This window comes from Herbiconiux sp. A18JL235 (genome assembly GCF_040939305.1).
In the GTDB taxonomy this organism is placed as follows: domain Bacteria; phylum Actinomycetota; class Actinomycetes; order Actinomycetales; family Microbacteriaceae; genus Herbiconiux.
In genome coordinates this window covers 2,541,196-2,596,686 of the sequence record NZ_CP162511.1, presented here as the reverse complement: position 1 = coordinate 2,596,686, position 55,491 = coordinate 2,541,196, and the positions used below count along the sequence as shown (strand labels likewise).

Below are 55,491 nucleotides of genomic sequence, written 5' to 3'. Positions count from 1 at the left end.
ACCGGCGAGGGTGGTGAGCGTGAAGTTGCGGTTGGCGAAGAGCGAGAGCGGGATGACCGGCTCGGCGCTCCGGCGCTCCACCAGCACGAAGGCGATGGCGGCGAGCACGGTGACGACGATCATGCCGATGATGACGGGGGAGTCCCAGTCGTACTCCGTGCCGCCCCACGAGGCGGTGAGCACGAGACCGGAGGCGGCGACGGCGAGGGTGATCATGCCGGCCACGTCGATGACGGGCTTCGGAGCATCCGGGAACTTCGGCAGCTTGATGAGCATGACGGCGAGCACGATCGCGGCGATGCCGAGCGGCACATTGATCCAGAACGCCAGGCGCCAGCTGAGCACGTCGGTGAACAGACCGCCGAGCAGCGGACCCGCCACGGAGGAGAGCCCGAACACCGCGCCGATGAAGCCCATGTACTTGCCGCGGTCGCGGGCGGGGATGACGTCGGCGATGATCGCCTGCGACAGGATCATCAGGCCGCCGCCGCCGAGGCCCTGCACGGCCCGGCCGGCGATGAGCCACTCCATCGAGTTCGCGAAGCCGCCGAGCACGGAGCCGAGCACGAAGACCGACAGCGCCAGCACGAACAGCGACTTGCGCCCCACCAGGTCGCCGAGCTTGCCGTAGACCGGCATGACGACCGTCGAGGCGAGGATGTACGCCGTGGCCACCCAGAGCATGTGGTTCACTCCGTCGAGCTCGCCCACGATGGTGGGCAGTGCCGTGCCGAGGATGGTCTGGTCGAGCGCCGAGAGCAGCATCGCCACCATCAGGGCACCGAAGATGAGGTTCACCCGGCGCTTCGTGAGCACGTGAGGCTGGGCGGATGCGCGGGTGGGCTCGGCGGGCGGCTCACCGGTGCGGGTCGTCGGGTCGGTCGTCATGTCAGGTCTCCTGGGCGGTCACCGCGAGCAGGAGCTCGCGGGCGTCGTCGATGTGATGGGTGAGAGGTCGCAGGTGGCCGCCTTCACGGCTCCAGTTGTGGGCGGCGAGCCGGAGCACGGCCCCCGAGAAGATGACGATCGCCCAGGCCTGCTCCTCGCGCTCGTCGGCGGGTACGCGACCCTCCTCGGCGAGCAGGCGCTGGATCTGTTCGGCGAAGTCGGTCTCGATCGCACCGAGCGACTGGAACTCCTTCGCCAGCAGCTGCGGGTTGGCCTGGGCCAGCTCGCGCTTCTTCAGTTGCAGGGCCGGGTCTCCGACGTCGAAGCCGGCGAGCTGCTCGCGCACGGCGTCGAGCACCACCGTGCGCAGCGACAGGCCGGGCCGCCAGACGAGCTCTCGCAGGGAGGGCGGAGGGAAGGCGCGCGAGGTACCGAGCACCGCATCCTCTTTGCTGGCGTAGTAGTTGAAGAAGGTGCGACTCGTCACGTCGGCACGGGCGCTGATTGCCTCGACGGTGGTCTCGGCCAGGCCCAGCTCGGCGGCCAGCTCGACCGCCGCGGCCTCGATGGCCCGCGCGGTCTCGCGCTTCTTGCGCTCGCGCAGGCCCGGTTCGGAGGTCACGGTGAAAATATTTGCACAGAGAGAAACTTTTCGCAATGCGAAAAGTTAGCTCGGCATCAGGTCACCGAGGAATGAGCCGGCGATTTCGGCTCGTCGAGCGGCACGAGCCCGGTGGTCGTGCCCGCGATGGTGGCGAGGTTCTCGATCCATTCGCGGTTGAGCGCCGGTTCGCGACTGCCGCGGAAGTGGAATTGCAGCGGTATCGACGGGTCGAGCCAGAGCGAGATGCGCCCGCCCCCGCTGTCGCGGTGCACCTCCCAGCTGAGGGTGAACGACTCCCGGCGCCTGAACTTCGTGACGATGACCACCCTGAGGTGCGCCAACAATCTGTCGTCGAACTCGAACTCCGAACCGTGCGGGCCGTAGATCAGCGTTCCCACAGGCATGCCTCCCTCGCGATGTCTTACCGGATGATACTGAATCGGTCCCTCGGACCGCGGGCGATTATCCTGAAGCAGACGGAAAGGTGGGTGTGATGGCGCGCAAGCGTGGAGGCGGTCCGCGGTGGATCGCCACCGGGAAGCCGATCGCCACCCCTCCTCCGGTTCCTCGCGAGGAGATCGACGCAGCCATCGCCGACGGCCTGCTCATCGCCCGCTTCTCGGCGGTGCTCGCGTTGAAGAACCGGCTCATCGTCTCGGCCCTCCGCGACGACCTGCCGTTCGACCGCGATGAGGCGGCCCGCGCCTACTCCGAGGTGGCGGGCGAGTTGGCCGAGGAGCAGGAGCGCAACGCCGAGCACGCGAGCGAGCTCATCCAGCAGGTCATGAGCGATCCCGGCGTGGCCCGTCACGAGCACGACTACAAGTCGCGCGACGTCGAGTTGCTGGTCGCCCGGCGTGCGGTCTACTCCGAGGTCGCCCGGCGGCTCCGCAGCGACGCGCTCGAGCCCGAGATCGTGGCCGAGGTGGTGGAGGAGGCCCGCACCCGCGCCTGGGACGAGATATCCCGCGAGCTCACCGCCCGCCTCGACGACACCCGCCGCGTCGAGGGGCTGGCGCGAGACGACGACTACGCTCGCGACCGCGTCGAACGCATGCGCCTGCTGCAGGAGCTCGACCTCCACGATCTCGCCGAGGGCCGTCGCCGTCAGGCACGCCGTCGCTCCTCGCGCTAGCGCGCAGCCCTCCTGCGTCGCGACGGCAGCGCACCTGTCGGCCGGCGCCGGGTGAGGGGTACATTCGTGGCAGGAGGACGCCGTGATCGATGAGGTCGCCGATGCTCTCGCGGGCTTCGCCGCGAGTCTGCGCCCGTCTGAGGCGGAGGCGCGCGCGGCTGCCGCCGTTGCGCGCGCGCTGGTGGCGCCGCTCCTGGCCGACGGCCTCGCCCTCAGCGCCGTCGACGCCGGGTCGTTCGCGCACGGCACGGCGGTGGCGGGGTCGAGCCTGTTCGACGTCATCGTGGTGCTGCGCGGGTCGCGGCCGCGCTCGCCGGCGAAGGCGCTCGAGACGATGCTCGCCGGCCTCGAGACCTCCGGGTCGCCCGCGGCAACGGTGCAGAGCGACTCCCTCGTGATGACGGCCGACGCCGCGACGGGTACTCCGGGCGTCCGTCTGCTGCCCGCCTACGAGCACGCGACCGGCGGGGGCCCGGATGCGCCGGGTGCCACCGCGGCGGCGGTCTGGGTCGTCGACGCGGCCCGGCATTGGGTGCTGTGCCGGCCCGCGGCGCGTGGCGTGCTGCTCTCGCGCATCGACATCGACGGCTCGGTGCGCGAGCTGGTGCGACTCCTCCTGGCCTGGAAGCACCGCCTCGACGTGCCCGTCTCGTCGTACTACCTCGAGACCGTCGCCCTGCGCCAGACGCTGCAGCAGCCGTCGTTCAACCGGCTGTGGGATCTGTGCTGGGTGTGGGAGGCGCTCTCCGACGCCGGTCTGGTGCCGGTGCCCGACCCGTCCAGCCCGTCGCTGGTGCAGCCCGTGCGGGCGGCGCCGCGGCTGGCTGGGGCCATCGAGGCCGGCTACCCGGTCGAGCGCGCGGCGTCGAGCTCGCGGGGCGCGATCAACGCCTATCTCGACGGAGACGCCGCCACCGCCTCGGCGTACCTCCGGGCGCTGTTCGGCGACGGCTTCCCCGAACTCTGATCACCGACCATCGCGACCCCACTCCTGGTACGGTCGGCCCCATGACGACCCCGCCGCGCGCAGCCCTCGTGTACAACCCCGTGAAAGTCGACCTCGACGCCCTGCGCGAGGCCGTGTCGGCGGAGGAGGCGACGGCGGGCTGGGGCGAGACGCTCTGGCTCGAGACGACGGAGGACGACCCGGGCCCCGGCCAGGCGAAGAAAGCGCTCGCCGAGAAGGTCGACCTGGTGATCGCCGCGGGGGGAGACGGCACCGTGCGCTCGGTGGCCGAGGTGCTGCGTGGCTCGGGCGTGCCGCTCGCGCTGCTGCCCTCCGGCACCGGCAACCTCCTGGCGCGCAACCTCGAGCTCACCCTCGACGACCCCGCGAACTCCCTTGAGACCGCGTTCCGCGGCGCCGATCGCCCGATCGACCTCGGTGTCATCCGCATCCGTCACGAAGACGATTCGGTGTCGGAGCACGCCTACCTCGTCATGGCGGGGCTGGGGCTCGACGCGAAGATGCTCGCCGCCACCGACGACGAGCTGAAGGCCAAGGTGGGCTGGCTCGCCTACGTGAAGGCGATCGTCCAGGTGCTGCGCGACAAGAACCAGCTGCGCATCCGCTACAACCTCGACGGCAAGGGCAACCGCAGCGTGCGGGCGCACACCATCATGATCGGCAACTGCGGCTCCCTGCCCGCGAACATCCTGCTGCTGCCCGATGCGGCCGTCGACGACGGGGAGTTCGACATCGTCGTGCTGCGGCCGGAGGGGTTCATCGGCTGGGTGCAGATCATGGTCAAGGTGTTCTGGGAGAACGGCGTGCTGCGGCGCAACACCGTGGGCCGCAAGCTGATGGGCCTCACCAAGGAGGTGCGGGCGCTCAACTACCTCAAGGGGTCGTCGCTCACGCTGCGGTTGCAGCGGCCGGAGGAGATCGAGCTCGACGGCGACGGGTTCGGCAAGGCCGTCGCGCTGAAGACCTGGGTCGACGCGGGCTCGCTCATCGTGAGGGTGCCCGCCGAGGCCTGAGCGGAGGCCCGCCCGAGCGCATACTCGACCTCGACTCGCCGCGCAAGCCCCTTTAGTTCGCCGAACTTGTCGCTAGTCTTTCTAATAATCAGTCAGACGAAGTGGAGAGTGGAGCAACGATGGCTCTCGTCACCGACATCCGTGCAGCGCGGTCGCACGCCGCTGTGTCCCCGGTCGCCGCCGAGGCGTCCCCCGTCGCCGTCGAGGTGACGTGGGCGAGCCCCGAGGCCAAGCTCTGGGTGGGCTCGCGCCGTGGCGAGTACGCCGGGATGATCGAGTACACCCAAGGCCACTTCGTCGTGACCGGCCCCACCGGGCGACGGCTCGGCAGCTGCAGCGACCTCGCCCAGGCGATGGGCGTAGCCGAGCAGGGGGCGCGTCACTCGCGCCTCACCGAGTCGATGCTCTCGAACGTCGCCCTCGCGAGCGCCGTCATGGCACTCTCGGTCGCGGGCGTCAGCCTCTCGATGATCGCTGCGTGACGGGTACGCTTCGCGCGCGGCCCGCGCCTGTGCTCCGCCTCTTCTCGCGGGGGCGCCTGGCGTAGTCCCGTGCCCGGCTGCTCGACAGCGCGATGAGGATGAGGATGTCGAGCGAGAGCCCGATGAGATTCGTTCCGAGGGTGATCTGCACCCTGCCGTCGATGTGATCGACGGCGACGATGATGATGTTGATCGCGCTGAACGACATCACCAGGATGCGCGCCACGTTGCTCCCCAGGAAGACGAACAGCCCGAACAGGAACTCGGCGATACCGAACGCGATGGCGCCCGCCACGAGGATCCACAGCGTGAGATCGCGGTCGACCTCCGCGGGCAGTTCCGAGCCGGTGTCGAGCTGGATGGCGTCGCGCACCGCCGACCAGTCGAGCAGCACGGCGAGCACGAGCAGCACGGGAACGAAGGCCCGCAGCAGCACGACAACGCCGCCGAAGACCGTCGGGCCGGGTCGGCGCACCACCTTCGAGGCCAGGGGTTCTCGTCCGGCGACATCGTCGTGCGGGGTCGGCACGGGCGCCCGCACCTCGGCGACCCCCGCTGCCGACGGCGTCACCCGCCGCAGGTCGATCACCGGGAGGTCGCCGTCGGTGACGATGGAGTCGCCGCCGCCGTTGCGTGAGTGGTAGCCGGTGGCGAAGTCCTTCAGCACCCGCACGCCGACCACCGCATCCGCCGCCTGCACCGTCGTCACGATGTGGTCGCGCTCGACGTCGGTGTTCTCGTCGATCTTGTGCGTGATTTGCAGGGTGAACAGCGAGAAGCCCACGGCGCGGTCGTAGGTGCCCGCCGCGAGCCAGTCGGTCTGGTGCCCGCCGGGCAGCAGCCAGCCCTCGGGGCAACGCCAGAAGCGCACGTGGTGACGCTTGGCGGGGTTGCCCTTCACCTCCTGCTGATAGGCGAAGTCCTGGTTGCGGCCGAACAGCATGAGCGGGCTCACCGGGGCCTCGTCGTAGCTGCGCCGGAGCAGGGTGGAGGTGACGATGCGCCATCCGCTCCGCAGAGAAAGGTCGTCTGCCCTCGTCCATCCCGCCGCGAGCATCGCCGTGTGCAGCTGCTCCTCGCTGCCGAGCAGGCCGAGGTTCACGGGGTCGCCGAGCAGCCCGTCGCTCGTGCGAGTGCGGCCGATGAAGTAGTTCGGCACGTAGATGTTCGTGAGGATGCGGTGAAGGCGCGGCAGCGCGATGTAGGCGACCAGCACCCAGAACACCAGGTAGAACCAGATCTGGGCCCAGCCCGAGGCGAAGCCCTGGGTTAGCACGAGATACGCGAGCCAGATCGAGGCGACGCCGGCCACCACGAAGAACACGTTGTCGAACACGGCGTTGATCGAGAAGCCTCGTCGGCGCCTGGGGGCGTCGTGCACCGAGGGGTCGGCCTCCGTCAGGGTGTCGGGCATGGGGACAGGGTATCCGGTGCGCCGCCCGCCGCGGGCGCGCCGCCCGCCGCGGGCTGACCGCCACCGCCGGGTTCGCCGCTCAGACCCGGGCGAGCGTCACCCTCGTCAGGTAGGGCAGCTCGAACCGCTCACGCCCGGCCAGCTGCGGGTGTGTATCGATGAGTTCGTCGACGGACGCCAGCAGGGCCGCTCGTTCTGCGGCCCGCATGGCGATGACGTAGCTGCGCGAGGTCACCATGGCGACGAGCTGCTCTCGGTCGAGGCGGTTCACCCAGGTGAACTGGGCGTAGGCGTCGCGGCGCAGTGGCGCGGCCAGGGGAGGCCGTACGGTGTCGAACTCCTCGGCGATCGACGAGCCGATGGTACGGCTGAGCGCCGCCACCCACTCGGTGCCCTCGTCGCGTACGTTCCAGAGCAGGGCGAGCACCCCGCCCGGCCGCAGCACCCGCGCCACCTCGGCGCTCGCCGCCACCGGGTCGACCCAGTGCCAGGCCTGGGCCATGGTCACCAGGTCGGCCGATGCGGCTCCGAGCGGGACGGCCTCGGCCGAGCCTTCGAGCGCGACCACACCGGGCAGACGGGCCTCGAGGGTGGCGAGCATCGCGACGTCGGGCTCGACGGCGGTGACGGATGCGGCTCGGCCGACGAACGAGGCGGTGAGCTTGCCGGTTCCGGCGCCCAGGTCGACCACGTCGGGAGGGGTGCCCTCGTCGGTGTCGACGTGGGAGAGGATCCAGTCGACCGCGTCGACGGGGTACCCCGGCCGGCCGAGCTCGTAGGCCGTGGCCTCGGTGCCGAAGACGCGCGCGTGCTGCTGGTCTTTCATGCCGCCAGTCTGGCACGGGGCCGAGCAGGCGCAGCAGGCACGGCCGGCGCCGCGCTCACGCGGTTCGACGCTCGACGCTCAGTGCCCCGAGCGCAGGAAATCGGAGACGCGTTCACCGACGAGCACCGCCGTGAGGGCCGGGCCGCGCCGGGGAGCCGTCGGCACGATCGACAGGTCGGCGATGCGCAGCCCCCTCACCCCGTTCACCCGCCCGAATCCGTCGGTCACGGCGGATGGTCCGCCGAACGCCGCGGTGCCGCAGCTGTGCAAGGCCGTACCGAGGTGGTCGAGGAGCCAGGCGTCGAGGGAGTCGTCGTCACCGACGACCGCCGGCTCGGGCTGCACCCCGGTCGCGTCGTCGAAGGCGGGGGAGTGCAGCAGGCCGACGGCGAGCCGCACCCCGGCACGCAGGGCGGTGCGATCGAGCCGGTCGTCGAGGTAGCCGAGGTCGATGCGCGGCTCGGGTCCGTCGGTTCCCGCGACGAGACGGATGCTGCCCCTGGCCCGTGAGGTCTGCAGCGCCACCAGCGCCGTCAGCCGCCGCGCGGAGCCGGGCGCGTCGAGCGCTCCCTGTGGCGTCGCGGACTCCGCGCTCGTCAGCAGCTCGTCCATCGGCCGCGTGAGCGGCAGCACCTCGACCTCGTCACCGGCGTCGCCCACCGCGGTGTTCAGCACGATCTCGAGGCTCGGCACGCGGTGCTCCGGCGGAAGCGACCGGTCGACCCAGGTCACCGGAACCTGCGGGTGGTCGCTCAGCCCCCGCCCCACCCGGGGCGAGTCGACCGCGCACGCGACACCGGCGGCGTCGAGTTCGTCGCGCGGGCCGATTCCCGATCGCAGCAGCAGCAGCGGGGTGGCGAGTGCTCCGGCCGCGAGCACCACCTCGCGCGCGTGCACCATCGACACTGTGCCGCCGCTCGCCACCTCGACGCCCACGACCCTGGGCGTGCTCGGCAGGCGGTCGCGCGGCATCGAAGCGCTCGCACCGGGGCCGCCCGGCTGCAGCACCACCCGCCGCACCGTCGCCTCCCCGCGCAGCTCGAGGTTCGGCCGCCCCGCCGCCCGGCCGACGGGCGGCAGCAGGTAGGCGAGCGCCGCGTTCCAGCGCACGCCGTCGCGCAGGTTCATCGGCAGCGGGCCGATACCGTTCGGCTGATCGCCGTTCTTGTCGGCCTCGAACCGCAGCCCGGCGGCCCGTGCGGCCCGCACGAAGGCCGATGCCGTCGCGGTGCCGCCGTCACCGTCGGGCCCGATCGGCGCGCGGGTGACAGGCATGGGCCCCGAGGAGCCGTGCAGCGCATCCGTGCCGTACTGAGCATCCGCCTCGAGCCGCCGCAGAGCCGGCAGGCAGGCCTCCCAGCTCCATCCGGTGCCGCCGAGCTCAGCCCAGCCGTCGAGGTCGACCCGGCGCGGGCGCACGAAGTAGCCGCCGTTGACGGTCGTCGAGCCACCGGCGACCCGCCCGCGGGCGAGCGAATAGGGCCGCCCCTCGTAGAGCGTCGCAGGGTAGGCCCAGTTGAGCGGATGCCCGGGTGCCGCCCCCGCGATCGTCGCCGCATCGAGGGCGTCGGTGGGGAACTCCCCGGCAGACGCCGGCACCGGGCCGGCCTCGAGCACGAGCACGCGCCGCCACGGGTCTTCGGCGAGGCGCGCAGCGAGGGCGCAGCCTGAGGCGCCGGCGCCGACCACAACGACGTCCCAGACCTCGTCGGCCGGCGCGCTCACCGTGCGGCTACCCGTCGCCGCGGGTGGTGTCGAAGGTCGAGGCCAGCGCTGCCACCGCCTCGTCGAGCAGCAGCGCGAGGTCGGCGTCGTCGTGCCGCAGCCACTGCTCGTAGGCCGAGAGGGAGACCGCGAGGTACGACCAGGCGATGGCCTGCGGGCGCAGCGACTCCTCCGGTTCGCCGAGTCTCTCCGCGACGAAGGCGGCGATCACGGCTCGCCAGGCGGCATAGCGCAGGGTCGAGTGGGCGACCAGCGTGGGGACGTTCAGGAGCAGGTCCATGCGCTGGCGGTGGTAGGGCACCTCCTCGACGGGGAACCGGTTGAACTCCACCACGGCGGCGTGCAGCGCGTCGACCAGGGGGAGCTCGGCGGGCATGCTCGCGAGGTGGGCGCGCATGCGGTCGAGCAGCAGGTCGAAGTCGCCCCAGGGCAGGTCGTTCTTCGACGGGAAGTACCGGAACACGGTGCGCCGCCCGATTCCTGCCCGCGCCGCGATCTGGTCGATCGTCGTGGCGTCGAAGCCGTTCTCGAGGAAGAGCTGCAAGGCGATGTGGCTGAGTTCGGCCCGGCTGGTCGAGGGTTGCCTGCCCACTCGCGCGGGGGCGGTGGTGGGCGTCTCCGACGCGTCGGTCACGTCTGCCCCCTTCCATTCGGCACTCGGTGTCATTAGTATCGTGCTATCGCCGCGATTCGACGAAGAAGACGAATACGACCATGAGGAGAATCCCATGAGTGACCGTGATGTGGCCAGCACCGAGACCGTGAACGACGACGTGTCGGTCGTCGAGGATTCGCTCGTCGAAGAGGTGTCGATCGACGGCATGTGCGGCGTCTACTAGTCCGACGCCATGACCACGCCGCCTCTGGACAGCGCGTGGGACCTGCATCCGCAGGTGTCGGTGCGCCCTGAGCCCTTCGGTGCTCTGCTCTACCACTTCGGAACACGCAAGCTCTCCTTCTTGAAAGACCGCGCGCTCCTCGCGGCGGTCGAGGGCCTCGCCGGGTCGGCGACGCTCCGCGACGCGTTCTCCCGTGCGGGCATCGGCGATGCCGACATGCCCCGTTACCAATTAGCCCTGGGCACGCTCGCCGTGTCGCAGATGGTGATCGAAAGGCAGCAATGACCCTCCTCGACGCACCCCGCCCGCCCGCGAAGGCGGCTCGCCTGGTCGACCTGTTCGAGTACGGGCTCGATTCGCCGATCTGTCTCACCTGGGAGCTCACCTACGCCTGCAACCTCTCGTGCGTGCACTGCCTGTCGAGCTCGGGTCGTCGCGATCCGCGCGAGCTCAGCACGGAGGAGTGCAAGGCGGTCATCGACGAGCTCGAGCGCATGCAGGTGTTCTACGTGAACATCGGTGGCGGCGAGCCCACGGTGCGCAGCGACTTCTGGGAGCTCGTCGACTACGCCACCGCCCACAAAGTCGGGGTGAAGTTCTCCACCAACGGGGTGAAGATCACCCCCGAGGTGGCCGAGAAGCTCGCCGCGAGCGACTACGTCGACGTGCAGATCTCCCTCGACGGCGCCACCGCCGAGGTGAACGACTTCGTGCGCGGCCCCGGTTCCTACGCCACGGCGATGCGCGCCATGCAGAACATGAAGGATGCCGGGTTCACCGGTTTCAAGATCTCGGTGGTGTGCACCAGGCAGAACATCCCGCAGCTCGACGAGTTCAAGGCCATCGCCGACCACTACGGCGCCCAGCTGCGGCTCACCCGCCTGCGGCCGTCGGGCCGCGGCGCCGACGTGTGGGACGAGCTGCACCCGTTGCCCGCGCAGCAGCGCGAGCTCTACGACTGGCTCGTCGCGAACGGCGAGGGTGTGCTCACGGGCGACAGCTTCTTCCACCTCTCCGCCTACGGCGAGGCGCTTCCCGGTCTCAACCTCTGCGGTGCGGGCCGGGTGGTGTGCCTCATCGACCCGGTCGGTGACGTGTACGCCTGCCCGTTCGCGATCCACGACGAGTTCCTCGCCGGCAACGTGCGCGAGCCCGGCGGGTTCCAGGAGGTGTGGCGGCACTCCGAGCTGTTCACCCGCCTGCGCATCCCGCAATCGGGCGGTGCCTGCGCATCCTGCAGCTTCTTCGACTCCTGCAAGGGCGGCTGCATGGCCGCGAAGTTCTTCACCGGGCTGCCGCTCGACGGCCCCGACCCGGAGTGCGTGCGCGGCTTCGGCGAGGAGGCGCTCGAGAAGCGCAAGGAGGCCGACAGCATCCCGAAGCCCGACGGCGACCACTCGCACTCGACCGTGCGCGGGCCGAGGCGTGACGGCAAACCCGTGAGCAGCGGGCTGATCAGCACGAAGAAGAGCCGCGCCGTGCCGATCACGCTCTCCCTCACCCGGCCCGACCGGCCACCGGTGAGTGCCTGCGAGGAGAACCCGCTCGCCGGGTTCCGGCCCGAGGGCTGACAAGACCACGGGCCGAGACACGGCCCGCGTGGAGTGATGGAGTGGAAGGAGCATGCAATGGGGCGTGTTGAAGGAAAGGTCGCGTTCGTCACGGGCGCCGCGCGAGGGCAGGGCCGCAGCCACGCGGTGCGGTTGGCCGAGGAGGGCGCCGACATCATCGCCGTCGACCTCGCCGACCACATCCCGAACATCGACTACCCCTCCTCGACCGAGGAGGACCTCGCCGAGACCGTGCGCCAGGTCGAGGCGCTCGACCGTCGCATCATCGCCACGAAGACGGATGTGCGCGACCGGGCCGCGATGAAGGCCGCCATCGACGAGGGCGTCGCCCAGCTCGGCAAGCTCGACATCGTGGTGGCGAACGCGGGCATCTGCGTGATCGCCGACTGGAAGGACACCTCGGAGGAGGTGTGGGACCAGACCATCGGCACCAACCTCAAGGGCGTCTGGAACACCCTCCAGCTCAGCACGCAGCACCTCATCGACAACGGCGGCGGCTCGATCATCATGACCAGCTCCGCGGCCGGCATCAAGGGGCTGCCGTTCCTCTCGGCCTACGTCACCGCGAAGCACGGTGTGGTGGGGCTCATGCGGGCCTACGCCACCGAGCTCGCCGAGTACAACATCCGCGTCAACACGATCCACCCGACCGGCGTCAACACGCCCATGGGCACGCTCGGCGGAGGCGCCTTCGGCCCGCTGCTCGAGGCGCACCCGAAGCTCGGCGGCATGCTCGCCAACCTGCTGCCGATCGAGATCACCGAGCCGGTCGACCAGTCGAACGCCGTGCTCTTCCTCGCCTCCGACGAGTCGAGGTACGTCACGAGCCTCGAGCTCACGGTCGACGCCGGCAACACGCAGTTCTAGACCCGAACGTTCACCGGCCCCGCCGGGGCCGCATCAACCGGCCCCGCCGGGGCCATGACGAAGGGAGCACGCGATGGGGCGTGTAGAGGGCAAGGTCGCATTCATCACCGGCGCGGCGCGGGGGCAGGGGCGCAGCCACGCGCTGCGGCTCGCCCAGGAGGGCGCCGACATCATCGCCGTCGACATCTGCGCTCCGGTGGCGGCGAACAACGCACCGCCGGCCACCGAGGAGGACCTCGCCGAGACCGTGCGCCAGGTCGAGGCACTCGACCGCCGCATCGTCGCCGCGAAGGCCGACGTGCGCGACTTCGACCAGCTGAAGTCGGTGCTCGACGACGGCGTCGCCCAGCTCGGGCGGCTCGACATCGTCTCGGCCAACGCCGGCATCGCCGGGTCGCCGAACCGCGCCGAAGACATTCCCGACGAGGAATGGGCCGACATGGTCGACATCAACCTCAACGGCGTGTGGCGCACGGCCAAGGCGGCAATCCCGCACCTGAAGGCCGGAGGCAACGGCGGGTCGATCATCCTCACCAGCTCCGACGCCGGCATCTTCGCCTACCCGAACATCGCCCACTACGTCTCGGCGAAGCACGGTGTCGTCGGGCTGATGCGCACCCTGGCGCTCGAACTGGCACCCGACTTCATCAGGGTGAACAGCATCCACCCCACCACCGTCGACACCCCGATGGTGCAGAACGAGGGCACCTACAAGCTGTTCCGGCCCGACCTCGAGAACCCCACGCAGAAGGACTTCGCCGACAGCGCCATCGCGATGAACGCCATTCCCATCCCGTGGGTCGACCCGGTCGACATCTCGAACGCCGTGCTCTGGCTGGCCTCCGACGAGTCGCGCTACGTCACGGGGGTCATGCTGCCCGTCGACGCCGGTGCGGCGATCAAGTGAGAGGAGCGGGACCATGGCAGGACGAGTAGAGGGCAAGGTCGCGTTCATCACGGGCGCGGCGCGCGGGCAGGGTCGCAGCCACGCGCTGCGGCTCGCCGAGGAGGGTGCCGACATCATCGCCGTCGACATCGCGGAGTCGATCCCCGGCATGGAGAAGTACTACGCCGGCGCCACGGAGGACGACCTCGCCGAGACCGTGCGCCAGATCGAGGCGCTCGACCGGCGCATCGTGGCCACCAAAGCGGATGTGCGCGACTTCGACGCGCTGAAGGCGGCGGTCGACGAGGGGGTCGCGCAGCTCGGCCACGTCGACATCGTCTCGGCGAACGCGGGTGTCTTCGCGTTCGGCGAGCAGTCGCAGCTGGTCGAGGACGCCGAGTGGGACATGGTGAACGACATCAACGCGAAGGGCGTGTGGCACACGGCGAAAGCCGTCATCCCGCACCTGATCGAGCAGGGCACCGGTGGATCGATCGTGCTCACGTCGTCGACGGCCGGTCTCAAGGGCACGCCGAACGTGGTCGCCTACACGGCGTCGAAGCATGCGGTGGTGGGCATCATGCGCACGCTGGCGCTCGAGCTCGCTCCGCACCGCATCCGGGTGAACACCGTGCACCCCACCGGGGTCGCGACCGACATGATCCTCAATGAGGCGACGTTCAGGCTGTTCCTGCCGCACGTCGAGCACCCCACCCGCGAGGAGGCGGCCGAGGTGTTCGCCACCACGAACGCCCTGCCCGTGCCGTGGGTGGAGCCGATCGACATCTCGAACGCGGTGCTCTACCTCGCCTCCGACGAGGCGCGGTACGTCACGGGAACCGAGCTCAAGATCGACGCCGGATACACGGTGAAGTGAGGATGGGTGAATCGCTGGAGGCCACCCGTCGGCGGGTTGCCGCCCACCTGGTCGGCCGTGAGCGCGAGCTCGAGCTCGCCCTCGCGGCCGTCTCGGCGGGTCGCGACCTGGTGCTCGAGGGCCCGCCCGGCACCTCGAAGACCACGATGCTGAAAGCCATCACCGAGGAGTGGGGCATTCCGCTGGTGTTCGTGGAGGGCAACGCCGACCTCACCTCCGGCAAGCTCGTCGGCCACCACAACCCGGCCCGGGTGCTGCGGGAGGACTACAGCGCCGACAACTTCGTGCCCGGGCCCCTCGTCGAAGCGATGCGGCGAGGCGGCTTCCTCTACATCGAGGAGTTCAACCGTGCCCCGGAAGACACGCTGAACACCCTCCTCACCGCGATGGCCGACCGGTCGATCGAGGTGCCGAGGGTGGGGCGCGTGGAGGCGCTGCCCACCTTCCGGGTGATCGCCTCGATGAACCCGTTCGACAACGTGGGCACGACACGGCTGTCCACGAGCGTGAGCGACCGGCTCAACCGCATCGTCGTCGGCTATCAGGACGCCGAGGCCGAGCGCGGCATCGTCGCCCTCCGCACCGGGCTCGGCTCGGGCTCGGGTGCCGCTGCCGCCGCCCGCATCATCCCCGACGCGGTCGCGGTCACGCGGGCGACGCGCGAGCATCCGGATGTGCGTCAGGGGTCGAGCGTGCGGGGTGCCATCGACTGCACCCTGGTGACCCACGAGCTGCTCGGGCTGCGGGGGCAGGACGTCGACGACGAGGAGGCCTACCGGGCCACCTTCTTCGACGCGATGCTGGTGTCGCTGTCGGGGCGCATCCACGTCGACGAGGCGGTGGAGACGACTCCGGAACGGGTGCTGCGCGAGATCTGGGAAGACCACTTCGTGCTGGAGCCGGCGAGGGCCGAGCCGGGGTGAAGAGCGGTCGAGGCCGACACCCCCGTCTCCCGGCGCCGCGACGACGCACCGCGCGGGGCCAAGCCGCTGCGCCGGCGGCCGAAGCAGCTCGACGAAGACCCCACCGTGTACTCGGTCTCGGGCAGCGGCTCGGGGCTGGTGCTCCGTGCGCAGCCCGGGCCGGGGCGGGGGAGTGCTGCGAAGCCGCGGCCCTCGGGCTCGGGCGAGGGTTTCACCGACGACGAGGGCGTGCTCCTCCTCGCCGAGGAACTCGACGCCGCGCCCGTCGATGCGCTCGTACGCGAGCGGGCGGCGCAGATCGCCTCGCGGCTGTCGGTGCCGAAGCCGCGCGCCGACGGAGCCCGCGACCGCGGATGGGGGCAGCTGAAGAGCGTGCCCTACCGCGGCGGCAGCGACGAGATCGATCTCGACCTCACGCTGCAGATGCTCGCCGAGAAGCCTCTGCCGGAGGAGGAGGACGTGATCGTGCGCGAGCGCGTGCGAGCACGCCGCTCGGTCGTGCTCGCGGTCGACGTCTCGGGCTCGATGAAGGGCGAGCGGGTGCGCACGGCCGCGGCGACGGTCGGGGCGCTGGCCGCCGAGCTCGCGCACGACGCGCTCGCCGTGGTGGCGTTCTGGTCGGATGCCGCGGTGCTGCACCGGCTCGGCGACCCGGTGCGGCCCATGGAGCTCCTCGACGAGATGCTGCGGCTGCCGGCCCGGGGGCTCACCAACGTCGCCTTCCCGCTGAAGATCGCCGCCGAGCAGCTCGCCGGGGTGCCGGAGCGCAACGCGCGGGTCATCCTGCTGTCGGACTGCGTGCACAACGCGGGGCCCGATCCGAGGCCGTTCGCCGCGCGGCTGCCGAGGCTCGACGTGCTGCTCGACACCAGCGGCGAGAAGGACGTCGAGCTCGGGCGCGAGCTGGCGCGGTTCGGGAGGGGTACGTTCAGGGCCATCCGGGGCTTCCACGACGTCGCCCCGGCACTCGGTGCCGTGTTCCGGGAGTGATTTGGGCGCCCGGACGGTATGTTCTGGCACCCGGTGTCATTATGATGGATGTGATCCTCACCGCAGAGGGTGAGGGGAGAGTGGGAGTTCGATGGCGAACGCATGGTTCGAGACCGTGGCCGAGGCGCAGCGCCGGGCCAAGAAGCAGCTTCCCTCCTCGGTGTACGGGGCGCTCGTCGCCGGCTCCGAGCGGGGCACGACGATCGACGACAACATCGGCGCCTTCAGCGAGCTCGGCTTCGCGCCGCACGTCGCCGGGCACAAGGCCACCCGCGACCTCGCCACCTCGGTGATGGGGCTCGACCTGTCGTTCCCGGTGATGATCTCGCCGACCGGCGTGCAGGCGGTGCACCCCGACGGCGAGGTGGCCGTGGCCCGGGCGGCCGCGAACCGCGGCATCTCGATGGGGCTGTCGTCGTTCGCCTCGAAGCCGGTGGAGGAGGTGACCGCCGCCAACCCGAACACGCTGTACCAGATGTACTGGACGGGAACGCGCGACGCCATGATCCAGCGCATGGAGCGGGCGCGCGCGGCGGGCGCGAAGGGGCTCATCGCGACTCTCGACTGGTCGTTCTCGAACGGGCGCGACTGGGGTTCCCCGTCGATCCCGGAGAAGCTCGACCTGAAGACCATGGTGAAGTTCGCACCCAACGTGCTGCCGCATCCGGCCTGGCTGCTGCGTTTCGCGAAGACCCGCAAGCTGCCCGACCTCACCGCACCCAATCTGCAGCCGCCCGGGGGCTCGGCGCCGACGTTCTTCGGCGCCTACTACGAGTGGATGCAGACCCCGCCCCCGTCGTGGGACGACGTGGTGTGGATGCGCGAGCAGTGGGGCGGGCCGTTCATGCTGAAGGGCGTGACCCGGGTCGACGACGCCCGCCGGGCTGTGGATGCGGGGGTCACTGCCATCTCGGTGTCGAACCACGGCGGCAACAACCTCGACACGACGCCGGCGACCATCCGGGTGCTGCCCTCGGTCGTCGCGGCGGTCGGCGACCAGATCGAGGTCGTTCTCGACGGAGGCGTGCGGCGCGGCGGCGACGTGGCGAAGGCCGTGGCGCTCGGGGCCCGGGCCGTGATGATCGGCCGGGCCTACCTGTGGGGTCTCGCCGCGAACGGGCAGGCGGGGGTGGAGAACGTGCTCGACATCCTGCGCGGGGGGCTCGACTCGGCGGTGCTCGGCACCGGGCACTCCTCGGTGCACGAGCTCGGGCGAGACGACCTCAGCATCCCGGCCGGGTTCGAGCGCACCCTCGGCGGCGGCTCTGAGGGCGACGGGGGAGCGGCCGGTGCCGGCGCGGTCACCTCGGCCGGCGGGGAGACGGGTGCGGGCACCGAGCCTCCGGCCCGCGCCCCGCAGAAGACCTCCCGCACCCCCTCCCGCGCGGCCAAGCCCCTCGCGAAGGCCGAGGCCGACCAGCCCTAGCCCCCACTCACGCACTTTTCCCCGACAAAGTCCGTGAAGACCTCGGTCTTCCCGGACTTTGTGCGGGACAACGCGGAGACAGGTCTGGGTGTGGGCGCGTTCCGCCCGGTCACCTGAACCCGCCCCGCCCCCCCCACTTCTCCCCGAAAAAGTCCGTGAAGACCTCGGTCTTCACGGACTTTGTGCGGGAGAAGCCGCAGGAGGGAGCGGGGGACGGGCGAACCGGGGGAAGATGGGGGTGCGGGCGGAGCGCCCGCGCGGGAGCGGGGGTGCGGGTCGTGGTGACGCCGGGGGAACGCGGGGCGCGCGAGCGCCGGCGCGGCATCGCGGCTGGCCTTGTGCTCGTGCTCGCCGTGGTGGGCACCGCCACGGCGGTGTCGGTGACCTCGGCCGTGCTCTCCGCCAACCGGGCGGCGGCCACCACCGCGGCCTGGGGCCCGGCGGATGCGCCTAACTCGGCGAGTCCGGCGGCGGGCGGCGGGGCGGGTGTGGCGACGGATGCGTTTCCCTCGGCGAGTCCGGCGGCGGGCGGCGGGGCGGGTGTGGCGACGGATGCGCTTCCTTCGGCGAGCCCGGCGGCGGGCGGCGGGGCGGGTGTGGCGACGGATGCGTTTCCCTCGGCGAGTCCGGCGGCGGGCGGATCCGTGGGCATCGAGGGGGGCGTGACGGATGCGGCGGGCCTCGATGGTTCGGTGGGTGAGGGGGTCGTCGACGTGACGCCTCGGCCGAAGCATTCCGGGGTGGCTGCCGACCAGACGCTGGCGCCGGCGGTGCCGGGCACCTCGGGCGCGAGCGATCCAGGAGGCACGATGAACCCCTCGGAGCCCGCACCTGCGCCCTCGACCGCCGCCCCCGCAACCGGCGCCCCCGACCCGGCCGCGACACAGGCGCCGCGCGAGATCCCGGGCTGGCTGCACACCGAAGGGTCGACGATCGTCACCGAATCGGGCGAGCCGTACGTGATCAAGGCCGTGGCCTGGTTCGGCATGGAGACGAGCAACTGCGCGCCGCACGGGCTGTGGTCGATCAGTCTGGATGCGGGGATGGCGCAGATCGCGTCGATGGGGTTCACGAGCATCCGTCTGCCGTTCTCGAACGAGTGCCTCGCCCAGACCGCGACGACCTCGATCAACGCCTCGGCGAACCCCGGCCTCGTCGATCTCACGCCGCTGGAGCTCATGGACGCCGTCGTCGCCACGGCGAAGTCGTACGGGCTGACGGTGCTGCTCGACCGGCATCGGCCCGACTCGGGGGCGCAGTCGGAGCTGTGGTACACCGATCGCTTCAGCGAGGCGACCTGGATCGCCGACTGGACGGCGCTCGCCAAGCGCTATCGCGACGAGCCCGCCGTGATCGGCGTCGACCTCCACAACGAGCCGCACGGTGCTGCCTGCTGGGGCTGTGGCGACCCGGCCGTCGACTGGCGCGCCGCCGCGACGAGGGCCGGTGACGCGGTGCTGGCGGTCAACCCGCGGCTGCTGATCGTGGTGGAGGGCGTGGAACGGCAGGGAAACGGCGACTTCACCTGGTGGGGCGGCGGCCTCGCCGATGCGGGCGACGCGCCCGTCGAGCTCTCTGTGCCCGGACGCGTGGTGTACTCACCGCACGACTATCCCGGATCGATCTACGCCCAGAGCTGGTTCACCGCTGCCGACTACCCGGCCAACCTGCCGGGTGTCTGGGACGCGAACTGGGGGTACCTCGCCACATCGGGCACCGCCCCCGTTCTCCTCGGCGAGTTCGGCTCGAAGCTCGAGACCGACGCCGACCGGGCCTGGTTCGAGACCATCGTCGGCTACCTCGCCGCGAACGGCATGAGCTTCTCGTACTGGTCGTTCAACCCGAACTCGGGCGATACCGGCGGGCTCGTGCAGGACGACTGGGTGACCCCGCAGGCCGAGAAGGTGGCCGCCCTCGGCCCGCTGCTCGGGCCGGGGTCGCCCGTTGCGGTGCACGCGCCGGCGGCGGGCGGGGTGGCCGGCGGCGCAGCGGGTGAGACGGATGCTGCTGCCCCTGCGCCTGCCGAGGTGCCCGGCCCCGCACCCGAGTCGGTGAAGCCGTGGTTGCGGCCGGCGCCGGCACCAGGGGGTGCTTCGAGTGGCGCAGGCGGCGCCAGCGGGTCGGACGACGCGGCGAGCGGGGCGGCGACCCCGGGCATCGGCGGCCCCGGCTCGAGAGGCAAGATCGGTGGCACCGCGGCCCCCGGCCTGCCCGGCCCCCCCGCCTCGGCAGGCCCCGGCGGCGGTGGGCCCGGCACGAGCCCCGACCCGTCGGCGACGGGAGACGCGGGCGGCGGTGGGGGCGTGGGCGCGACGGGCGGCCGGGGCGAAGGCGCGACGGCGACCGCGGGCGACCTGTCGGCGACGTGGACGCTGCAGAGCATCTGGGAGTCGGGTTACGTCGCCGAACTCGCGGTGAAGAACGACGGCGGCCAGAGCGGCTGGACCGCCTCGTGGACCGACCCGAACGCCACCTCCGTGGTGAGCTCGTGGGGCATGAGCTGCGTCGTCGCGAGCGGCACCGTCACCTGCACCGGATCCCACTGGGCCGAATTGGTGAGCCCAGGCGAGACGGCCTCCGTCGGCGTGCAGGTCGAGTCGTCGACCCCTCCCGCCGCACCCGGCCTCACGCTCGCGCGCCGCTGACCTCGGTCGGCCTGGCGAGCATCCGGAGTGCCGCACGCACGACGCGGTGTCGCCCGAGGCGGGCGAGGGTGGTCTCGCCGCGGCAGAAGCGCACGAAGAAGCGGGCTCCGGGCGGGGTGCGGAGGAGCAGGTGCACCAGGGCCGGACGGCGTTCGAAGAGGGTGAGCAGGCGGGCGCCGATCACCTGCTCGGGCTCGAGCACCGCTCGCACCCGCGCCTCGTAGCCCGCCAGCGCGGCCTCGGCGCCGCCCGGTGCGACGCCCGCGGCAGCCGTCGGTGCGGCATGACCCGCCGCACCCGCGGAAGCAACGGCACCCGCGGAGGCTGCGGCGGCCGCGGCGCTTGCGGCGGCCTCGCCCGCCCAGCCGCCGGAGCGGAGGGCGAAGGAGATGCCCTCGCGGGTCCAGGGTTCGAGGAGGCCGGCGGCGTCGCCCGCGACGAGCACGCGACCCCGGCGCACCGGCGAGCCGGGCCGGCGCCACTGTGTGAGGTGTCCTGAGGAGTGCAGCACCTCGGCCTCCGCGAGCCCGAGGTGTCGCCGCCAGGCCGCGAGGTACTCGCGCGTCTGCTCGGGCGACCCTTTGCGCTGGATCACCCCCACCGTCAACGACTCCCGCTTCGGGAACACCCAGGCGTAGCTGCCCGCGGCGTCGCCCCAGTCGAGGCGCACGGTGTCGCGCCAGTCCCGCGCGTCGCGGGGGAGGGCGATCTCGTCTTCGAGCCCCAGGTCGGTGTCGCCGATGCGCACGCCCACGTATCGCCCGACCCGCCCGCTCGCGCCGTCGGCCCCGATCACCACCCGCCCGACCGCCACCCCCTGCGAGGTCGTGACGGTGACGAGCTCCCCGCCGCCGGCGCCTGGGGCGAGGTCGCCGCCCGCGCCGCCACCGCCGTCCCGTCGAACACCGGCACGGCCGGCCCCTCGGGCACGGTCGCCGTCGCGGTCACCGCCGGCCCCTCGAGCACCGTCACCGTCGCGGTCGCCGCCGCCAGGCGCATCCGGATGCTCCAGCCCCTTCACTGTCACCCCGTCGACGAACAGCGCCCCCGCCTCCACCGCGGCGTCGACGAGGGCCTGGTCGAACTCCTGCCGCCGCACCATCGCCAGGTAGGGCGAAGCACGCCGCAGCCGGAACGACCGCGCGAAGCGATGGGTCACCAGCGTGTCGGGCACCCGCGACTCGACGGTGCCGAGGGCACGCGCGGGCAGCAGGGCGAGCGACTCGCCGAGCAACCCGCCGCCGCAGGTCTTGTAGCGGGGGAAGCGCGCCCGGTCGACGAGCAGCACCGACGCCCCGGCGGAGGCCGCGGCGCGCGCCGCCGACGAGCCCGCCGGCCCGGCGCCGACGACGATCACGTCCCAGACGAGGTGCTCGCTGGTCCAGCCGCGGTCTCCGGATGCTCGGCCCATGCTCCAAGGCTACGACCTGACCCGGATGCTACCGTCGCAGGCATGCCCGCCCGCCTCTCGCTCGCCGACGTCGCCCCCGAGAGCTTTCTGCTCGCCGGCGCGGGCCGGGCCATCCTGCTGCAGATCGCGCATCCGGCCATCGGCTACGGCGTCGCGGAGCACAGCGACTTCGCCGCCCGCCCCATGAAGCGTCTCACCGGCACGCTGAGCTACATCTACGCCCTCTCGAACGGATCGCCCGACGAGGTCCGGCTCGTGCGTGACGCCGTGAACCGCGCGCACGCGCCGGTGCGCAGCGAGCCGGGCCGAGCATCCGGTGCCCCCGCCTACGACGCCCGAGACCCCGAGCTGCAGCGGTGGGTGGCGGCGACCATCTACGACACGGCGGTCCTGCTCTACGAGCGCGCCTTCGGGCGGCTCGACGAGGCGTCGGCCGACCGGGTGTACCGCGAGTACGCACGCCTCGGCACGACGCTGCAGATGCCGGAGGGCCTCTGGCCGCCCGACCGGGCCGCGTTCCGCCGCTACGTCGACGAGACCGTCGCCTCCCTGCGGGTCGACGCGACCGTGCGCGGGGTCGCCGACGCCCTGCTGCGCGCCGAGAACGCCCCGCTCTGGATGCGCGCCGGAATGCCCCTCGCCCGCTTCGTGACCGTGGGCCTCCTGCCCACCGCGGCGCGCGAGCAGTTCGGCTTCGACTGGGACGAGACGCGCGCCCGCCGCCTCGACCGCCTCCTCGACGCGGCGGCGCCGGTGTACCGCGTGCTGCCCCCGCGCATCCGTCGGGCGCCACAGCGCCACCACCTCGCCCGGCTGCGCGCCTGGGCGGGGGAACAGCAGCCGGCACCCGCCTGAGCAGGCGCGGCGGGCACCCGCCTGAGCAGGCGCGGCTCGCCTCCCGACGGGCCTCAGCGCTCCGCCTGCGCGAGTGAGCGGGCGCTCCACCGGCCGTGCCGGTGCTCGATCTCGATGGGATGGGCGAAGCACTCGGTGACGCGCGCGGTGGTGAGCACCTCGTCGGCCGCGCCGGCGTGAAGGATGCGCCCCTCCGCCAGCAGCGCCGCGTGCGTGGTGCTCTGCGGCAGCTCTTCGAGGTGGTGGGTGACGAGCACCGAGGCGAGCGAGGGGTGCGCCGTCCGCACCACGTCGAGGGTGTCGAGCAGTTGCTCGCGGGCGGCGACGTCGAGCCCGGTCGACGGCTCGTCGAGCAGCAGCAGCTCGGGGTCGGTCATCAGGGCACGGGCGATGAGGGTGCGGCCGCGCTCGCCCTGCGAGAGGGTCGTCCACGGCTCGCCGGCCTTGCCGGAGAGGCCGAGCAACGCGACGAAGGAGTCGGCCCGGTCGAGCTCGTCGTCGCTCGGCCGGTGGTGCGGCGGCAGCTCGACCGTGCCCGTGGCGCCCGTCAGCACCACGTCGCGGATGGGCAGCGCCGAGGTGATCGGATGCCGCGGGTTCACATGCCCGATCGACCGCCGCAATCGCTGCAGCTCCACCCGCCCGATGAGGTGGCCGAGCACCTCGACGCGCCCCGAGGTGGGGTGCTGCAGCGCGCCGCAGAGGCTGAGGATCGTGCTCTTGCCCGCCCCGTTGGGGCCGATCAGTGCCCAGTGCTCCCCGGGCCGCACCACCAGCGACACGCTGTCGAGGATCGTCCTCCCGTGCCGCACGAAGCTCACCTCGGCGAGTTCGAGCACGGGGGAGGGGAGGCCGGGGCCGGAGGGATGGGTGGTCGTGGAGCTCATCAGTCCATCCTGCCGTGGGCCGCGCGGCACGCGGCGCACGGAGCCACGGCGTCGGCGCCCGGAGCCACGGCGTCGGCGCCCGGGGCCCACGCGGAGGACGCGGCGCACGACGCCCATGAGGTCGGTGCTCGACGCTATCGTGATGGTGATGCCCAGCCGACCGCCCCCTCCCGCCCGGCGGTCGAGGGGCCGACGCCGCGACGCCCGCTCTCCGCGGCCCCGACACGACGTGGTCGACCCGGGCGACGAGCGCCGGAGGGGTGCGCGCGGCACTGCCCGCAGCGCACTCGGTGCGCTCGCCGTGGGCGTGATCGCGCTCGTGGTGTGGCTGGGCCTCGGGGCCACGGGGATGCTCGGAACGCGGGTGATCACTGCCGAGAGCGTGCCGGCGGTCGTGCAGCACGACACGGCGGGCAGCGGAGCGGACGCGGGCGGAGGGCCGTCGCTCCCCGGCGCCCCGGGCACGAACGGCTCGTCGGCGGTCGCCTCGGTGTCTGCCGACTGGGCTGCGGCGACCGCCGCTGCGACGGGGATTCCGGTGCGTGCCCTCACCGCCTACGCCGCGGCTTCGCTCCGACTCGCCGCCGAAGAGCCCTCCTGCGGCCTCGGGTGGAACACCCTCGCCGCACTCGGCTGGATCGAGTCGGGCCATGGAACGCACGGCGACTCCCTCCTCGATGCCGACGGCCGGGCGACGCCCGGCATCGTCGGTCCGAGCCTCGACGGAGGGGAGTACGCAGCCGTGGCCGACACCGACGGGGGCTCTCTCGATGGCGACCCCCAGGCCGACAGGGCAGTGGGACCCTTCCAGTTCATCCCGCAGACCTGGGCGAGCTGGGGCGCCGATGCCGACGGCGACGGCGTCGCCGACCCGCAACAGATCGACGACGCCGCGCTCACCGCGGCGCGCTACCTGTGCCACTACGGAGACCTCAGCGACCCGACGACATGGCACAGCGCCGTCTTCGCCTACAACCACCTCGACAGCTATGTCGACGCGGTGGCCGCGCAGGCGAACGAGTACGCCGCGCGCGCCGTCAGCGAGGGCGGCGGGGCGAGGCGTCCTTGACGCGGTCGACGAGTTCGGCCCAGGGGCCGGCGAGGGAGCCCTCGGGAACGGTGGCGTCGCGCTCCTCGACGGGGTGCTGTTCGGGGTCGATCACCACGCGGATCGTGTAGACGAAGCGATCGGCCTCGCCCGGGCCGACGGAGCCGTCGTGGTTCGGCCACGGGCACGACTCCACGAGCGCCAGCCACGAGTCGACCTCCGGCTCCTCCGACGCCGTCACGCTCCAGCTCGGCCGCATCCCGCCCACCCCGCCCGAGCGCGCCACGGTGATGCGCAGCGTCGTCGGCCGGCCGGCGCCCTCGTCGTCATCGTGCTGCTGGTTCATCGCTCCTCACGCCCACGGTACGCCATGCGCCCTCGATCGCCGAGACCTCGCGCGACCGGCCGCCGTAGCGTTCGCCCGCCGTCGTGATCGTCGCCTCGGCGAACTCCGCGAAGTCGGCGGTCGGGCTGAGCAGCGGCCCGCCCACGGTGTCGTACCAGACCGGGCCGACGGTCTCCCACGCCCTGCCACCGAGCTCGATCGCCGCGAGCGCGAACGCCCGATTCGGGATTCCCGAGTTGAGGTGCACCCCACCGTTGTCGTCGGCGGTGTCGACGTAGCCCGCCATGTCGGCCGGCTGCGGGTCGCGACCCAGCACGTCGTCGTCGTACGCCGTTCCGGGCTCGAGCATCGAGCGCAGTGCCCTGCCCTCGACGGCGTCGGTGAACAACCCCGCCCCGATGAGCCAGTCGGCCTCGCTCGCGGTCTGCCCCCGCCGGTGCTGCTCGACGAGCGCGCCGATGACGTCGGAGAACGACTCGTTGAGCGCGCCCGCCTGCCCCTGGTACACCAGCCCCGCCTCGTACTGCGTCACGCCGTGGGCGAGCTCGTGGCCGATCACCGAGAGCGAGGCAGTGAACCGCCCGAACACCTCGCCGTCGCCGTCGCCGAACACCATGCGGTCGCCGTCCCAGAAGGCGTTGTCGTAGTCGCGCCCGTAGTGCACCGAGGCGAGCAGCGGCAGGCCCTTGCCGTCGATCGAGTCGCGGCCGAAGGCGTCGAGAAGCAGAGCGTGGGTGGCGCCGAGCCCGTCGTAGGCCTCGTCGGCAGCGGGGTCTCCCGTGGCCGGCGCCCCCTCCCGCCGCACCACGCGCCCGGGGAGGGTCTCCGACCCCGCGGCGTCGTAGACCGTGCGATCGGGCACGGCCCTCTCCGCCGCCTCTCCTGCGATGAGCGACGCCGCCGAGCCGGGGGAGGCGAGGGCCCCCGATCCGCTCCGAGACGTGAGCGAGCGGCGGCCACCTCCCGCGTCGCCGAGCCCCTGGCGTTCGCCCTCGCGCCACCGCTCCGCCCTGAGCGCCGGGTCTGCCGTGAGCGAGCGCCGAGCCGCCGCGGCGGCTCGCTCGAGACCGAAGGCGTCGGCGCCCGCGATGCGCTCGAGCAGGTAGGGCGGCACGATCGACCGGCGCGCGTTCGCGGAGCGCCGGTGCGAGGGGCGGAGGAGCCTGAGACGATCGTTCTCCGAGATCATGCCCCCGACCCTACGGCGACCCCCCGACACCGCAAGGCGGTGCAGGGTCTCCCACCGTCGTGTCCGATTCCCGCTAGAGAGCGGCCGGGTCGCGTGACATGCTCGTGGCATGGACTTCGAGGAGCGCTACCGCATCATCCAGTCGCGCGACCTGCGGTTCGACGGCCAGTTCATCACGGCCGTGCGGTCGACGGGCATCTACTGCCGACCGAGCTGCCCCGCCCGGACGCCGAAGGCGTCGAACGTCACCTTCTACGAGACCAGCGCTGCAGCGCACGAGGCGGGCTACCGCGCCTGCAAGCGCTGCCTCCCCGAGGCGGTGCCCGGCACCCCCGCCTGGAACCTGCGCGACGACCTCGCCGGCCGCGCGATGCGCCTCATCGCCGACGGCGTCGTCGAACGCGAGGGCGTGCAGGGCCTCGCCTCGCGCCTCGGCTACTCCTCGCGACACCTCACACGCGTGCTCGGCGAAGAGCTCGGAGCCGGCCCTCTCGCCCTCGCCAGGGCGCATCGGGCGCAGACCGCCCGCACCCTGCTGACCTCGACCGAGCTGCCGATCGGTGACATCGCCTTCGCCGCCGGTTTCGCGAGCATCCGGCAGTTCAACGACACCATAGGCGAGGTGTTCCGGCTGACGCCGAGCGAGATGCGGGCGCGGCAGTCGGGTCACCCGGCCACGACGCCGGGCTCGATCGAGCTCGCCCTGCCCTACCGCGAGCCCTTCGACGCGGCCGGCGTGTTCGCGTGGCTCGCCGCCCGCGCCGTGCCGGGTGTGGAGTCGGCGGGGCCGGCGCACTTCGCGCGCACCGTGCGGCTGCCGGGGGGTTCCGGATGCTTCGTGGTGCGGCACCGCGCGGGTCGCCTGCTGCTCGAGGCGCACCTCGCCGCGCTGGCCGATCTGCCGGTGCTGGTGGCGCGCATCCGTCGTCTGTTCGACCTCGACGCCGACCCGATCGCGGTCGACGGCGCCCTCGCCGGTGCCGGCGGCGGCGTGCTGGCGCGGCGCGTGGAGGCGGTGCCCGGCATCAGGCTCCCGGGGGCCATCGATCCGCACGAGATGCTGGTGCGCGCCATCGTCGGCCAGCAGATCTCGGTGCCCTCCGCGCGCACCCTCCTCCACCGCCTCGCCGTCGCCGCGGGCACCCCCTTCGGCAGGAGCGCCGTCGACGGCGCGGGAGGGGAGGGAAGCGACCGTCGCGGGGCCGCCGAGGTGGCGGGTGCGCCTGCGGATCCGGGTGACGACGACCCCGTGGGGCAGCTCACGCTGCTGTTCCCGACGGCGGCGCAGATCGCCGAGCAGGCGGGGGCGGTGCTGACGGGGCCGCGTGCCAGGATCCGCACCGTCGTCTCCGTCGCCGAGGCGCTCGCGTCGGGCGAGCTCGAGCTCGGCACCGGAGACGATGCTGCCGAGCAGCACGCCCGCCTCGTGGCGCTTCCGGGTATCGGCGACTGGACCGCCGGATACCTCGCCATGCGCATCCTCGGCCGGCCCGACGTGCTGCTCACGGGCGATGTCGCCCTGCGCTCGGGCGCCCGCATGCTCGGGCTGCCCGACTCGCCCCGGGAGCTCGCCGCCCGGGCCGCCGACTTCGCGCCGTGGCGCTCCTATCTCTCGCTCCACCTCTGGCGCACCGCCGCGGAGGCTCCGCGAGCGAGAACCACCCCGAGAGCCGCCGCCGCGCGGCGCAGCAAGGAGACCTCATGAATGCCGTCATCCAGTTCCTCGACACCCCCGATGGGGCGTTCGGCATCCTCGCCGACGAGGAGGGCCGCGTGCTCGCCTCCGGCTGGACAGATGACGCCGCCGCCCTCGTCGCCCGCCTCACGCCGGCCCTGCGGCCCGCCTCCGTCGAGCCGGGCGAGGTGGGCGCCGCGGCCGAGGCCGCCAGGGCGTACTACGCGGGAGACGTGTCCGCGATCGACGAGGTGCGGGTGCTGCAGCATGGGGGCGCGTTCCACCAGCTGGGCTGGGCGGCCCTCCGCACCATCCCCGCCGGCAGCCCGCTCAGCTACCAGGAGTTCGCCGCCGCGCTCGGCCGGCCCAGCGCCGTGCGCGCTGCCGCCAGCGCCTGCGCCCGCAACGCCCCGGCACTCTTCGTGCCGTGCCACCGCGTGCTCCGCACCGACGGATCCCTCGGCGGCTTCGCCTGGGGCACCCCCGTCAAGCAGTCCCTCCTCGCCCGAGAGTCCCGCGCCGCCACCCCAACCCCCTGAGGTGTTGGTCGCTCAATCCGTCCCTAAAACTCAGGATGGGCGCAATTTGCGCGACCAGCGCGTGGATGGGGCGTGTGCGAGGGCGAGCATCTAAGGCATGGGACGCGCATCCTGAGGCGCTGGTCGCGCAAAGTGCCCCCAAAACTCGGGATGGGAGCACATCGCGCGACCATCTTGGGGTGGGAAATGCCTTCGGGTGTGCGGGCGCGCATTCCAACTTGGGGGTGGGTGGGACCTTGCGGCGCGTGGGCGCACATCCTGAGGTGTTGGTTGCGCAATGTGCTCCAAAACTCAGGATGGGAGCACTTTGCGCGACCAACTCGAGGTGGCGGGGCGGGCGGGCGGGCGGCACGCGCCGCACGGGGCGCGCGCCACGCGCCCGCCCCACCACCCCCACCCTCAGGCGAGCAGCTCGCGCACGCGCGGCACCACCTGAGTGCCGTAGAGCTCGATGCTGCGCATCAGCTCGGGGTGCCCAAGCATGCCGTTGCCGTACTTGAGGTCGAAGCGGTCGGCGCCGATCACCCGCAGCGCCGACGCGATCTTCTGCGCCACCGTCTCGGGCGACCCCACGTACAGCGACCCGTGCGGCCCGGTCTCCTGCTCGAAGTGCGCCCGCCCCATCGGCGACCAGCCGCGCTCGCGCCCGATGCGGTTCATCTGCCGCTGGTAGTGCGGCCACAGCTGCTCCCGCGCCTCCTCGTCGGTGTCGGCGACGTGCCCGGGCGAGTGCACGCCCACGGGCTGCAGCGGGATCTCGAACTGCTCGAGCGCTCTGCGGTAGAGGTCGGAGAACGGCGCGAACCGTGCCGGGTCGCCGCCGATCACCGCGAGCATGAGCGAGAACCCGTAGCGCGCCGCGCGCACCACCGACTCGGGGCTGCCGCCCACGCCCACCCACGTCTTCAGCAGCCCGTGCTCCACGGGCGGGTACACCGTCTGCTCGGTGAGCGGCGCCCGCGTCGAGCCCTCCCAGGTCACCGGATGCTGCTCCCGCACCGCGGCGAACAGGTTCAGCTTCTCTTCGAACAGCGTCTCGTAGTCGCTCAGCTGGTAGCCGAAGAGGGGGAACGACTCGGTGAACGAGCCGCGCCCGAGGATGACCTCGGCCCGCCCGTTCGAGAGCGCGTCGAGCGTGGAGAAGCGCTGGAACACCCGCACCGGGTCGTCGGAGCTCAGCACGGTGACCGCCGACCCGAGGTGGATGCGCGTGGTGCGCGCCGCGATGGCCGCCAGCACCACCTCGGGCGAGGTCACGGCGAAGTCGTCGCGGTGGTGCTCGCCGAGGCCGATGAAGTCGATGCCCACCTGGTCGGCGAGCTCACCCTGCTCGACCAGGTTGCGCAGCACCTGGGCGGGGTGCAGGGGCGCGCCCGACGCATCCGCCGTCACGTCGCCGAAGGTGTCGAGACCGAACTCGTAGTGGTCGGGGGTGTGCTCTGCCATGGTGTGTCCTCTGTCGTGCCGGGAACCGTCGTGCCGCACGCTGTGGCGCCGCCGGCGCAAGTTTATGCGAACGTATGAAGCTCGGAACCGGATGCGCCCCACCAGTATTCCCGAGCATCCGGCCCCGCCATCGCCTCGGCCACGACCGGCTCGCTAGGCTCGTGAGCACAGGGAACTGTGCGACGAGAGGGGCCCGGAGTCATGAGCGGATCGATCCTGGTGGGGTTCGACGGTTCGCCGTCGGCGACGGTCGCCCTCGACTGGGCGCTGCGGCGGGCCGAGGCCACCGGCCGCGACGTCGACGTGCTCTTCGTGGCCGACACCTCGTGGGACTCCGACGCCTTCACCGCGACGCCCCTGCTGCAGAAGCAGGGCGAGGTGGTGCTCTCGAGCGCTGCGTTCCACGCCGACTCGAAGGCCCCGCACGTCACCGTCTCCTCGCGCGTCGCCGTCGGCAATCCGGTCACCGTGCTCTGCGAGCAGGCCGAGTCGACGGGGGCCGAGCTGCTCGTCGTCGGCAGCTACCGCAAAGACCTCTACGAGCGGCTCACCACGAGCGCGGTGAGCGTGCGGGTGGCGGCGGCGTCGAAGGTGCCGGTCGCCGTCGTCCCCGACCTGGCGCCCGCTCACCGCAGCGGGGTGGTGGTGGGCGTCGACGGCAGCGAGGCCTCGGCGATGCTGCTCGAGGCCGCCGTGGCGGAGGCCGCGCGGCTCGGCGAGAAGGTCACCGTGGTGAGCGCCTGGACCCTCCCGCCCCTCACCCAGCCCGAGTTCGGCGTCGACTCCGAGCTCTACGACGCCCTCGAGGAGCGCACGCAAGCCAGCGTCGCCGCGACCGTCGCCGCCCTGGAAGAGAGTCGCCGCGCTGCGGGCGCCGACCCCGTCACCATCGAGACCTCGGTGGTGCTCGACGCCCCGGCTCCCGCGCTCATCACCGCGGCGAAGGACGCCGCGCTGCTCGTCGTCGGCACGCACGGGCGCCGCGGCCTCAGCCGCTTCCTGCTCGGCTCGGTGAGCCATGACGTGCTCATCCACGCGCCGAGCCCGCTGCTCGTGCTGCGGGTCGCCGACAAGGGGTAGGGAGCCGCCAGAGGCCCCTGTGCGGGGCGGACCGCCGCGCGGGGCGGGGTTCCAGCATCCGCCGGTATCGTGGAGCGGGTGTCCGAGAGCCCCGCGTCCCCCACGCCCTACGAGGTGCTGGGCGTCGACCCGGGGGTGAGCGACGGCGAGCTGCGCAAGGCCTACCGCCGGCTGCTCCGCGAGACGCACCCCGACACCGGGGGAGACGCCGCGCGCTTCGACCGCGTGCAGCGCGCCTGGGAGCGCGTCGGCACCCCCGCCGACCGCGCGGCCTACGACCGCGGCCACGGCTCGCGCTCCGTGGGCGGCGACGGCGGTGCGGCGCACTCGGCCGGGGCGTCGGGCTCGGCGTCGACCTCGGGCTCGGGCTTCGGCCCCGCGACGGGGTCGTTCCGCGCCGCGGGTCGCGCCGAGAGCTCGACCGTGCGCGCCAGGAGCTACGGGCACCCCGGGGGTCAGGAGCGCGAGCGCTACCTCGAGCTGCTGCGCGAGTGGGTGGGGCGCGGCGTCACGATCGACGACCCCTACGAGCCGTCGCTCGTGCGCTCGGCTCCCCGCGAGATCAGGTCGTGGCTCGCGAAGGCGCTCGCCGAGGAGGCGACCGCGGGCCTCGTGTCGACGCTCGGCATCGGGTACACGATCTGGAACAACGTGCTCACCGGGCGTGAACTCGGCGGCGTTCCCGAGACCATCGACCACGTGGTGCTCGGCCCCGCCGGGCTGTTCGCCGTGCAGTCGGAGGACTGGGGCGGCGACGTGCGCCTGCGCAAAGACGAGCTGGTGGGCGAGGTGCTGGGTCGCGGCGTCGAGCCGCTGCACGAGCTGAGCCGCGCCGCCAAGGCGCTCGCGCGGTCGTTGGGCGTGAAGTTCACCGCTCTCGTCACGGTGGTTCCGGATGCCGCGCTCGACGAGCCGGCCGCCGCCGTGACGCGGGGTCGCCTCACCGGGTCGGTGGTGGTGCGCCGCTCGCTGCTGCCGCAGCTGGTGCGTGACGGCGCCGGTGCCGGGGGCCGCGGCGGGGTCGACCGCACCAGCATCGACCGCGCCTTCGAGCTCCGCCCTCACCTGCAGCGCGCCATCCGCCTCGCCTGAGCCGGTGACCCGCACTTGCGGCGGGGCACCTCGGGGGAGTCAAATGACTCCACCACTGTCAAAGGAGACGGATCATGGCAAGGCCCACCCCACCCGCGCTCGAGATCCCCCCGCTGAGCGTCTACCAGCTCCTCTTCGACGGGCTCGACGAGTCCGACCTCGACCGCGTCGCGCTCGTCGACGGCCCCACCGGCGACGAGACCAGCTATCGCGCCCTGGTCGCCCAGATCGACGCGCTCGCCGGCTCTCTGGCGGCCCGCGGGCTCGCGGTCGGCGACCGCGTCGGCATCCTCTGCCCGAACGTGCCGGCCTTCGCCACCGTGTTCCACGGTGTGCTGCGCGCGGGCGGCACCGCGACCACGATCAACTCGCTCTACACGGTGGCCGAGATCGCGAACCAGCTCTCCAGCGCCCGCGCGACCTGGCTCTTCACGGTCTCGCCGCTGTACCCGCAGGCCCACGAGGCCGCGACCGCGGCCGGCATCCCCGACGACCGCCTCGTCGTGATCGACGGCGTCACCGGCCACCCCAGTCTCAGCGACCTCCTGTTCGATCGCGCCGCCGCTCCCGACGTGAGCTTCGACCCGGCGACCCACCTCGCCGTGTTGCCCTACTCCTCGGGCACCACGGGCCACCCCAAGGGGGTGATGCTCACGCATCGCAACCTGGTGGCCAACGTGCTGCAGTGCCAGGAGGTCATCCCACTCGGCCGCGACGACCGCGTGCTCGCGGTGCTGCCGTTCTTCCACATCTACGGGATGTCGGTGCTGCTCGACTTCGCCCTGCTGAAGCGGGCTGCCCTCGTCACCATGCCGAAGTTCGACCTCGCCGACTTCCTGAGAACAGTGAGCGAGCAGAGGTGCACCTGGGTCTTCATCGCGCCGCCCATCGCCGTGGCGCTGGCGAAGCATCCGCTCGTCGCCGAGTACGACCTGTCGAACGTCGAGGTGGTGTTCTCGGGTGCCGCCCCGCTCGACCGCTCGCTCGCCGAAGCGGTGGCGGAACGGCTCGGATGCGTGGTCTGCCAGGGCTACGGCATGACGGAGACGAGCCCTGTCACCAACGTCATCCCGGTGAGCCGCAGCGACGTCGACCGCTCGTCGATCGGCTTCGCGGTTCCGGGCACCGAGTGCCGCGTGGTCGACCCTGAGTCGGGTCATGACGTGAGGGTGCCGCGGCGCGGACGCGGTCCGAGCGCCCCCGGCGAGCTGCTCGTGCGCGGGCCGCAGGTGATGACGGGCTACCTCGACGACGAGGAGGCGACGGCCCGCACCATCGACCCGGAGGGCTGGTTGCACACCGGAGACATCGCCACGGTCGACGCGGCGGGGGTGTTCACCATCGTCGACAGGCTGAAGGAGCTCATCAAGTACAAGGGCTACCAGGTGGCGCCCGCGGTGCTGGAGGCGGTGCTGCTGGCTCATCCGCAGATCACCGACGCCGCCGTCATCGGCGTTCCCGACGACGACGGCCAGGAGGTGCCGAAGGCCTTCGTGGTGCGCCGCGCCGAGACCGGTGCGGGTTCGGGCGGCGGCGCCGACGGCCCGGCGGTCGTCGACGAGGCCGCGGTGATCGAGTGGGTGCAAGACCGCGTCGCCCCTCACGAGAAGGTTCGCCTGGTGGAGTTCGTCGACGCGATCCCGAAGTCGACCTCGGGCAAGATCCTCCGCAAAGACCTGCGGGCCAGGGTGGGGCGGCACGCCGCGCTCACCTGAGCCGCAGGCCGTCGCACCCGGCGGCTCCGTGATAGACCGGATGCATGTCCACCGATACCGCCGCCCCCTTCCGCGATCTCATCGAGAGCGTCCCCCTTCCGGAGGGTGCGGAGATCGAGACCCTGCGCATCCGCTACGAGGAGTCGGGCGTGCCCCTGAGCGGTCTGCTCGTGTGGGACGCCTCGCGGAGCGGCCCCCGGCCCGGCGTGGTCGTCGTCCACGACTGGATGGGGGAGGACGCCTACGTGCGGGCCCGCTGCGAGATGCTCGCGCGCCTCGGTTACGTCGCCTTCGCCGCCGACGTCTACGGCGAGGGCGTGCGCCCGGCCGACGCGGAGGAGGCATCGGCCCTCGCCCGGCAGTACTACGCCGACCTCCCCACGCTGCGGGCGCGGGTGCGGGCGGGCTACGAGGTGCTCGCCGGTCGTGCCGAGGCCGAGCGCGACCGGCTCGCCGTGATGGGCTACTGCTTCGGCGGGTCGGCGTCGCTCGAGTTCGCCCGCACCGGCACCCCGCTCGCGGGCGCGGTCTCGTTCCACGGCGCTCTCATCGTGCACGAGCCCGCCGACGTCGCGTCGCTCGACGCACCGCTGCTCGTGCTCACCGGGGCCGCCGACCCTGTCGTACCCGACGAGACGGTGGTGGCGTTCGAGAACGAGTTGCGTCAGCGCGCGGGCCTCGACTGGCAGATCGTGAGCTACAGCGACACGCCGCACGCCTTCACGAGGCCCGGAATCGACGCCTACCGGCCGAGGGCCGATGCGCGCAGCTGGCGGGCGATGGCCGACTTCTTCGACGAGATCTTCGCCTGAGCCCTTTACCCGGCGACGCCGTGGTGACATTGTGGACGGTGTTCACATGAAACGAAGGCGGTGCCGGAATGACGCAGTACACCGAGGGATTCAGTGGCTTCAGCGTGCGTGACACGGATGCGGCTGCTGCCTTCTACGGCGATGTGCTCGGGCTCGAGGTGGCCAAGAACGAGATGGGGATGCTCACCATCACGCTGCCGGGAGGCGCGACGGTGATGGCGTACCCGAAGGGCGATGACCACACCCCGGCGACCTTCACGGTGCTCAACCTCGTCGTTCCCGACATCGACGTCGCCGTCGACGAGCTCACGGCGGCGGGGGTGGAGTTCGAGCGCTACGACGGCATGCCGCAGGACGAGAAGGGCATCGGGCGCGGCAAGGCCGCGGGCATGGGGCCCGACATCGCGTGGTTCACCGACCCGTCGGGCAACGTCATCGCCGTGATGGCGTAGGGGCTCAGAGCGAGGCGCGCAGCTCGATCGAGGCGGGCTCGACGATGTCGTCGAAGTCGTGGTGCTTCTTCACGTAGGCCTCGACGAACGGGCAGATGCCGACGGCCTTCAGCCCCTCCTCACGTACCGCCGTGAGCGCACCCTTGATGAGGATGCTGCCGTAGCCCTTCCCGCCCTCGGCGGGGTCGATCTCGGTGTGCAGGAAGACCCGCTTGCCGTCGCGATCGGTGTAGCCGGTGAACCCCACCTCGCGCCCGTCGACCTCCAGCACGTAGCGGTGCCCCTCGGGCTGGTGCACGACCTCGGTCTCAGTGTTGTCGCTCATGACTCCAGCGAACCACATCCGCCATGGCAGGGCCAGACTCCCGAGCTTCCGCGACGGTGGCTCGCCAGCAGGTGGGTGTCGACGACGCCCACCGCCTCCATCAGCGCGAACATCGTCGTCGGCCCGACGAAGCGGAAGCCCTTGGCCCGCAGCGTCTTCGCCAGCGCGATCGACTCGGCCGAGCTGGTCGGGATGTCGGAGACGCGCTCGGGTCGGGGCGTGGTCTCGGGCCTGAACGACCAGACCAGCCCGGCGAGTCCGCCCTCCACCGTGTCGTCGTCGCGCAACGCCACCGTCGCCCGCGCGTTGGCGACCGTGGCGGTGATCTTCGCCCGGTTGCGCACGATTCGCGCATCGGTCATCAGCCGCTCGATGTCGTCGTCGCCGAAGCCGGCCACCGCATCCGGATCGAAGTCGTCGAACGCCTCCCGGAACGCGGGGCGCTTGCGCAGGATGGTCGCCCACGACAGCCCCGACTGGAAGCCCTCGAGGCTCACCCGTTCGTACATGCCGCGCTCGTCGCGCACCGGCATGCCCCACTCGGTGTCGTAGTAGTGCTGCAGCAGAGGGTCGGCGGACGCCCACGCCGGCCGGGCCAGCCCGTCGGCGCCCACGATCAGCCCGGTCTCGACGTTCACATCCTCTAGTATTGGTGACGTCGGAACCATCGGGTCACCCCATCGGAGGATTGCAGAATGAACGTGCTCGCCGCCATCGGAGCCATCCTCCTGTTCCTCCTCGGCATCGTGCTGTTCGGCATCCACACCGAGGTGTGGGTGTTCTTCGGCGGTATCCTCTGCGTCTCGGCGTCGCTGTTCGTCGCGTTCTCGCTGCTGCCCACCCAGCGTCGACACTGAGCGGGCATCACCACTGACCGCTCGCCTGCACGCGGGCTGAGCGTTCGGCCGCTGCCGAGCCGATCGGCGGCCACCTCAGTAGGTTGAGGCCATGACCGACACGCGCCCCGCATCCCGCCACCACCGCGTCGTCGTCGTGGGCGGCGGCAACGCCGGGCTCTCCGTCGCCGGCCGCCTGCGCCGCTACGGTGTCGACGACGTCGTGGTGGTCGAACCCCGCGAGACGCACCTGTACCAGCCGATGTTCTCGCACATCGCGGGTGGCACGGCTCCCGCCTCGCTCGCCGCCCGGCCCCAGGCCGAGGTGATGCCGCGGGGTGTGGGGTGGATCAAGGGCCGCGTGAAGGGCATCGACCCGGCCCATCGGTCGATCACGCTCAGCTCGGGTTCGACGGTGGGCTACGACCAGCTCGTCGTCTGTCCGGGCATTCAGAAGAACTGGGATGCGGTGCCCGGCCTCACCGAGGCGATGGCCTCGCCGTCGGGCGTGTCGAACTACGAGTACGAGCTCGCGCAGAAGGCCTCCGCCGTGCTGCGGCGGGTGCGCAGCGGCACCGTCGTGTTCACCCAGCCCGACGGCCCGGCGTCGTGCGCCGGCGCCGCCCAGAAGCCGATGTACCTCGCCTGCGACTATTGGCGGGCGACGGGCGTTCTCGCCGACATCAAGGTGGTTCTGGTGCTGCCCACCCCGACGCTGTTCGGCATGCCGCTCGTCGACCGCGAGCTCGAGCGCAAGGTCGCCGAGTACGGCGTCGAGGTGCGCTACGGGAGCGAGATGGTCGAGGTCGACGCCACGGCGAAGACGGTGCGCATCGCCGCCGTCGGCGACCGCTCCGCCACCGAGCGGCTGCATTACGACGTGCTGCACGCGGTGCCGCCGCAGTCGGCGCCCGACTGGGTGCGCGGCACCGGCCTCGCGGCGCCGGGGGAGCCGGGAGGCTTCGTCGAGGTCGACTCGCTCACCCTGCGGCACCCGAGGCACCCGGAGGTGTGGGCGCTCGGCGATGCCGCCGGCGTCTTCGCCTCGAAGTCGGGCGGCGCCCTCCGGCAGCAGACGAAGGTGCTCGCGAAGAACCTGGTCGCCGCCCTCGCGGGCGAGGCGCTGCCCGAGAGCTACAACGGCTACTCCGTCTGTCCCTTCGTCGTGTCGCGCTCCACCGTCGTCTTCGCCGAGTTCGACGACCGCTACCGGCCGAAGCCCACCATCCCGTTCTGGAAGGGTCTCGCCCGCGAGCGACGCTCCACCTTCGTCGCCGACCGGCACCTGCTGCCCTGGGTGTACTGGCACCTCATCCTGAAGGGGCGCGCCTAGCCGCGCCTGAAGCGTGCCCCGCGGTTCGAGGCTCAGCTGCGCGCGATTCCCATGGCCAGGCGGGCGCCGGCTTCCTCCAGCCAGTGGGTCGTCCGGGTCAGTGCCGATTCGGTGCCGCCCGCGAGCGCGGTGAGGGACACCGTGTCGCGGAACCCATCGGTCGCGGCCTCGATCGAGCCGGCGACCAGCGCCAGACGAGGCGTCGGGCGCTCGGCGACCTCCGCGGCCATCGTCAGCAGTTCCCCGACGACCTTCCCCGACCGTGATTGACTGTCGAACCGTCCCTCGCCGGTGATCACCAGATCGGCTCCTGCCATCGCGCGATCGAGCCCCGTCGCCTTCGCCACTGCCCGTGCGCCCGACTGCATCGTCGCTCCCCAGGCGAGCAGTGCGTACGCGGCGCCACCGGCAGCTCCTGCGCCCGGAGTCATGGGGTCGGTGCCCGCGAAGGAGGGCATCAGGGCGAGTCGGCTGAGGCGCTCCTCGAGTCTGACGACGGTCTCCGCATCCGCCCCCTTCTGCGGGCCGAAGACCGCAGCGCTCCCGTGTGGGCCGAGAAGGGGGTTCGTGACGTCGGAGAGGATGACGGCGCCCTCCGGGGGGAGGGGGATAAGCGTGTCGAGGTCGATGTCGAGGATGTCGTCGGCGCCAGCGGCCTCCGGCTGAGTCCCGACCCGAGACGCGCGAGTGATGCGGGCTCCGAGAGCCGCGAGCAGACCGGCGCCGCCATCGGTGGAAGCGCTTCCGCCGAGAGCGAGCAGGAGCCTCGGTGCACCGTGGGCGATCGCATCGGCGATGGCCTCGCCGAAACCCAGACTGGTGCTCGTCTCCGGTGCGAGGCGTTCGAGCAAGGTGATGCCGCTCGTGCTGGCGAGTTCCACCACCGCGGTTCCGTCGGGGAGCCTCACCCAGGCGGCTTCGATCCTGCTGCCGGCGGGCCCGGTGACCCGCACCGGTACCCGCGTCGAGCCGGGCCGCCCGGAGAGGAACGCGTCGAGGGTGCCCTCCCCGCCGTCGGCCATCGGCGACGCGATGAGGTCGTCGTGAGGGCGAACACGTCGCCAGCCTGCGATCAACGACGTGGCTACTGCCGTCGCCGAGGCCGAGCCCTTGAACGAATCGGGGGCGAAGACGATTCTCACAGTTCTCCTGACAGTCATTTGACTTGCTTGGTAAATCGAAATACTATCGCTACCAGCCCGGTAAACGGGTCGAAGCAGGATGTCAGTAAATCGGTCTACCGATCGTGACAGCGGCACAGTGACGTGAAGGAGTTCGGGTGGCAGACGTGGCATTCATCGGTCTCGGCATCATGGGGGCACCCATGGCGGCGAACCTCGTGGCGAGTGGCCATCGCGTGCGCGGCTTCAGCAGGAGCGCCGCGACCCGTGCGGCCGCTGCGCTGACCGGGGTCGAGACCGTGGCGAGTGCGGCCGAGGCGGTCGACGGTGCCGAGGTGCTCATCACCATGCTCCCCGATACGCCCGACGTGCTCGGTGTGCTCTTCGGGGGCGACGACGCCGAAGGCGGCGTCTCCCACCTCCTCCGAGACGGAGCGTTGTTCATCGACATGAGCACCATCGAGCCGGGAGCGTCGATCGCGATCGCCGAACGACTCGCGACCCAGGGGGTCGCGGCACTCGATGCGCCCGTCAGTGGCGGTGAGGCAGGCGCCGTCGAAGGCGCGCTGTCGATCATGATCGGTGGGGAGCAGCACGTCGTCGACCGAGCTCTCCCGCTGCTGCAGGCTCTCGGCTCCACGATCGTCAGGGTCGGCCCCGCCGGCAGCGGGCAGTCGGTGAAGGCGGCCAACCAGCTCATGGTGGCGGGCCACCTGCAGATGCTGGCCGAGGCCCTGGTGTTCCTGCGTGCGCAAGGGGTCGATCTCGAGCTGGCACTGGATGTCATCGGCGGGGGCCTTGCCGGAAGTACCGTCCTCCAGCGCAAGCGGCGGGCCTTCCTCGAGGAGGACTACACGCCGGGCTTCCGCGTGGAGCTGCACCACAAAGACCTCGGCATCGTTCAGCGCACCGCCCGCGAGGCGGGGGTCGCCCTCCCCGCGACCGCCCTGGTCGCCCAGCTCGTCCAGGCACTCGTCGCACGGGGAGACGGCGCGCTCGACCACTCCGCGCTGCTCGCTCTCACGACCGAGCTCAACGGGGGAGGACGACGATGACCGGCACCGATGCCCCGGTGCGCACCACTGCCCGGTTCTCGCGCGAGAACTGGTGGACTGCACCGTTCGAAATGTTCCAGACCAACCTCCGCGAGGTCGACGCGACGATGGACGTCGATCAGGTCGCCGATGCCGTCGTCGCCTTCGGCGCCGACACATGGCTCGTGAACGGCGGCGGGATCATGTCGTTCTACCCGTCCGACCTCCCCTTCCAGACGCGCAACCCGTTCCTCGACGGCCGCCCGGGGGGAGATCTGCTCGGAGACGCGGTCGATGCGGCGCACCGACGTGGACTCCGGTTGCTGGCACGGATGGACTTCTCGAAGGTGAGCGTCGCGATCGCCGATGAGCACCCGGAGTGGTGCTTCATCGACTCCCGGGGTCGACGTCAGGTCTACAACGGTCTGGTGAGCGTGTGCCCGAGCGCCGGGTACTACCAGGACAAGGTGTTCGAGGTGATCGACGAGATCCTCGACCGCTACGACATCGACGGCTTCTTCTTCAACTGGTTCGGCTTCAACGAGATCGACTACAGCGGGCGGTATCGCGGGGTCTCGCAGAACGAGTCGTCCCGCATCGCCTTCGCCGCCTACAGCGGCGGGCTCGAGCTTCCGACCGGGCCCGAATCTCCGGCGTACGACCTCTGGCGCAACTGGTCGGCCGGTGTCATCGGCGACCTCACCGACCGGATCAATGCGCACATCCGCGCTCGCCGGCCCAACGTCGGGCTCATCCGTTCGGACATCGTGTTCTACGAGGCCAACAACGAGGTGGGGCGGGAGCTGTGGCACCACGCGACGGGCGAGGCCGTCAGTGCCTTCCGCTCGCGGGAGCCCGATCGGCCGGTCGTGGTGAACTCGGTCGCCTTCATCGACATGCCGTACCGGCTGGCGGGAGAGCAGCCCGAGCACTTCGTGCAGTACCTGCTCCAGGCCATGGCGCGCGGGGCGAACCCGTCGACCTACATCATGGGTGCACCGGGCGACGTCCATTACGCTGCGCTCGACCCGGCGTCGGAGATCGTGCGTTTCCACCACGGCCAGCGCAGCGTCTACGAATCACTCCGGCCCGGCGCCAGGGTGGGGTTGGTGAGGCCCGATCGGCTGGCTCAGGGGCTCGAGCGCCACCAGGAATCGGTGCACGAGTTCCGCGGACTGTACTCCGCGCTGCAGCAGACCCACGTCGCGTTCGATGTCGTCCCGCTCGAGGGCCTAGCGGGCATGCGCGGTGCCGGTGGTCTCGACCGCTACTCACTCCTTCTCGTGCCTGATATGGACGGGTTGACCCCCGACGTCGTCGCGGCGCTCGACGACTTCGTGACCGGAGGAGGGCGGATCGCGTTGACCGGCACCAGTGGATTCGACGCCACAGGGGCTCCCCTCCTGGCCGGCACTCCGGTGCGCCGCGTCCTGCACACCGTCAGCGACCCCGAGGAGCTCAAATCGACCTATGTGGCCGGCGAAGGCCAGGGCGGTGGGGTCCGTTTCAGCGGCGCGCTCGTGCCGGTCTACGGCGCGCATCACGACATCGAACCCCGCATCGACGCCCAGCTGCACGGTGAGCACCTCGGCAGAGCGCCCTTCGGACCACCGGAGAAGTCGTACGGCAACCTGCCCGACGGCCAGCCCGCCTATCTGGTGAGCCCCAGGACCTCAGGAGGCGGACGGATCGCCGTGGTCCCGTGGACGATCGGTCGGAGCTACCACGAACTCGGTCTCACGAGCATCCGGGACCTCGTCCTGAGCGTGGTCGGCGAGCTCGCCGGGGACGACCTCGGCATCACCGCCGTTCTCCCCGAGCAGGCCGAGATCACGGTGCAGCGCCGGGAGGGACTCACCGTCGTGCACGTGCTCAACCTCTCCGGAGCCAGACGCACGAGCTTCGGCCCTGAGATAGCCATCACGGGAGGCGAGATCGCCGTTCCCCTCTCCCCGGACGACCGGGAATCCGGCCTGACGGCGCGTTCGCTCGTGAGTGGCGTGGACTGCGCTGTCGAATGGGAGGACGGCCGAGCAGTGGTGAAGTTGCCCGCCATCGGCCTCTTCGACGTCATCACCATCACCGCGGGCGACGCCGAACGCCCCCGACCCGACACGAAGGATGCCGCATGAGCGACACCAGGACCATCTCGACCGTGCTCTCGACTGTGCCGTTCGACGAGAGCGAGATCGATCAGTTGAGGCGCGCTTTCGCTCCCGCGGAGTTCGTATGGTGTCCCTCCGACGACTCCGCCACCATCGCCGAAGTGCTGGAGCGCGCCGACGTGGCCGTGCTCGAGGGCGACCTCGACGATCGCTTCGTCGCTGCGCCCCACCTGCGGTGGGTGCACTGCGACCACTCCGGCCTCAACCGCTCGGCCCGTCCCGACGTCTTCGCCAAAGGGCTGCTCGTCACCGGATCCGCCGGGCGCTCGGCACCTGCCCTCGCCCAGCACGGGTTCTACTTCGCCCTCGCCCTCACCTTCGAGGCCGAACGGCTCTTCCAGCACCAGCGCGACCACGTCTGGCGCGGCATCGAGGGGTACTTCTGGAAGGAAGGACTCTGGGGCAAGACGCTCGGCGTGGTGGGCTTCGGCCACACCGGCCGCGAGATGGCGCGACTCGGCAAGGCGTTCGGCATGAAGGTGATCGTCTATCGTCGCTCTGCCGACGCAGCACCCGACGAGGTCGATCTGCTCCTTTCGTCCGATTCCGGCGACGGCATCGACCGCCTCGTCGAGGAATCCGACGTCATCATGCTGGCGACACAGCTCACCGACGAGACCTTCCACCTGTTCGACGCGGCGCGTCTGGCGCAGATGAAGTCGACGGCATTCCTCATCAATTTGGCACGGGGACCGGTCATCGACACGGTGGCGCTCATCGAGGCGCTCGAGTCGGGAACGATCGGCGGTGCGGGGCTCGACGTCTTCGAACAGGAGCCCCTGCCGGCCGACTCACCCCTCTGGGATGCTCCGAACCTCGTGATGACCCCTCACATGACTCCGCGCATGCCCGACAAGACCCAGCGATCGATCGACACCATCGTCGAGAACGCCCGTCGGTACCGGGCGGGGCAAGACCTGCTCAACGCCATCACGCCGCGCGACGCCTTCACGCGAAGCCTTTCCGCATCAGCACCGACCCAGCACTGAGGGTGGCAGACGCCCCTTCCCGACCATCCCTGAATGGAGAACCACAGATGACAAAGACGTCAGTGGGAGCAGCGGCGTTCGCCGTCTCGTCTCTCGTCCTTCTCGCCGGCTGCGCCGGCACCTCGGAAGGCGCCCCCGCCGACCGCGACCTGACGGTCGTCGTCGCGGTCGAGCCGGTCTCCCTCGATCCGTGTGACACACAGGATGCCGCGAACGCGGTCGTGCTGCGCTCGAACGTGACGGAGTCGCTCACGCACATCGACCCCGCCACAGGGGAGGTCGAGCCGTTGCTCGCCGAGTCGTGGGAGCAGAAGGACGACCGCACGTGGACGTTCAGCCTGCGGGAGGGTGTGACGTTCCAGGACGGAAGCGCCTTCGACGCAGAAGCGGCCGCCGCCAGCATCAACCGCGTCGTCGACCCTGAGCTGAACTGCCAGAACCTCGACCAGTTCCCCTACCCGCTCACAGCGACGGCGATCGACGCCACGACGCTGGAGATCGTCTCCGAGACGCCCGACTCCATCCTTCCGCTGCGCATCAGCTACGCCGACATCAGTGCGCCGAGCACACCGGCCGATCAGAAGACCTCGGAGCCCGTCGGAACGGGTCCCTATTCCTTCGAAGACTGGGTTCAGGGTGAATCCGTGACGCTCGCGCGATACGACGGCTACTGGGGTGATTCCCCCGAAGCGACCGGGGTCACCTACGTCTACCGCTCCGAGCCCTCGGTTCGCGCGGGCATGGCGAAGACCGGTGAGGCGAGCATCGCGGTGCCCGTCTCGGTGCAGGATGCGACCACAGACGACCGCACGAAGGAGTACAGCGACAACCGCGTGTTCTTCCTTCGCACGCCCACCGAGAAGGCGCCGTTCACCGACATCCGGGTGCGTCAGGCCGCCGCCTACGCCATCGACAAGGAGACGATCGTCGCCTCGCTGATGGACCGCGCCGGTGTTCCCACCGATCAGATCGTCGCCTCGACGGTGAACGGTTTCGTCGACGGCTACACCGGCCCGGGTTACGATCCCGAGAAGGCCAAGGAGCTCCTGGCCGAGGCGAAGGCCGACGGCGTCGACGTCGACGCCCCGTTCGACCTCGTGACCCGTCCCGACCTGTTCCCCGGCTCCGACGAGGTCATCCAGGCGGTGCACCAGAACCTGCAGGAGGCCGGCTTCTCGGTCAGCATCCTGAGCCTCGACACCGACGCCTGGCTGCAGCTTCTGCGAGCTCCCTTCCCCGAGGACCAGAAGGCGAACATCATCGCGATCTCGCACGACAACGTCTCGGGCGACGCCAGCTTCACCTTCCCGAAGTACATGGGCAGCGAAGGCTCGAACTCCACCGTCCGTAGCCCCGAGATCGACGCCCTGCTGCAGCAGGCCGAGCTCGCGGTCGGTGACGAGCGATCCGGGCTCTATCAGGAGGCCGCGTCGTACGAGTACGACGAGGTCGGCGCGTTCCTGCCCATCGCCCTCCAGTCGAAGCTGTTGATGCTCGGCCCCGGTATCGAGTACGAGCCCAACGGACTCACCGGCATCGAGCTGCGCATCTCCGACGTCCATTTCGCCAACTGACCCCGAGGGCTGCGGCCGGCCGTGAACCGGCCGCAGCCCTTCTGGAGCTGACACCCCATGTGGAAATTCTTGCTGCGACGGCTGGTCACGAGCGTCGTCACCGTCATCGGCGTCGTGGTGATCGTCTTCTTCCTGGCGCGACTGACCGGCAGCCCCGCGAACCTGTACCTTCCCGAAGGCGCGAGTCCTGAGCGCTACGCCCAGTTCAACGCGCAGTACGGTTTCGACCTGCCCGTCTGGGAGCAGTTCCTGAGGTTCCTGGGAGGCGCGGCGCGTCTTGACTTCGGCGACTCCATCTGGCAGCAACGTCCTGCGCTCGTCGCCGCGGCGGAGGCCATGCCGCCCACGCTCGCACTCGCAGCGATCGCGCTCACCCTGTCGTTGGCGATCGCCGTCCCCTTGGGGGCCGTCGCCGCGCGACGCAAGTTCCGCCCGATGGACAAGGTGATCACATTCTCCTCCCTGACCACCGCGAGCATCCCCGACTTCTGGTTCGCCCTCGTGGGCGTGCTCTTCCTCTCCATCCAGCTCGGTCTGCTGCCCACCTCCGGTGCAGCGACACCGGCCGCCTGGATCCTGCCCGTCGCCACGCTGATGCTGGCGCCGCTCGGTGTGCTCATCCAGGTGACCCGGGGGGCGATGATCGACGCTCTCGGTTCGGGCTACGTGCAGAACGCCCGCGCGCGAGGTTTCGTCGGCAACAGGCTCGTCTACCGTCACGCCCTGCGCAATGCGGCCCTGCCGATCATCACCGTCGCCGGAGACCGCGCCGCCGGGATGGTGAACGGTGCGATCATCGTGGGCACCGTGTTCGCCTTCCCCGGCATCGGAACGCTCATCGTCGGCGCGGTGCTCAACCGCGACTTCGCTCTCATCCAGGCCAGTGTGTTCATCGTCGGCATCGCCGTCGTGCTGCTGAACATCCTGGTCGACCTCACCTACGCCCTCGCCGATCCGCGCGTGCGCATCAGCTGAAACGAGGAGACGATCATGACTCCGACCCAGGCAGCCGCCACCACGAGCCCTCCGAGCGCCGCTGCGCCCTCCGAGCAGGGCTCACGGGCCAGGCGGGGCTCTCGGCGCGGGCGAGGTGCCGATCTGAAGCTCTTGGCGGCCTCGCCGAGTGCCCTCATCAGCTCGCTCTGGCTCGTCGTGCTCGTGCTGATCGCGGCGGTCGTGCCGATCTTCGTCACGGACGCCGCGAACCACCAAGACCTCGCCCTGCGCTTCCTCCCGCCCTTCAGCCTCGACGACGGCTTCGCCTTCGTGCTCGGCGCCGACAGCCTGGGCCGGCCGATCCTGCTCCAGCTCATCGTGGGAGCGCGCACCTCCCTGGTCGTCGCGGCGTGCACGGTGGCGATCTCGGCGGTCGTGGGATTCGCCATCGGAGTCGTCTCGGGCTTCTTCGGAGGCTGGGTCGACACCGTGCTGATGCGACTCGCCGACATCCTGCACACGGTGCCCTCGCTCCTCCTGGCACTCGCTGTGCTGTACGTGCTCCAGCCGAGCATCACGAACCTGGTCCTCGTGCTGGCGGTCACGCGCATCCCCGTCTACCTGCGCACGGCTCGCGCTCAGACGCTCGAACTGCGCGAGCGGGTGTTCGTGGAGTCGTCACGGTCGATCGGGGCCAGCAGTTGGCGCATCATGGCGAAAGACATCACCCCCATGGTGACCCCCACCGTGCGCACGCTCGCGATGCTCGAGGTCGCCAACGTCATCCTCGCCGCCGCGAGCCTCAGCTTCCTCGGCATCGGCCTGCAGAGACCCGACGTCGACTGGGGCATGATGGTGGCCGACGGCCGCTCGTACCTGAACGTGGCGTGGTGGGTGACGGTCTTCCCGGGACTGGCCATCGTGGCGACCGCTCTGGCTGCCAACCTGCTGTCGAACTGGCTGCGGGCCATCGAAGACCCCACGCAGCGCGGCTTCTTCGTGAAACCGGCACGACGAACCCGCGTCTCGCGCAGGGCTTCCGACCGCCCCGCGATCGAGAAGGGAACGCGCTCATGAGCGACTCACCGGCCGCGCTCGAGGTCGACGACCTGCGCATCACGTTCCATGGCGAGCGGGGCGACGTCGATGCCGTGCGCGGTGTCTCGTTCTCGCTCGCGCAAGGGGAGAGCCTCGCCCTGCTCGGGGAGAGCGGATCGGGCAAGACCGTCACGGGACGAGCCCTGCTCGGCCTGGTCGATCGCCCCGGTCAGGTCACCGGGTCGATCCTCTACAACGGCGAGCAGATCGTCGGGCGCAGCGAGGAGCAGCTCAGGGCGGTGCGCGGCGTCGGGCTGTCGATGGTGTTCCAGGACTCGCTCGACAGTCTGAACCCGGTCTTCTCCGTCGGGTCGCAGCTCACCGAGATTCTCCGGGTGCGCCGTGGTGCGAGCCGCCGCGAGGCCCGTGAGGAGGCGTTGCGGTTGATGGAGTCCGTGGGCATCCCCGACGCCGCGTCTCGCATCGACGACTATCCGCATCAGTTCTCCGGAGGGATGAGACAGCGCATCTGCATCGCCATGGCCATCGCCTTGAAGCCGAAGGTGCTCATCGCCGACGAGCCGACCACGGCACTCGACGTGACCGTCCAAGCCGGCATCCTCCGGCTGCTTCGCCGGTTGCAGCGCGAGCACGACATGTCCGTCATCTTCGTGACCCACGATCTCGCCGTCGCACGACTCGTCGCCGACTCCGTGCTCGTCATGTACCGCGGCGAGATCGTCGAGCGTGGAGTGCTGGAGGAGGTGTTCGAGCGACCGCGGCATCCGTACACCAAGGCGCTGCTCGCCGCCCATCCTGCCCGGGCCGCGCGTTGGCAGGACCTGCGGTCGCTCGAGGACGGCGTGGCCTCCGTCGACGACGGCCGAGACGACCCGCTCATCACCCCGGTCATGGGTGAGACCATCCTCGAACAAGGGGCAGTCAATGACTATCGCCGATGAACCGACTATCGCCGATGAACCGATCCTCCGGGTCGACGGGTTGACGAAGGAGTTCCGCGGCCCGCGTCGCCGCGGGGTGCGCACCACCGTCCGGGCGGTGAACGAGGTGAGCTTCGAGGTGCGGGCGGGGGAGTGCCTCGCGATCGTGGGCGAGTCAGGGTCGGGGAAGTCGACGCTCGCGCGTTCGGTCCTCCGTCTGGTGGAACCGGATGCGGGCACCGTCAGCTTCCGCGGGGTCGATCTGCTGACCCTCACGCCGGCCCAGATGCGCGCTGAGCGGAGGCACCTCCAGATGATCTTCCAAGACCCTTACGCCTCGTTGCATCCGCGAAGGACCGTGTCCGAACTCATCGCCGAACCGTGGGCGGTGCACAAGGACGTCGTCGCGCGCGCCGACCGGGAGGGCCGGGTGAAAGAGCTCCTCCGGCAGGTCGGCCTGCCCGAGTCGTTCGCCGACGACTATCCGAGTCGGCTGTCGGGAGGTCAGCGGCAGCGGGTGGCCATCGCCAGGGCGATCGGTGTGAACCCGCAGCTGCTCATCCTCGATGAACCCGTCTCAGCGCTCGACGTCTCGATCCAAGCACAGATCATCAAGCTGCTGATGACCCTCCGCGAGGAGCTGCGTCTGGCGTACCTGTTCATCTCGCACGACCTGGCGCTGGTGAGACTGGTGGCGGAGAAGGTGCTCGTGCTCTATCGCGGCGACGTCGTCGAGGCGGGGGACACGGAGACGATCTTCAGCCACCCGCAGCACGACTACACCCGCACGCTCCTGGCCGCCTCGCCACGCCTCGACGGCACGGCTACCGGGGAGCCGGACCGGTCGAACCCCGCACCAGCAGGTGGGGTCGGCTGATCTCCTGCACCACCACCGCCTCCCCGAGGATCTCCAGCAGCTTCGTCGCCACGGCACGACCGCGCTGAACCGCGTCGCGCTGCACGGTGGTGAGGCTGGGGTCGATCCAGGCGCCGATCGGTAGGCCGTCGAAGCCGATGACCGACAGATCGGTGGGCACGGCGAGACCGCGCGCGCGAGCGGCGCTGATCCCCGCGATGGCCATCGGGTCGGAGCCGTAGATGATCGCGGTCGGCTGCGCGGCGGTGCCGTCGAGAAGCGCCGCGGTTCGTTCCGCGGCGTGCTCCGGGCTGTACGGCACGGCCATGGAGGCGATCGGGCGAAGCCGCGCTGAGGCCATTGCCGCCTCGAACATCAGCCGTCGCTCCCGCGCCTGGACCCTGTCGTCGGGGCCGCCGATGTAGGCGATCCGCTCGTGCCCGAGATCGACGAGATGGCCGACCGCGTCGTCGATGCCCGCACCGGGAGGGTTCGAGTCGAGATGGGGCACCGGGTCGCCCTCGTCGGGTGTCCCGATCAGCACGGCAGGCAAGCCGAGGGAGCGCATGAGGGCGAAGCGACCGTCGCCGTACCGGCTGTCGGTGAGGATGACGCCGTCGACTCGCCGTTCGTCGGCCATCGCCCGGTAGGCGCGGGCTTCGTCTTCGGGAGTGCGGTCGATGAGATAGAGCAGCAGCCCGTACCCGGCAGGCGCCAGCACCGATTCGAGGCCCGAGATGAGAAGAGAGCTCGTCGCACCGATCTCCAGCGCCCCCGGCCGGTTGAGCACGAGGCCCACCGTCCGGCTCCGCGATCGCCGGAGTGCCACGGCCGCGGTACTCGGAGTCCAGTTCAGCTTCCGTGCGGCGTCGTGGATGCGGGCAGCTGTCGGCGCCGAGATACGACCGGTGCCGTTGAACACCTTCGACACGGCAGCGCGGGAGACCCCTGCGAGGGCTGCGACGTCGGCGATCGTCGGGCGGCGGCCGGGTGCGTCGGTCATGGGTGCTGCCCCTCACGTGTCGTCGGTTGGTGCCTCGAATCAGGGTAATCGATGCACCGGATGAACGTCTGCCCAACATCCGCCGACACCGACATCGGTCGTCGATGGCAGCGCTACAGTTATCGCACTCCGCACCGCCGACGCGCGCGGAGGTCAACACCGTCGACCGGGATGGGCTCGGTGCGACACGACACCGGAGGTGCGAAATGCCGTTTGTGACCACAGACGATGGCGCGGAGATCTTCTACAAGGACTGGGGGAGCGCTGACGCGCAGCCGATCGTGTTCCACCACGGATGGCCGCTGTCGTCCGACGACTGGGACGCCCAGATGCTCTTCTTCCTGGGCGAGGGCTACCGGGTGGTCGCGAGCGACCGGCGTGGTCACGGGCGCTCCTCGCAGATCGCGACCGGGCACGACATGGACCATTACGCCAGCGACGTCTCCGCCGTGGTCGAGCATCTCGACCTCCGCAACGCCATCCACATCGGGCATTCGACCGGTGGCGGCCAGGTCGCTCGCTACGTGGCGAAGTACGGCGAGCCGCAGGGGCGGGTGGCGAAGGCCGTGCTCGTGGCGGCGGTGCCGCCGCTCATGGTGAAGACCGACGCCAACCCCGAGGGCACGCCGATCGAGGTGTTCGACGGCTTCCGCTCCGCTCTCGCCGCCAACCGCGCCGAGTTCTTCCGCGACGTGGCGGCCGGGCCCTTCTACGGCTTCAACCGCGACGGCGTCGAGGCGTCGGAGCCGGTCATCCAGAACTGGTGGCGCCAGGGCATGATGGGCAGCGCGCTCGCCCACTACGAGGGCATCAAGGCGTTCTCCGAGACCGATCAGACCGACGACCTGAAGTCGATCACCGTGCCGGTGCTCGTGATGCAGGGCGACGACGACCAGATCGTGCCCTACAAGGATGCTGCGCTCAAGCAGCACGAACTGCTCGCGAACTCGACTCTCACGATCTACGAGGGGTACCCCCACGGCATGCTCACCACGCACGCCGACGTGCTGAACCCCGACCTGCTCGCCTTCATCAAGGCGTAGCAGGCCTGCTCAGTGCCGGCTCAGGCCCGCCACCACCGGTCGAAGGGGGTGGCGGGCACCGCCCGCTTGTGGCGGGTGGCGAGGAACCGCTTTTCGATGGCCTCGGCGACGTCGTCGGCCACCTCGTGGCCCTCGAGGTAGTCGTCGATGTCGCTGTAGGCGAGGCCGAGGTTGCTCTCGTCGGTCTGCCCTGGCGTGTGGTCGAGCAGGTCGGCGGTGGGCGCCTTCTCGTAGAGGCGGGCGGGGGCCCCCAGGTGCTGCAGCAGCGCCTTGCCCTGGCGCTTGGTGAGCCCGGTGAGGGGGGTGATGTCGACCCCGCCGTCACCGAACTTCGTGAAGAACCCGGTGACCGCCTCGGCGGCATGGTCGGTGCCCACCACGAGCAACCCCCGCTCGCCGGCGAGCGCGTACTGCGCCACCATGCGGGTGCGCGCTTTGACGTTGCCCTTCGCGAAGTCGGACATCGCCGTACCGGTCGCGTCGGCGTAGTCGCGCACCACACCGTCGACCCCGTGCTCGATGTTCACCACGACGCCGGGGGCGGCTCCGATGAAGCGCAGGGCGAGCTGAGCGTCGTCTTCGTCGGCCTGCACCCGGTAGGGCATCCGCACCGTCACGAACTCCGCGTCGACACCCTCCTCACGCAGTCGCTCGACGGCCAGCTGGCACAGCCGCCCGGTGAGGCTGGAATCCTGCCCGCCGCTCACGGCGAGCACGAAGCCCTTTGCCCCCGTCGTCATCAGGTAGTCGCGGAGAAACCCGACCCGCCGCTCGACCTCGGCCGCGGGATCGATCTCAGACCGAACGTCGAGCTCGTCGATGATGTCCTTCTGAAGCGCACGCATACGTCGATTATCCTCGCTTCATCCCACCGGCGTCGCCCCTTCGGTGAGGATGTCACCATGACCCCCCACGAGACGGACGCGCCCGACGCACGAGTCGTGCGGCTCCTTCCCGACTACGCCGACACCCCCATCTGGCTGAGCGGTCCCTTCCCGTTGGAGCAGACGGGCCTGTCCCACGACCTCGTCGCGAGATTGAGCGCCTGGGAAGTCGCCTACTACGGCCTGCTCACCGACGACTTCGAGTGGCGCTCGACGGACGCGCTCCACCGCTACGAGGTCGAAGGACGCGGTCTCGCGGAAGAGCTCGCGGTCCAACTCGGATCAGAGTTCGAGGTCGAGTACCGCTCGTTCGAGCGCGAACCACGTCCAGGTGCTTCATAGCCCGCTGCCCGCGACGAACAAGGTCGCGCACGCTGCGTTCGTCCTCCGGGTCGACCGGGCCGCGCGGTAGCGGAGGGCTGCTCGCGAAGGCTCGGGTCAGGGGGTGCCCTGGACGGCGGCGCGGATGCGGTCGAGGGGGAACTTGGGGGAGCGGTCGGCGTAGAGGAGGCCGTTGGTCTCCTGGCCGGTGTCGGTGAGCTGGGTGTAGCAGAAGCCGGCCAGCGGTTCGGCCGAGCCGACCGCGGTGAGGATGGCCGTGACCTGCTGCTCGAAGGCCTCGGTGTCGCGGGCGCTCGAATAGCCCCAGTCGCCGGCGGCCCCCGTCGCGAGGCTCACCCCGCCGAACTCCGTGAGCATGATCGGGCGGCTTCCGTGCGATCGCCCGCCGACGACCAGACGCCGCCCGGCCGGCCCGAAGCCGTCGATCATGCGGTCGAGCTCGTCACGGTCGCCGTAGCGGCGGGCGAGCACGGCCGGGTCGGCCTCGTAGTCGTGGATGGTCATGATGTCGGAGTCGGTGTGCTCCCATCCGTCGTTCGAGATCACGGGGCGCGTGCCGTCGAGCGTGCGCGTGAGCTCGGTCACGGCACGACTGAACGCTCGTTGCCGCTCGTCGTGAGCGATGTGCTGCACCCCCCAGCTCTCGTTGAGGGGCACCCAGGCCACGATCGACGGATGCGACAGGTCGCGTCGCAGCACGGCCGTCCATTCCGACACCAGCGCCGTCACCGCCCGTGGGTCGAAGGCGTAGGCGCTCGCCGTCTCGCCCCAGAGCATCAGCCCGAGGCGATCGGCCCAGTAGAGAAAGCGCGGGTCTTCGGCCTTCTGATGCACGCGCGCCGCGTTGAAGCCGAGCTCGAGGATGAGCTCGACCTCCCGGCGCAGCATCCCGGCCGTGGCGGCGAGGTGGGTCTCCGGCCAGTAGTTCTGGGCGAGCACGGCCCGCAGCGGGAGGGGTCGGTCGTTCAGCAGGAAGGCTCCCGCCGTCACGGCCACGCTTCTCAGGCCGAGGTAGCTCGACACCGTGTCGATCGGCTGCGGCTCGGCCGGCCGGCGGAGGGTCACCGTGGCGCCGATGAGCGTCGGCCGCGCGGGGCTCCAGAGCAGTTCCTCGTACTGCTGGCCGTTGAGCTGGCGGGGGATGACCAGCCGCACCGAGGCCTGGCTCCGGCCGAGGGTCTGCACCGAGCCGGCGGCGACGGTCTCGCCGTCGTGGGTGAGCTCCACCTCGACCGTCGCTGCTGCGCCCACCGCGCCGGAGAGCTCGATCTCGGCCTCGACGGTCGCGGTCGCGGCATCCGCCCGCCAGACGATGTCGCTCACCGAGACCTCGGGCACCCACTCCAGCCAGACCGGCTGCCAGATGCCCGTGGTGCGGTGGTACCAGATGGCGTGCGGCTCCTCCCGCCAGTCCTGCTTGCCGCGCAGCACCGACACGTCGTCGGGGCGGTCGACGGCCCGCACCACCACGGTCAGGTCGGCGTCGCCACGCCGTGCCGCATCGCCGGCGAACGGTGTGACGTCGGCAGTGAACGGCGTCTGCCCGCCCGAGTGCTGCGCCACCAGAGTGCCGTTCACCCAGACGCTCGCATCGTGGTCGACGGCGCCGAAGTGCAGCAGCACCCGGCCGGCGGCGCCCGGCGCCGCACCCGCCTGCTGCAGTTCTGCGGCGCCGACCGTGCGCCGGTACCACGCCGACTGGTGCATCGCGGTGTCGTGGATGCCCGAGGCGGGCGACTCCGGGGGGAACGGCACCTCGATCACCCGGGAGAAGGGCACCTCGTCGTGGGTGTACTCGAGCCCGTCGTCCCACGCGAACTCCCACGGGCCCGACAGCTCGCACCATGCGGCGCGCACGAGCTGGGGCCGGGGGTACGCGCCGTCGAGCGCGGTGGCGTCGGGCGGTGTCTCGGCGGTCGTTCGCTGCGCTGCGGCCCGGGGGAGTACGTCGACGCCGATGAGGGAGGTCGAGGCGGTCATTGCGCTGGTCCTTTCGTGCTGGCACGGTGGGCGATCGAGAACCCCACCGTGTGCATGCCCGGCTCGGCCGGCTGGGCGAACAGGAGATCGATGGCCTTGGTGACGAGTTCGCCGGTGTGAGGCGACACACTGCTGAGGGCGGGCGTGGCGTAGCGCCCCTCCTCGATGTCGTCGAAGCCCATCACGGCGACGTCGTCGGGTACCTTGACCCCGGCGGTGGCGAGCACGTGCATCGCACCCAGGGCGAGGAGGTCGTTGAAGGCGAACACGGCGTCGGGCCGGAGGTCTTCGCTCAGGATGGTGCGCGCCGCCCGGGCCCCGTCTTCGCGGTGGAAGCCGTCGACGGGGAGGATGAGCGACTCGTCGACGTCGATCCCCGCTTCCTCGAGCGCCGCGCGGTACCCCGCGAGGCGCAGGACGGCCGTCTCGTTCGGGCCGTGCTGCTGCGCGCCGACGGCGACGATGCGGCGGCAGCCGAGGCCGATGAGGTGTTCGGTGGCGGCCTTGGCGGCTGCGGTGTTGTCGACGGTCACGTGCGGGAAGGCGCTGTCGCCGATGTGCTCGCCGAGCAGCACGAGCGGGGTGCTGTCGTGCCGGCCCTCGAGCTCCTTCGCTCCGAGCGCCAGGGGACTCATGATGATGCCGTCGACGGCCGTCGCTCCGATGCCCTCGCTGATCTTGCGCTCGACGTCGGCGAGGCCGTCGGTCTGATTCACCAGCACCGTGATCGTTCGACCCTGCGCCTCGCGCACCAGCTCGGCGGCGAGTTCGGCGAAGTAGGGCTGGCTGAGCTCGGGCACGGCGAGGGCGATCATGCCGCTGCGGCCGCTCCTCAGCTGCCGCGCGGCGGCGTTCGGCCGGTACCCCACCTCGACCAGGGCGAGCTGCACGCGTTCGCGCAGTTCCGCGGTCACCCAACCGGTGCCGTTCACCACGTTCGAGACCGTCTTGGCCGAAACGCCGACACGATCGGCAACGTCTTTCAGTGTGGGCCGCCCCATCGCCGACCTCCTTTCCCAATCGAGAGCATTCCGACGATAACCCTCACGGTAACGCCTTGTTCAACGATTACCGTTCATGTATAACGGTATTCGTCGCTTCGTTCAACGTTGAACGACCAATCTGAGGAGAAGTCGATGAAGACACAGCACCGGCGCCGTTCCCGTGAACGGCGTCTCTTCCGAGCCGCCCGCCCGCTCACCGCGGTCGCGGCGCTCACCATCGCGGGTCTCGCGCTCGCCGGCTGCACCGGGCAGGGCTCCGGCGGAGGCGGGGGTGATGAGACCGACGCCTCGGGCAAGGTCACACTCGACTTCTGGAACGGGTTCACCGGCCCCGACGGCCCCGCCCTCCAGAAGGTCATCGACGACTTCAACGCCTCGCAGGACGGGGTGGAGGTCACCGCGAACATCATGCCGTGGGACACCCTCTACCAGAAGGTGCTCACCTCGGTGGCAGGCAACGACGGCCCCGACATCATCGCCATGTCGGCGTCGCGCATGCCGCAGTTCGCCAGCCAGGGCCTGTTCGAGGGCCTCGACGACTACTACACCGACGACGCGCACGACTCCGCGGCCCTCGCCACGGCCGCCGTCGACGCCTCCGTCTACGACGGGGTGAACTACGGCGTCCCCGTGAACTTCACCCCGATGATGATGTACTACAACAAAGACCTGTTCAGCGCCGCGGGCCTCGACCCCGAAGCGCCGCCCACCACCTGGGACGAGCTCGCGACGATGGTGCCGAAGCTCACCGTCGACGAGAACGGCGACGGAAAACCCGAGCAGTACGCCCTGGCCATCGCCGACCACGAGACCGTTCCCGTCATGGCCTCCCTGCTCTGGGGCACCGGCGGCGGCATCACCAACGCCGAGGGAACCGAGTCGACGCTCGCCGATCCGGCCTCGATCGAGGCGCTCGACTTCTGGGTGTCGCTCATCCGCGACCAGAAGGCGACGCAGATCGGCATGTCGGGGGCCGACGCCGACAAGCTGTTCCAGACCGAGAAGGCGGCGATCGAGATCGTGGGCCCGTGGATGACGACCGGCTTCGACGAGGCGGGCCTTAACTACGGTCTCGCGAAGCCACCGGCCGGCCCGAGCGACGAGGCGGTGCTCGCCGACGTGGTGTCGATGGGACTGCCCGCCGGTACGAGCGACGCGAAGAAGGAGGCGGCCTACGAGTTCTTCGCCTACTGGAACTCGGTCGAGGGTCAGACCACCTGGTCCGACGGATCGGGCTTCCCGCCCAACCGCGCCGACGTCGCCGACAAGGTCACCGCGAGCCCGTACCCCGCGATCTTCGGCGCCGAAGACGTGACGAGCGTGTCGAAGACCCTGCTTCCCGGGATCGCCGCCGGTGGCCCGATCATGGAGACGATCTTCAACCCCTCGGTGCAGAAGGCGCTGAACGGCGAGGGGTCGGTCCAGGACATCTTCACCGCCGCCTCGGCCCAGGTGCAGGCCG

55 protein-coding genes (2 of these 55 cut by a window edge) are annotated in these 55,491 nt (G+C 71.0%); 36 read left to right on the top strand and 19 right to left on the bottom strand.

From position 1 onward, the window contains the following. The 3 genes in view from ABFY20_RS12140 to ABFY20_RS12130 are tightly spaced (at most 56 nt apart) and all read right to left on the bottom strand, a layout consistent with a single transcriptional unit that may run on beyond the window. Positions 1–888, bottom strand: partial view of an MDR family MFS transporter gene (locus ABFY20_RS12140; protein ID WP_368496506.1) — the 5' portion only. It extends 753 nt beyond the left edge of the window; the window shows 888 of its 1,641 coding nt (coding positions 1–888); the start codon lies at positions 886–888; its stop codon lies off the left edge, out of view. Between the two features lies 1 nt (position 889). After that, positions 890–1,510 (bottom strand): TetR/AcrR family transcriptional regulator, encoded by a 621-nt coding sequence (locus ABFY20_RS12135; RefSeq protein ID WP_368496505.1) that lies wholly within the window; start codon positions 1,508–1,510, stop codon positions 890–892. A 56-nt stretch (positions 1,511–1,566) separates the two neighbouring features. Continuing rightward, positions 1,567–1,890: an ATP-dependent DNA ligase gene (locus tag ABFY20_RS12130; protein ID WP_368496504.1), complete on the bottom strand. Its 324-nt coding sequence runs from the start codon at positions 1,888–1,890 to the stop codon at positions 1,567–1,569. 95 nt (positions 1,891–1,985) lie between these two features. Here ABFY20_RS12130 and ABFY20_RS12125 point away from each other — a divergent pair, with 95 nt between their 5' ends. From ABFY20_RS12125 to ABFY20_RS12110, 4 genes are all read left to right on the top strand, one after another. Further along, positions 1,986–2,627, top strand: coding sequence for a hypothetical protein (locus ABFY20_RS12125; protein WP_368496503.1), 642 nt, complete (start codon positions 1,986–1,988; stop codon positions 2,625–2,627). Positions 2,628–2,709: 82 nt separating this feature from the next. Beyond that, positions 2,710–3,594 (top strand): hypothetical protein, encoded by an 885-nt coding sequence (locus ABFY20_RS12120; RefSeq protein WP_368496502.1) that lies wholly within the window; start codon positions 2,710–2,712, stop codon positions 3,592–3,594. 41 nt (positions 3,595–3,635) lie between these two features. Next, positions 3,636–4,607, top strand: a complete 972-nt coding sequence (locus ABFY20_RS12115; RefSeq protein WP_368496501.1) for a diacylglycerol kinase family protein — start codon at positions 3,636–3,638, stop codon at positions 4,605–4,607. Between the two features lie 119 nt (positions 4,608–4,726). Further along, positions 4,727–5,089, top strand: a complete 363-nt coding sequence (locus ABFY20_RS12110) for a hypothetical protein (protein ID WP_368496500.1) — start codon at positions 4,727–4,729, stop codon at positions 5,087–5,089. Here the strand turns inward: ABFY20_RS12110 and ABFY20_RS12105 are convergent. From ABFY20_RS12105 to mftR, 4 genes are all read right to left on the bottom strand, one after another. Further along, positions 5,064–6,503, bottom strand: a complete 1,440-nt coding sequence (locus tag ABFY20_RS12105; RefSeq protein ID WP_368496499.1) for an LssY C-terminal domain-containing protein — start codon at positions 6,501–6,503, stop codon at positions 5,064–5,066. The two genes, ABFY20_RS12110 and ABFY20_RS12105, sit on opposite strands and share 26 nt — an antisense overlap. Positions 6,504–6,582: 79 nt before the next feature. After that, positions 6,583–7,329, bottom strand: a complete 747-nt coding sequence (locus ABFY20_RS12100; protein WP_368496498.1) for a class I SAM-dependent methyltransferase — start codon at positions 7,327–7,329, stop codon at positions 6,583–6,585. A gap of 78 nt (positions 7,330–7,407) precedes the next feature. Further along, positions 7,408–9,054: a GMC family oxidoreductase gene (locus ABFY20_RS12095; protein ID WP_368496497.1), complete on the bottom strand. Its 1,647-nt coding sequence runs from the start codon at positions 9,052–9,054 to the stop codon at positions 7,408–7,410. A 7-nt stretch (positions 9,055–9,061) separates the two neighbouring features. Continuing rightward, positions 9,062–9,688 (bottom strand): mycofactocin system transcriptional regulator, encoded by a 627-nt coding sequence (gene mftR / locus ABFY20_RS12090; RefSeq protein ID WP_368496496.1) that lies wholly within the window; start codon positions 9,686–9,688, stop codon positions 9,062–9,064. A gap of 94 nt (positions 9,689–9,782) precedes the next feature. Here mftR and mftA point away from each other — a divergent pair, with 94 nt between their 5' ends. From mftA to ABFY20_RS12040, 10 genes are all read left to right on the top strand, one after another. Further along, entirely contained in the window at positions 9,783–9,893 is a 111-nt protein-coding gene (mftA, locus tag ABFY20_RS12085) for a mycofactocin precursor MftA (protein WP_368496495.1), read from the top strand. 9 nt (positions 9,894–9,902) lie between these two features. Next, positions 9,903–10,178 carry a mycofactocin biosynthesis chaperone MftB gene (gene mftB, locus ABFY20_RS12080; RefSeq protein ID WP_368496494.1) on the top strand — a complete coding sequence of 92 codons (276 nt, stop codon included), beginning with the start codon at positions 9,903–9,905 and terminating at the stop codon, positions 10,176–10,178. Then, positions 10,175–11,464 carry a mycofactocin radical SAM maturase gene (mftC, locus tag ABFY20_RS12075; RefSeq protein ID WP_368496493.1) on the top strand — a complete coding sequence of 430 codons (1,290 nt, stop codon included), beginning with the start codon at positions 10,175–10,177 and terminating at the stop codon, positions 11,462–11,464. Before mftB ends, mftC begins: the two co-directional genes overlap by 4 nt. Before the next feature lie 57 nt (positions 11,465–11,521). After that, positions 11,522–12,331 carry a mycofactocin-coupled SDR family oxidoreductase gene (locus ABFY20_RS12070; RefSeq protein ID WP_171704415.1) on the top strand — a complete coding sequence of 270 codons (810 nt, stop codon included), beginning with the start codon at positions 11,522–11,524 and terminating at the stop codon, positions 12,329–12,331. 73 nt (positions 12,332–12,404) lie between these two features. Continuing rightward, on the top strand, positions 12,405–13,238 hold the full coding sequence (locus ABFY20_RS12065) for a mycofactocin-coupled SDR family oxidoreductase (protein ID WP_368496492.1): 834 nt from the start codon (positions 12,405–12,407) through the stop codon (positions 13,236–13,238). A gap of 13 nt (positions 13,239–13,251) precedes the next feature. Beyond that, entirely contained in the window at positions 13,252–14,094 is an 843-nt protein-coding gene (locus ABFY20_RS12060; RefSeq protein ID WP_368496491.1) for a mycofactocin-coupled SDR family oxidoreductase, read from the top strand. Positions 14,095–14,096: 2 nt separating this feature from the next. Continuing rightward, positions 14,097–15,017: an AAA family ATPase gene (locus ABFY20_RS12055; RefSeq protein ID WP_368496490.1), complete on the top strand. Its 921-nt coding sequence runs from the start codon at positions 14,097–14,099 to the stop codon at positions 15,015–15,017. A gap of 105 nt (positions 15,018–15,122) precedes the next feature. Next, on the top strand, positions 15,123–16,007 hold the full coding sequence (locus tag ABFY20_RS12050) for a VWA domain-containing protein (protein WP_368496489.1): 885 nt from the start codon (positions 15,123–15,125) through the stop codon (positions 16,005–16,007). Positions 16,008–16,098: 91 nt separating this feature from the next. Continuing rightward, positions 16,099–17,433, top strand: a complete 1,335-nt coding sequence (gene mftD, locus ABFY20_RS12045) for a pre-mycofactocin synthase MftD (RefSeq protein ID WP_368496488.1) — start codon at positions 16,099–16,101, stop codon at positions 17,431–17,433. Positions 17,434–18,242: 809 nt separating this feature from the next. Continuing rightward, the gene (locus tag ABFY20_RS12040; RefSeq protein WP_368499777.1) at positions 18,243–20,078 is read left to right on the top strand and encodes a cellulase family glycosylhydrolase; all 1,836 of its coding nucleotides are present in this window, start codon (positions 18,243–18,245) and stop codon (positions 20,076–20,078) included. Here the strand turns inward: ABFY20_RS12040 and ABFY20_RS12035 are convergent. Continuing rightward, entirely contained in the window at positions 20,059–21,489 is a 1,431-nt protein-coding gene (locus ABFY20_RS12035) for an FAD-dependent monooxygenase (RefSeq protein WP_368496487.1), read from the bottom strand. The two genes, ABFY20_RS12040 and ABFY20_RS12035, sit on opposite strands and share 20 nt — an antisense overlap. Before the next feature lie 42 nt (positions 21,490–21,531). Between ABFY20_RS12035 and ABFY20_RS12030 the strand changes: the two genes are divergently transcribed. Further along, positions 21,532–22,344 carry an oxygenase MpaB family protein gene (locus ABFY20_RS12030; protein ID WP_368496486.1) on the top strand — a complete coding sequence of 271 codons (813 nt, stop codon included), beginning with the start codon at positions 21,532–21,534 and terminating at the stop codon, positions 22,342–22,344. A 53-nt stretch (positions 22,345–22,397) separates the two neighbouring features. Here the strand turns inward: ABFY20_RS12030 and ABFY20_RS12025 are convergent, their stop codons facing one another. Next, positions 22,398–23,231, bottom strand: coding sequence for an ABC transporter ATP-binding protein (locus ABFY20_RS12025; protein WP_368496485.1), 834 nt, complete (start codon positions 23,229–23,231; stop codon positions 22,398–22,400). 148 nt (positions 23,232–23,379) lie between these two features. Between ABFY20_RS12025 and ABFY20_RS12020 the strand changes: the two genes are divergently transcribed. After that, positions 23,380–24,300, top strand: coding sequence for a lytic transglycosylase domain-containing protein (locus tag ABFY20_RS12020; protein ID WP_368496484.1), 921 nt, complete (start codon positions 23,380–23,382; stop codon positions 24,298–24,300). Here ABFY20_RS12020 and ABFY20_RS12015 read toward each other — a convergent pair. Both ABFY20_RS12015 and ABFY20_RS12010 read right to left on the bottom strand, forming a co-directional pair. Beyond that, positions 24,269–24,625 carry a protealysin inhibitor emfourin gene (locus ABFY20_RS12015; RefSeq protein WP_368496483.1) on the bottom strand — a complete coding sequence of 119 codons (357 nt, stop codon included), beginning with the start codon at positions 24,623–24,625 and terminating at the stop codon, positions 24,269–24,271. The genes ABFY20_RS12020 and ABFY20_RS12015 overlap by 32 nt on opposite strands. Beyond that, positions 24,606–25,814, bottom strand: a complete 1,209-nt coding sequence (locus ABFY20_RS12010) for a M4 family metallopeptidase (RefSeq protein WP_368496482.1) — start codon at positions 25,812–25,814, stop codon at positions 24,606–24,608. The genes ABFY20_RS12015 and ABFY20_RS12010 overlap by 20 nt, the downstream gene beginning before the upstream one ends. Positions 25,815–25,923: 109 nt before the next feature. Between ABFY20_RS12010 and ABFY20_RS12005 the strand changes: the two genes are divergently transcribed. After that, positions 25,924–27,519, top strand: coding sequence for a DNA-3-methyladenine glycosylase 2 family protein (locus ABFY20_RS12005; protein ID WP_368496481.1), 1,596 nt, complete (start codon positions 25,924–25,926; stop codon positions 27,517–27,519). Then, positions 27,516–28,028, top strand: a complete 513-nt coding sequence (locus ABFY20_RS12000; protein WP_368496480.1) for a methylated-DNA--[protein]-cysteine S-methyltransferase — start codon at positions 27,516–27,518, stop codon at positions 28,026–28,028. Before ABFY20_RS12005 ends, ABFY20_RS12000 begins: the two co-directional genes overlap by 4 nt. A gap of 399 nt (positions 28,029–28,427) precedes the next feature. Here the strand turns inward: ABFY20_RS12000 and ABFY20_RS11995 are convergent, their stop codons facing one another. Further along, entirely contained in the window at positions 28,428–29,474 is a 1,047-nt protein-coding gene (locus tag ABFY20_RS11995) for an LLM class flavin-dependent oxidoreductase (protein WP_368496479.1), read from the bottom strand. 201 nt (positions 29,475–29,675) lie between these two features. Between ABFY20_RS11995 and ABFY20_RS11990 the strand changes: the two genes are divergently transcribed. From ABFY20_RS11990 to ABFY20_RS11970, 5 genes are all read left to right on the top strand, one after another. Further along, positions 29,676–30,554, top strand: coding sequence for a universal stress protein (locus ABFY20_RS11990; protein WP_368496478.1), 879 nt, complete (start codon positions 29,676–29,678; stop codon positions 30,552–30,554). Between the two features lie 78 nt (positions 30,555–30,632). Continuing rightward, complete coding sequence (locus ABFY20_RS11985) at positions 30,633–31,646, top strand: DnaJ domain-containing protein (RefSeq protein ID WP_368496477.1); 1,014 nt, start codon at positions 30,633–30,635, stop codon at positions 31,644–31,646. Positions 31,647–31,720: 74 nt separating this feature from the next. Further along, positions 31,721–33,361, top strand: a complete 1,641-nt coding sequence (locus ABFY20_RS11980) for an AMP-binding protein (protein WP_368496476.1) — start codon at positions 31,721–31,723, stop codon at positions 33,359–33,361. A 44-nt stretch (positions 33,362–33,405) separates the two neighbouring features. Next, positions 33,406–34,173, top strand: coding sequence for a dienelactone hydrolase family protein (locus ABFY20_RS11975; RefSeq protein ID WP_368496475.1), 768 nt, complete (start codon positions 33,406–33,408; stop codon positions 34,171–34,173). Between the two features lie 68 nt (positions 34,174–34,241). Beyond that, the gene (locus tag ABFY20_RS11970; protein ID WP_368496474.1) at positions 34,242–34,625 is read left to right on the top strand and encodes a VOC family protein; all 384 of its coding nucleotides are present in this window, start codon (positions 34,242–34,244) and stop codon (positions 34,623–34,625) included. A 4-nt stretch (positions 34,626–34,629) separates the two neighbouring features. Here ABFY20_RS11970 and ABFY20_RS11965 read toward each other — a convergent pair whose 3' ends face one another. Further along, positions 34,630–34,950 (bottom strand): GNAT family N-acetyltransferase, encoded by a 321-nt coding sequence (locus ABFY20_RS11965; RefSeq protein WP_368496473.1) that lies wholly within the window; start codon positions 34,948–34,950, stop codon positions 34,630–34,632. After that, on the bottom strand, positions 34,947–35,618 hold the full coding sequence (locus ABFY20_RS11960; RefSeq protein WP_368496472.1) for a DNA-3-methyladenine glycosylase I: 672 nt from the start codon (positions 35,616–35,618) through the stop codon (positions 34,947–34,949). Before ABFY20_RS11960 ends, ABFY20_RS11965 begins: the two co-directional genes overlap by 4 nt. A 27-nt stretch (positions 35,619–35,645) precedes the next feature. Here ABFY20_RS11960 and ABFY20_RS11955 point away from each other — a divergent pair, with 27 nt between their 5' ends. Continuing rightward, entirely contained in the window at positions 35,646–35,807 is a 162-nt protein-coding gene (locus tag ABFY20_RS11955; RefSeq protein WP_171704438.1) for a hypothetical protein, read from the top strand. 91 nt (positions 35,808–35,898) lie between these two features. Beyond that, positions 35,899–37,119, top strand: a complete 1,221-nt coding sequence (locus tag ABFY20_RS11950) for an NAD(P)/FAD-dependent oxidoreductase (RefSeq protein ID WP_368496471.1) — start codon at positions 35,899–35,901, stop codon at positions 37,117–37,119. A gap of 32 nt (positions 37,120–37,151) precedes the next feature. Here ABFY20_RS11950 and ABFY20_RS11945 read toward each other — a convergent pair whose 3' ends face one another. Further along, a complete protein-coding gene (locus tag ABFY20_RS11945; RefSeq protein WP_368496470.1) occupies positions 37,152–38,261 on the bottom strand; it encodes a glycerate kinase in 1,110 nt (369 codons plus the stop codon). A 137-nt stretch (positions 38,262–38,398) separates the two neighbouring features. Between ABFY20_RS11945 and ABFY20_RS11940 the strand changes: the two genes are divergently transcribed. From ABFY20_RS11940 to ABFY20_RS11905, 8 genes are read left to right on the top strand one after another with little or no spacing between them, the layout of a single operon-like run. After that, complete coding sequence (locus tag ABFY20_RS11940; protein ID WP_368496469.1) at positions 38,399–39,295, top strand: NAD(P)-dependent oxidoreductase; 897 nt, start codon at positions 38,399–38,401, stop codon at positions 39,293–39,295. Beyond that, positions 39,292–41,406, top strand: a complete 2,115-nt coding sequence (locus tag ABFY20_RS11935) for an alpha-amylase family protein (RefSeq protein WP_368496468.1) — start codon at positions 39,292–39,294, stop codon at positions 41,404–41,406. Before ABFY20_RS11940 ends, ABFY20_RS11935 begins: the two co-directional genes overlap by 4 nt. Then, positions 41,403–42,428 carry a D-2-hydroxyacid dehydrogenase gene (locus tag ABFY20_RS11930; protein ID WP_368496467.1) on the top strand — a complete coding sequence of 342 codons (1,026 nt, stop codon included), beginning with the start codon at positions 41,403–41,405 and terminating at the stop codon, positions 42,426–42,428. The genes ABFY20_RS11935 and ABFY20_RS11930 overlap by 4 nt, the downstream gene beginning before the upstream one ends. A 47-nt stretch (positions 42,429–42,475) precedes the next feature. Beyond that, positions 42,476–44,002 carry an ABC transporter substrate-binding protein gene (locus tag ABFY20_RS11925; RefSeq protein WP_368496466.1) on the top strand — a complete coding sequence of 509 codons (1,527 nt, stop codon included), beginning with the start codon at positions 42,476–42,478 and terminating at the stop codon, positions 44,000–44,002. Positions 44,003–44,059: 57 nt separating this feature from the next. Continuing rightward, on the top strand, positions 44,060–44,977 hold the full coding sequence (locus ABFY20_RS11920) for an ABC transporter permease (RefSeq protein WP_368496465.1): 918 nt from the start codon (positions 44,060–44,062) through the stop codon (positions 44,975–44,977). A gap of 15 nt (positions 44,978–44,992) precedes the next feature. Beyond that, positions 44,993–46,015, top strand: a complete 1,023-nt coding sequence (locus ABFY20_RS11915) for an ABC transporter permease (RefSeq protein WP_368496464.1) — start codon at positions 44,993–44,995, stop codon at positions 46,013–46,015. Continuing rightward, positions 46,012–46,938, top strand: a complete 927-nt coding sequence (locus ABFY20_RS11910; protein WP_368496463.1) for an ABC transporter ATP-binding protein — start codon at positions 46,012–46,014, stop codon at positions 46,936–46,938. Before ABFY20_RS11915 ends, ABFY20_RS11910 begins: the two co-directional genes overlap by 4 nt. Further along, entirely contained in the window at positions 46,922–47,794 is an 873-nt protein-coding gene (locus ABFY20_RS11905) for an ATP-binding cassette domain-containing protein (protein WP_368496462.1), read from the top strand. The genes ABFY20_RS11910 and ABFY20_RS11905 overlap by 17 nt, the downstream gene beginning before the upstream one ends. Here ABFY20_RS11905 and ABFY20_RS11900 read toward each other — a convergent pair. Continuing rightward, entirely contained in the window at positions 47,742–48,776 is a 1,035-nt protein-coding gene (locus ABFY20_RS11900; RefSeq protein ID WP_368496461.1) for a LacI family DNA-binding transcriptional regulator, read from the bottom strand. The two genes, ABFY20_RS11905 and ABFY20_RS11900, sit on opposite strands and share 53 nt — an antisense overlap. Before the next feature lie 206 nt (positions 48,777–48,982). Between ABFY20_RS11900 and ABFY20_RS11895 the strand changes: the two genes are divergently transcribed. Further along, positions 48,983–49,819, top strand: a complete 837-nt coding sequence (locus ABFY20_RS11895) for an alpha/beta fold hydrolase (protein WP_368496460.1) — start codon at positions 48,983–48,985, stop codon at positions 49,817–49,819. Positions 49,820–49,839: 20 nt separating this feature from the next. Here the strand turns inward: ABFY20_RS11895 and nadE are convergent, their stop codons facing one another. Continuing rightward, positions 49,840–50,664: an ammonia-dependent NAD(+) synthetase gene (nadE, locus tag ABFY20_RS11890; RefSeq protein ID WP_368496459.1), complete on the bottom strand. Its 825-nt coding sequence runs from the start codon at positions 50,662–50,664 to the stop codon at positions 49,840–49,842. 57 nt (positions 50,665–50,721) lie between these two features. Between nadE and ABFY20_RS11885 the strand changes: the two genes are divergently transcribed. After that, on the top strand, positions 50,722–51,045 hold the full coding sequence (locus tag ABFY20_RS11885) for a hypothetical protein (protein WP_368496458.1): 324 nt from the start codon (positions 50,722–50,724) through the stop codon (positions 51,043–51,045). A gap of 96 nt (positions 51,046–51,141) precedes the next feature. Here ABFY20_RS11885 and ABFY20_RS11880 read toward each other — a convergent pair whose 3' ends face one another. Together ABFY20_RS11880 and ABFY20_RS11875 are read right to left on the bottom strand one after the other, a co-directional pair. Beyond that, positions 51,142–53,025 (bottom strand): glycoside hydrolase family 2 protein, encoded by a 1,884-nt coding sequence (locus tag ABFY20_RS11880; protein ID WP_368496457.1) that lies wholly within the window; start codon positions 53,023–53,025, stop codon positions 51,142–51,144. Next, a complete protein-coding gene (locus tag ABFY20_RS11875) occupies positions 53,022–54,026 on the bottom strand; it encodes a LacI family DNA-binding transcriptional regulator (RefSeq protein WP_368496456.1) in 1,005 nt (334 codons plus the stop codon). The genes ABFY20_RS11880 and ABFY20_RS11875 overlap by 4 nt, the downstream gene beginning before the upstream one ends. 135 nt (positions 54,027–54,161) lie before the next feature. Here ABFY20_RS11875 and ABFY20_RS11870 point away from each other — a divergent pair, with 135 nt between their 5' ends. Further along, a protein-coding gene (locus tag ABFY20_RS11870) for an ABC transporter substrate-binding protein (RefSeq protein ID WP_368496455.1) crosses the window boundary here: on the top strand, positions 54,162–55,491 show its 5' portion. Its footprint extends 14 nt past the window's final position; 1,330 of the gene's 1,344 nt are visible here — the first part of the coding sequence; the start codon lies at positions 54,162–54,164; the stop codon falls past the right edge of the window.

Coding starts and splice junctions, on each gene's coding strand:
- ABFY20_RS12125 (WP_368496503.1), top strand. CDS start 1,986: ATGGCGCGCAAGCGTGGAGGCGGTCCGCGGTGGATCGCCACCGGGAAG.
- ABFY20_RS12115 (WP_368496501.1), top strand. CDS start 3,636: ATGACGACCCCGCCGCGCGCAGCCCTCGTGTACAACCCCGTGAAAGTC.
- ABFY20_RS12110 (WP_368496500.1), top strand. CDS start 4,727: ATGGCTCTCGTCACCGACATCCGTGCAGCGCGGTCGCACGCCGCTGTG.
- ABFY20_RS12105 (WP_368496499.1), bottom strand. CDS start 6,503: ATGCCCGACACCCTGACGGAGGCCGACCCCTCGGTGCACGACGCCCCC.
- ABFY20_RS12100 (WP_368496498.1), bottom strand. CDS start 7,329: ATGAAAGACCAGCAGCACGCGCGCGTCTTCGGCACCGAGGCCACGGCC.
- mftA (WP_368496495.1), top strand. CDS start 9,783: ATGAGTGACCGTGATGTGGCCAGCACCGAGACCGTGAACGACGACGTG.
- mftB (WP_368496494.1), top strand. CDS start 9,903: ATGACCACGCCGCCTCTGGACAGCGCGTGGGACCTGCATCCGCAGGTG.
- mftC (WP_368496493.1), top strand. CDS start 10,175: ATGACCCTCCTCGACGCACCCCGCCCGCCCGCGAAGGCGGCTCGCCTG.
- ABFY20_RS12070 (WP_171704415.1), top strand. CDS start 11,522: ATGGGGCGTGTTGAAGGAAAGGTCGCGTTCGTCACGGGCGCCGCGCGA.
- ABFY20_RS12065 (WP_368496492.1), top strand. CDS start 12,405: ATGGGGCGTGTAGAGGGCAAGGTCGCATTCATCACCGGCGCGGCGCGG.
- ABFY20_RS12060 (WP_368496491.1), top strand. CDS start 13,252: ATGGCAGGACGAGTAGAGGGCAAGGTCGCGTTCATCACGGGCGCGGCG.
- ABFY20_RS12055 (WP_368496490.1), top strand. CDS start 14,097: ATGGGTGAATCGCTGGAGGCCACCCGTCGGCGGGTTGCCGCCCACCTG.
- mftD (WP_368496488.1), top strand. CDS start 16,099: ATGGCGAACGCATGGTTCGAGACCGTGGCCGAGGCGCAGCGCCGGGCC.
- ABFY20_RS12040 (WP_368499777.1), top strand. CDS start 18,243: ATGAACCCCTCGGAGCCCGCACCTGCGCCCTCGACCGCCGCCCCCGCA.
- ABFY20_RS12035 (WP_368496487.1), bottom strand. CDS start 21,489: ATGGGCCGAGCATCCGGAGACCGCGGCTGGACCAGCGAGCACCTCGTC.
- ABFY20_RS12030 (WP_368496486.1), top strand. CDS start 21,532: ATGCCCGCCCGCCTCTCGCTCGCCGACGTCGCCCCCGAGAGCTTTCTG.
- ABFY20_RS12025 (WP_368496485.1), bottom strand. CDS start 23,231: ATGAGCTCCACGACCACCCATCCCTCCGGCCCCGGCCTCCCCTCCCCC.
- ABFY20_RS12020 (WP_368496484.1), top strand. CDS start 23,380: ATGCCCAGCCGACCGCCCCCTCCCGCCCGGCGGTCGAGGGGCCGACGC.
- ABFY20_RS12015 (WP_368496483.1), bottom strand. CDS start 24,625: ATGAACCAGCAGCACGATGACGACGAGGGCGCCGGCCGGCCGACGACG.
- ABFY20_RS12010 (WP_368496482.1), bottom strand. CDS start 25,814: ATGATCTCGGAGAACGATCGTCTCAGGCTCCTCCGCCCCTCGCACCGG.
- ABFY20_RS12005 (WP_368496481.1), top strand. CDS start 25,924: ATGGACTTCGAGGAGCGCTACCGCATCATCCAGTCGCGCGACCTGCGG.
- ABFY20_RS12000 (WP_368496480.1), top strand. CDS start 27,516: ATGAATGCCGTCATCCAGTTCCTCGACACCCCCGATGGGGCGTTCGGC.
- ABFY20_RS11995 (WP_368496479.1), bottom strand. CDS start 29,474: ATGGCAGAGCACACCCCCGACCACTACGAGTTCGGTCTCGACACCTTC.
- ABFY20_RS11990 (WP_368496478.1), top strand. CDS start 29,676: ATGAGCGGATCGATCCTGGTGGGGTTCGACGGTTCGCCGTCGGCGACG.
- ABFY20_RS11980 (WP_368496476.1), top strand. CDS start 31,721: ATGGCAAGGCCCACCCCACCCGCGCTCGAGATCCCCCCGCTGAGCGTC.
- ABFY20_RS11975 (WP_368496475.1), top strand. CDS start 33,406: ATGTCCACCGATACCGCCGCCCCCTTCCGCGATCTCATCGAGAGCGTC.
- ABFY20_RS11970 (WP_368496474.1), top strand. CDS start 34,242: ATGACGCAGTACACCGAGGGATTCAGTGGCTTCAGCGTGCGTGACACG.
- ABFY20_RS11965 (WP_368496473.1), bottom strand. CDS start 34,950: ATGAGCGACAACACTGAGACCGAGGTCGTGCACCAGCCCGAGGGGCAC.
- ABFY20_RS11960 (WP_368496472.1), bottom strand. CDS start 35,618: ATGGTTCCGACGTCACCAATACTAGAGGATGTGAACGTCGAGACCGGG.
- ABFY20_RS11955 (WP_171704438.1), top strand. CDS start 35,646: ATGAACGTGCTCGCCGCCATCGGAGCCATCCTCCTGTTCCTCCTCGGC.
- ABFY20_RS11950 (WP_368496471.1), top strand. CDS start 35,899: ATGACCGACACGCGCCCCGCATCCCGCCACCACCGCGTCGTCGTCGTG.
- ABFY20_RS11935 (WP_368496468.1), top strand. CDS start 39,292: ATGACCGGCACCGATGCCCCGGTGCGCACCACTGCCCGGTTCTCGCGC.
- ABFY20_RS11930 (WP_368496467.1), top strand. CDS start 41,403: ATGAGCGACACCAGGACCATCTCGACCGTGCTCTCGACTGTGCCGTTC.
- ABFY20_RS11925 (WP_368496466.1), top strand. CDS start 42,476: ATGACAAAGACGTCAGTGGGAGCAGCGGCGTTCGCCGTCTCGTCTCTC.
- ABFY20_RS11920 (WP_368496465.1), top strand. CDS start 44,060: ATGTGGAAATTCTTGCTGCGACGGCTGGTCACGAGCGTCGTCACCGTC.
- ABFY20_RS11915 (WP_368496464.1), top strand. CDS start 44,993: ATGACTCCGACCCAGGCAGCCGCCACCACGAGCCCTCCGAGCGCCGCT.
- ABFY20_RS11910 (WP_368496463.1), top strand. CDS start 46,012: ATGAGCGACTCACCGGCCGCGCTCGAGGTCGACGACCTGCGCATCACG.
- ABFY20_RS11905 (WP_368496462.1), top strand. CDS start 46,922: ATGACTATCGCCGATGAACCGACTATCGCCGATGAACCGATCCTCCGG.
- ABFY20_RS11900 (WP_368496461.1), bottom strand. CDS start 48,776: ATGACCGACGCACCCGGCCGCCGCCCGACGATCGCCGACGTCGCAGCC.
- ABFY20_RS11895 (WP_368496460.1), top strand. CDS start 48,983: ATGCCGTTTGTGACCACAGACGATGGCGCGGAGATCTTCTACAAGGAC.
- nadE (WP_368496459.1), bottom strand. CDS start 50,664: ATGCGTGCGCTTCAGAAGGACATCATCGACGAGCTCGACGTTCGGTCT.
- ABFY20_RS11885 (WP_368496458.1), top strand. CDS start 50,722: ATGACCCCCCACGAGACGGACGCGCCCGACGCACGAGTCGTGCGGCTC.
- ABFY20_RS11880 (WP_368496457.1), bottom strand. CDS start 53,025: ATGACCGCCTCGACCTCCCTCATCGGCGTCGACGTACTCCCCCGGGCC.
- ABFY20_RS11875 (WP_368496456.1), bottom strand. CDS start 54,026: ATGGGGCGGCCCACACTGAAAGACGTTGCCGATCGTGTCGGCGTTTCG.